Annotated in this window: 62 protein-coding genes (2 of these 62 only partly in view); 32 read left to right on the top strand and 30 right to left on the bottom strand. The window is 63.0% G+C overall.

The genetic code is table 11. The features are described from left to right. The 16 genes from N5P29_RS16700 to N5P29_RS16625 form a co-directional block, all read right to left on the bottom strand. Positions 1-429: the 5' portion of a DNA N-6-adenine-methyltransferase gene (locus tag N5P29_RS16700; protein ID WP_262275926.1), read on the bottom strand. Its footprint begins 45 nt before the window's first position; only the first 429 of its 474 coding nucleotides appear in the window; the start codon lies at positions 427-429; its stop codon lies off the left edge, out of view. 181 nt (positions 430-610) lie between these two features. Beyond that, positions 611-1,087, bottom strand: a complete 477-nt coding sequence (locus N5P29_RS16695) for a hypothetical protein (protein ID WP_262275925.1) — start codon at positions 1,085-1,087, stop codon at positions 611-613. Between the two features lie 231 nt (positions 1,088-1,318). Next, a complete protein-coding gene (locus tag N5P29_RS16690; RefSeq protein ID WP_262275924.1) occupies positions 1,319-1,765 on the bottom strand; it encodes a single-stranded DNA-binding protein in 447 nt (148 codons plus the stop codon). Beyond that, a complete protein-coding gene (locus N5P29_RS16685; RefSeq protein ID WP_262275923.1) occupies positions 1,765-2,052 on the bottom strand; it encodes a glutaredoxin family protein in 288 nt (95 codons plus the stop codon). Before N5P29_RS16685 ends, N5P29_RS16690 begins: the two co-directional genes overlap by 1 nt. A 162-nt stretch (positions 2,053-2,214) precedes the next feature. Continuing rightward, the gene (locus tag N5P29_RS16680; protein ID WP_262275922.1) at positions 2,215-3,213 is read right to left on the bottom strand and encodes a RecT family recombinase; all 999 of its coding nucleotides are present in this window, start codon (positions 3,211-3,213) and stop codon (positions 2,215-2,217) included. Positions 3,214-3,228: 15 nt separating this feature from the next. Continuing rightward, entirely contained in the window at positions 3,229-4,029 is an 801-nt protein-coding gene (locus tag N5P29_RS16675; RefSeq protein ID WP_262275921.1) for a hypothetical protein, read from the bottom strand. Positions 4,030-4,114: 85 nt separating this feature from the next. Then, positions 4,115-4,246: a hypothetical protein gene (locus tag N5P29_RS16670; protein WP_262275920.1), complete on the bottom strand. Its 132-nt coding sequence runs from the start codon at positions 4,244-4,246 to the stop codon at positions 4,115-4,117. Next, positions 4,243-4,617, bottom strand: a complete 375-nt coding sequence (locus N5P29_RS16665) for a hypothetical protein (protein ID WP_262275919.1) — start codon at positions 4,615-4,617, stop codon at positions 4,243-4,245. Before N5P29_RS16665 ends, N5P29_RS16670 begins: the two co-directional genes overlap by 4 nt. Then, positions 4,614-4,781 carry a hypothetical protein gene (locus tag N5P29_RS16660; protein WP_262275918.1) on the bottom strand — a complete coding sequence of 56 codons (168 nt, stop codon included), beginning with the start codon at positions 4,779-4,781 and terminating at the stop codon, positions 4,614-4,616. The genes N5P29_RS16665 and N5P29_RS16660 overlap by 4 nt, the downstream gene beginning before the upstream one ends. Positions 4,782-4,791: 10 nt before the next feature. Further along, on the bottom strand, positions 4,792-5,094 hold the full coding sequence (locus N5P29_RS16655; protein WP_262275917.1) for a hypothetical protein: 303 nt from the start codon (positions 5,092-5,094) through the stop codon (positions 4,792-4,794). After that, positions 5,091-5,225, bottom strand: a complete 135-nt coding sequence (locus tag N5P29_RS16650) for a hypothetical protein (RefSeq protein ID WP_262275916.1) — start codon at positions 5,223-5,225, stop codon at positions 5,091-5,093. The genes N5P29_RS16655 and N5P29_RS16650 overlap by 4 nt, the downstream gene beginning before the upstream one ends. Continuing rightward, positions 5,222-5,410, bottom strand: coding sequence for a hypothetical protein (locus N5P29_RS16645; RefSeq protein ID WP_262275915.1), 189 nt, complete (start codon positions 5,408-5,410; stop codon positions 5,222-5,224). The genes N5P29_RS16650 and N5P29_RS16645 overlap by 4 nt, the downstream gene beginning before the upstream one ends. 106 nt (positions 5,411-5,516) lie before the next feature. Then, positions 5,517-5,669 (bottom strand): hypothetical protein, encoded by a 153-nt coding sequence (locus N5P29_RS16640; RefSeq protein WP_262275914.1) that lies wholly within the window; start codon positions 5,667-5,669, stop codon positions 5,517-5,519. After that, positions 5,666-5,827: a hypothetical protein gene (locus N5P29_RS16635; RefSeq protein ID WP_262275913.1), complete on the bottom strand. Its 162-nt coding sequence runs from the start codon at positions 5,825-5,827 to the stop codon at positions 5,666-5,668. Before N5P29_RS16635 ends, N5P29_RS16640 begins: the two co-directional genes overlap by 4 nt. A gap of 7 nt (positions 5,828-5,834) precedes the next feature. After that, positions 5,835-6,065, bottom strand: coding sequence for a hypothetical protein (locus N5P29_RS16630; protein ID WP_262275912.1), 231 nt, complete (start codon positions 6,063-6,065; stop codon positions 5,835-5,837). 13 nt (positions 6,066-6,078) lie between these two features. Beyond that, on the bottom strand, positions 6,079-6,327 hold the full coding sequence (locus N5P29_RS16625; protein WP_262275911.1) for a helix-turn-helix domain-containing protein: 249 nt from the start codon (positions 6,325-6,327) through the stop codon (positions 6,079-6,081). A 360-nt stretch (positions 6,328-6,687) separates the two neighbouring features. Between N5P29_RS16625 and N5P29_RS16620 the strand changes: the two genes are divergently transcribed. The 4 genes from N5P29_RS16620 (at position 6,688) to N5P29_RS16605 (ending at position 10,050) form a co-directional block, all read left to right on the top strand. Next, positions 6,688-7,230: a hypothetical protein gene (locus N5P29_RS16620; protein ID WP_262275910.1), complete on the top strand. Its 543-nt coding sequence runs from the start codon at positions 6,688-6,690 to the stop codon at positions 7,228-7,230. A gap of 108 nt (positions 7,231-7,338) precedes the next feature. Further along, entirely contained in the window at positions 7,339-7,767 is a 429-nt protein-coding gene (locus tag N5P29_RS16615; RefSeq protein WP_262275909.1) for a hypothetical protein, read from the top strand. A gap of 37 nt (positions 7,768-7,804) precedes the next feature. Then, complete coding sequence (locus N5P29_RS16610) at positions 7,805-9,007, top strand: tyrosine-type recombinase/integrase (protein WP_262275908.1); 1,203 nt, start codon at positions 7,805-7,807, stop codon at positions 9,005-9,007. 152 nt (positions 9,008-9,159) lie between these two features. Continuing rightward, complete coding sequence (locus N5P29_RS16605) at positions 9,160-10,050, top strand: oxygen-dependent tRNA uridine(34) hydroxylase TrhO (protein ID WP_262278607.1); 891 nt, start codon at positions 9,160-9,162, stop codon at positions 10,048-10,050. A gap of 8 nt (positions 10,051-10,058) precedes the next feature. Here the strand turns inward: N5P29_RS16605 and N5P29_RS16600 are convergent, their stop codons facing one another. Together N5P29_RS16600 and N5P29_RS16595 are read right to left on the bottom strand one after the other, a co-directional pair. Next, complete coding sequence (locus N5P29_RS16600; RefSeq protein ID WP_262275907.1) at positions 10,059-10,586, bottom strand: DUF6023 family protein; 528 nt, start codon at positions 10,584-10,586, stop codon at positions 10,059-10,061. 63 nt (positions 10,587-10,649) lie between these two features. Next, on the bottom strand, positions 10,650-11,093 hold the full coding sequence (locus N5P29_RS16595) for a DUF6023 family protein (RefSeq protein ID WP_262275906.1): 444 nt from the start codon (positions 11,091-11,093) through the stop codon (positions 10,650-10,652). Between the two features lie 94 nt (positions 11,094-11,187). Here N5P29_RS16595 and N5P29_RS16590 point away from each other — a divergent pair, with 94 nt between their 5' ends. The 7 genes from N5P29_RS16590 (at position 11,188) to proC (ending at position 20,081) form a co-directional block, all read left to right on the top strand. Beyond that, on the top strand, positions 11,188-12,837 hold the full coding sequence (locus tag N5P29_RS16590) for a DUF7059 domain-containing protein (protein ID WP_262275905.1): 1,650 nt from the start codon (positions 11,188-11,190) through the stop codon (positions 12,835-12,837). 2 nt (positions 12,838-12,839) lie between these two features. Then, positions 12,840-13,535 carry a helix-turn-helix domain-containing protein gene (locus tag N5P29_RS16585; protein WP_315973362.1) on the top strand — a complete coding sequence of 232 codons (696 nt, stop codon included), beginning with the start codon at positions 12,840-12,842 and terminating at the stop codon, positions 13,533-13,535. A gap of 123 nt (positions 13,536-13,658) precedes the next feature. Next, a complete protein-coding gene (topA, locus tag N5P29_RS16580) occupies positions 13,659-16,382 on the top strand; it encodes a type I DNA topoisomerase (RefSeq protein WP_262275903.1) in 2,724 nt (907 codons plus the stop codon). A 65-nt stretch (positions 16,383-16,447) separates the two neighbouring features. Further along, a complete protein-coding gene (locus N5P29_RS16575) occupies positions 16,448-16,879 on the top strand; it encodes an SseB family protein (protein ID WP_262275902.1) in 432 nt (143 codons plus the stop codon). Between the two features lie 89 nt (positions 16,880-16,968). Further along, on the top strand, positions 16,969-18,093 hold the full coding sequence (locus N5P29_RS16570) for a Ppx/GppA phosphatase family protein (protein ID WP_262275901.1): 1,125 nt from the start codon (positions 16,969-16,971) through the stop codon (positions 18,091-18,093). A gap of 1 nt (position 18,094) precedes the next feature. Further along, positions 18,095-18,928, top strand: coding sequence for a sugar phosphate isomerase/epimerase family protein (locus tag N5P29_RS16565; protein WP_144659130.1), 834 nt, complete (start codon positions 18,095-18,097; stop codon positions 18,926-18,928). A gap of 322 nt (positions 18,929-19,250) precedes the next feature. Beyond that, positions 19,251-20,081 carry a pyrroline-5-carboxylate reductase gene (proC, locus tag N5P29_RS16560; protein ID WP_262275900.1) on the top strand — a complete coding sequence of 277 codons (831 nt, stop codon included), beginning with the start codon at positions 19,251-19,253 and terminating at the stop codon, positions 20,079-20,081. Between the two features lie 68 nt (positions 20,082-20,149). Here the strand turns inward: proC and N5P29_RS16555 are convergent, their stop codons facing one another. From N5P29_RS16555 to N5P29_RS16545, 3 genes are read right to left on the bottom strand one after another with little or no spacing between them, the layout of a single operon-like run. Beyond that, positions 20,150-20,788 (bottom strand): potassium channel family protein, encoded by a 639-nt coding sequence (locus N5P29_RS16555; protein ID WP_011775951.1) that lies wholly within the window; start codon positions 20,786-20,788, stop codon positions 20,150-20,152. Positions 20,789-20,828: 40 nt separating this feature from the next. Continuing rightward, on the bottom strand, positions 20,829-22,262 hold the full coding sequence (locus N5P29_RS16550) for a TrkH family potassium uptake protein (protein WP_262275899.1): 1,434 nt from the start codon (positions 22,260-22,262) through the stop codon (positions 20,829-20,831). 45 nt (positions 22,263-22,307) lie between these two features. Next, a complete protein-coding gene (locus N5P29_RS16545) occupies positions 22,308-22,445 on the bottom strand; it encodes a hypothetical protein (protein ID WP_260842307.1) in 138 nt (45 codons plus the stop codon). Between N5P29_RS16545 and N5P29_RS16540 the strand changes: the two genes are divergently transcribed. From N5P29_RS16540 to gdhA, 3 genes are all read left to right on the top strand, one after another. After that, complete coding sequence (locus N5P29_RS16540; RefSeq protein ID WP_262275898.1) at positions 22,444-23,592, top strand: acetoin utilization protein AcuC; 1,149 nt, start codon at positions 22,444-22,446, stop codon at positions 23,590-23,592. The two genes, N5P29_RS16545 and N5P29_RS16540, sit on opposite strands and share 2 nt — an antisense overlap. Positions 23,593-23,657: 65 nt before the next feature. Beyond that, on the top strand, positions 23,658-24,182 hold the full coding sequence (locus N5P29_RS16535) for an ArsR/SmtB family transcription factor (RefSeq protein ID WP_262275897.1): 525 nt from the start codon (positions 23,658-23,660) through the stop codon (positions 24,180-24,182). A 202-nt stretch (positions 24,183-24,384) separates the two neighbouring features. Further along, positions 24,385-25,722 carry an NADP-specific glutamate dehydrogenase gene (gene gdhA / locus N5P29_RS16530; RefSeq protein WP_262275896.1) on the top strand — a complete coding sequence of 446 codons (1,338 nt, stop codon included), beginning with the start codon at positions 24,385-24,387 and terminating at the stop codon, positions 25,720-25,722. Between the two features lie 77 nt (positions 25,723-25,799). On the opposite strand, the gene N5P29_RS16525 is transcribed toward gdhA, so the two are convergent. Next, positions 25,800-27,131, bottom strand: a complete 1,332-nt coding sequence (locus N5P29_RS16525) for an alpha-hydroxy acid oxidase (RefSeq protein WP_315973361.1) — start codon at positions 27,129-27,131, stop codon at positions 25,800-25,802. Between the two features lie 78 nt (positions 27,132-27,209). Between N5P29_RS16525 and N5P29_RS16520 the strand changes: the two genes are divergently transcribed. Further along, entirely contained in the window at positions 27,210-27,956 is a 747-nt protein-coding gene (locus N5P29_RS16520; protein ID WP_262275895.1) for a FadR/GntR family transcriptional regulator, read from the top strand. A gap of 17 nt (positions 27,957-27,973) precedes the next feature. Here N5P29_RS16520 and N5P29_RS16515 read toward each other — a convergent pair whose 3' ends face one another. Continuing rightward, the gene (locus N5P29_RS16515) at positions 27,974-29,002 is read right to left on the bottom strand and encodes a LacI family DNA-binding transcriptional regulator (RefSeq protein WP_262275894.1); all 1,029 of its coding nucleotides are present in this window, start codon (positions 29,000-29,002) and stop codon (positions 27,974-27,976) included. Between the two features lie 179 nt (positions 29,003-29,181). Between N5P29_RS16515 and N5P29_RS16510 the strand changes: the two genes are divergently transcribed. From N5P29_RS16510 to N5P29_RS16490, 5 genes are read left to right on the top strand one after another with little or no spacing between them, the layout of a single operon-like run. Next, a complete protein-coding gene (locus tag N5P29_RS16510) occupies positions 29,182-30,594 on the top strand; it encodes a Gfo/Idh/MocA family protein (protein ID WP_262275893.1) in 1,413 nt (470 codons plus the stop codon). Positions 30,595-30,621: 27 nt separating this feature from the next. Beyond that, positions 30,622-31,617 carry an NAD-dependent epimerase/dehydratase family protein gene (locus N5P29_RS16505; RefSeq protein ID WP_262275892.1) on the top strand — a complete coding sequence of 332 codons (996 nt, stop codon included), beginning with the start codon at positions 30,622-30,624 and terminating at the stop codon, positions 31,615-31,617. Then, entirely contained in the window at positions 31,614-32,519 is a 906-nt protein-coding gene (locus N5P29_RS16500) for a 5-dehydro-4-deoxyglucarate dehydratase (protein ID WP_262275891.1), read from the top strand. The genes N5P29_RS16505 and N5P29_RS16500 overlap by 4 nt, the downstream gene beginning before the upstream one ends. Next, on the top strand, positions 32,519-33,667 hold the full coding sequence (locus tag N5P29_RS16495) for a mandelate racemase/muconate lactonizing enzyme family protein (protein ID WP_262275890.1): 1,149 nt from the start codon (positions 32,519-32,521) through the stop codon (positions 33,665-33,667). The genes N5P29_RS16500 and N5P29_RS16495 overlap by 1 nt, the downstream gene beginning before the upstream one ends. Then, positions 33,648-35,099 (top strand): aldehyde dehydrogenase (NADP(+)), encoded by a 1,452-nt coding sequence (locus tag N5P29_RS16490; RefSeq protein ID WP_262275889.1) that lies wholly within the window; start codon positions 33,648-33,650, stop codon positions 35,097-35,099. The genes N5P29_RS16495 and N5P29_RS16490 overlap by 20 nt, the downstream gene beginning before the upstream one ends. 132 nt (positions 35,100-35,231) lie before the next feature. On the opposite strand, the gene N5P29_RS16485 is transcribed toward N5P29_RS16490, so the two are convergent. Together N5P29_RS16485 and N5P29_RS16480 are read right to left on the bottom strand one after the other, a co-directional pair. Continuing rightward, the gene (locus N5P29_RS16485; protein ID WP_262275888.1) at positions 35,232-36,353 is read right to left on the bottom strand and encodes a M24 family metallopeptidase; all 1,122 of its coding nucleotides are present in this window, start codon (positions 36,351-36,353) and stop codon (positions 35,232-35,234) included. Next, positions 36,350-38,398, bottom strand: coding sequence for a DUF6807 family protein (locus N5P29_RS16480; protein ID WP_262275887.1), 2,049 nt, complete (start codon positions 38,396-38,398; stop codon positions 36,350-36,352). The genes N5P29_RS16485 and N5P29_RS16480 overlap by 4 nt, the downstream gene beginning before the upstream one ends. Before the next feature lie 326 nt (positions 38,399-38,724). Between N5P29_RS16480 and N5P29_RS16475 the strand changes: the two genes are divergently transcribed. The 7 genes from N5P29_RS16475 to N5P29_RS16445 all read left to right on the top strand — a co-directional run bounded on the left by N5P29_RS16475 (position 38,725) and on the right by N5P29_RS16445 (position 45,285). Then, positions 38,725-39,669, top strand: a complete 945-nt coding sequence (locus N5P29_RS16475) for a carbohydrate ABC transporter permease (protein WP_262275886.1) — start codon at positions 38,725-38,727, stop codon at positions 39,667-39,669. Next, the gene (locus N5P29_RS16470) at positions 39,662-40,594 is read left to right on the top strand and encodes a carbohydrate ABC transporter permease (RefSeq protein ID WP_262275885.1); all 933 of its coding nucleotides are present in this window, start codon (positions 39,662-39,664) and stop codon (positions 40,592-40,594) included. Before N5P29_RS16475 ends, N5P29_RS16470 begins: the two co-directional genes overlap by 8 nt. Before the next feature lie 203 nt (positions 40,595-40,797). Beyond that, positions 40,798-42,174 (top strand): ABC transporter substrate-binding protein, encoded by a 1,377-nt coding sequence (locus N5P29_RS16465; RefSeq protein WP_262275884.1) that lies wholly within the window; start codon positions 40,798-40,800, stop codon positions 42,172-42,174. Between the two features lie 140 nt (positions 42,175-42,314). Then, positions 42,315-43,322, top strand: coding sequence for an acetylxylan esterase (locus N5P29_RS16460; RefSeq protein WP_262275883.1), 1,008 nt, complete (start codon positions 42,315-42,317; stop codon positions 43,320-43,322). Between the two features lie 219 nt (positions 43,323-43,541). After that, on the top strand, positions 43,542-44,672 hold the full coding sequence (locus N5P29_RS16455; RefSeq protein ID WP_262275882.1) for a 3-deoxy-7-phosphoheptulonate synthase: 1,131 nt from the start codon (positions 43,542-43,544) through the stop codon (positions 44,670-44,672). 138 nt (positions 44,673-44,810) lie between these two features. Further along, on the top strand, positions 44,811-45,023 hold the full coding sequence (locus tag N5P29_RS16450) for a helix-turn-helix domain-containing protein (RefSeq protein ID WP_017199160.1): 213 nt from the start codon (positions 44,811-44,813) through the stop codon (positions 45,021-45,023). Between the two features lie 163 nt (positions 45,024-45,186). Further along, a complete protein-coding gene (locus N5P29_RS16445; protein WP_003792170.1) occupies positions 45,187-45,285 on the top strand; it encodes a 30S ribosomal protein bS22 in 99 nt (32 codons plus the stop codon). Between the two features lie 138 nt (positions 45,286-45,423). On the opposite strand, the gene N5P29_RS21030 is transcribed toward N5P29_RS16445, so the two are convergent. Together N5P29_RS21030 and N5P29_RS16435 are read right to left on the bottom strand one after the other, a co-directional pair. Further along, positions 45,424-46,044 (bottom strand): endonuclease domain-containing protein, encoded by a 621-nt coding sequence (locus N5P29_RS21030; protein ID WP_315973360.1) that lies wholly within the window; start codon positions 46,042-46,044, stop codon positions 45,424-45,426. 471 nt (positions 46,045-46,515) lie between these two features. Next, a complete protein-coding gene (locus N5P29_RS16435; RefSeq protein WP_262275880.1) occupies positions 46,516-47,334 on the bottom strand; it encodes an HAD family hydrolase in 819 nt (272 codons plus the stop codon). A 104-nt stretch (positions 47,335-47,438) separates the two neighbouring features. On the opposite strand from N5P29_RS16435, the gene N5P29_RS16430 reads away from it, so the two are divergent. After that, the gene (locus N5P29_RS16430; RefSeq protein WP_262275879.1) at positions 47,439-47,693 is read left to right on the top strand and encodes a glutaredoxin family protein; all 255 of its coding nucleotides are present in this window, start codon (positions 47,439-47,441) and stop codon (positions 47,691-47,693) included. Positions 47,694-47,768: 75 nt separating this feature from the next. After that, positions 47,769-48,476, top strand: coding sequence for a redox-sensing transcriptional repressor Rex (locus tag N5P29_RS16425; RefSeq protein ID WP_262275878.1), 708 nt, complete (start codon positions 47,769-47,771; stop codon positions 48,474-48,476). 45 nt (positions 48,477-48,521) lie between these two features. Here the strand turns inward: N5P29_RS16425 and N5P29_RS16420 are convergent, their stop codons facing one another. The 3 genes from N5P29_RS16420 to N5P29_RS16410 all read right to left on the bottom strand — a co-directional run bounded on the left by N5P29_RS16420 (position 48,522) and on the right by N5P29_RS16410 (position 51,015). Further along, positions 48,522-49,283 carry a hypothetical protein gene (locus N5P29_RS16420; protein WP_262275877.1) on the bottom strand — a complete coding sequence of 254 codons (762 nt, stop codon included), beginning with the start codon at positions 49,281-49,283 and terminating at the stop codon, positions 48,522-48,524. Between the two features lie 261 nt (positions 49,284-49,544). Further along, positions 49,545-50,282: a hypothetical protein gene (locus N5P29_RS16415; RefSeq protein WP_262275876.1), complete on the bottom strand. Its 738-nt coding sequence runs from the start codon at positions 50,280-50,282 to the stop codon at positions 49,545-49,547. Positions 50,283-50,463: 181 nt separating this feature from the next. Next, complete coding sequence (locus N5P29_RS16410; RefSeq protein WP_144659655.1) at positions 50,464-51,015, bottom strand: YceI family protein; 552 nt, start codon at positions 51,013-51,015, stop codon at positions 50,464-50,466. A 207-nt stretch (positions 51,016-51,222) separates the two neighbouring features. Between N5P29_RS16410 and N5P29_RS16405 the strand changes: the two genes are divergently transcribed. The 3 genes in view from N5P29_RS16405 to N5P29_RS16395 are tightly spaced (at most 6 nt apart) and all read left to right on the top strand, a layout consistent with a single transcriptional unit that may run on beyond the window. Then, the gene (locus N5P29_RS16405) at positions 51,223-51,888 is read left to right on the top strand and encodes a histidine phosphatase family protein (RefSeq protein ID WP_262275875.1); all 666 of its coding nucleotides are present in this window, start codon (positions 51,223-51,225) and stop codon (positions 51,886-51,888) included. A 6-nt stretch (positions 51,889-51,894) separates the two neighbouring features. Continuing rightward, a complete protein-coding gene (locus N5P29_RS16400) occupies positions 51,895-52,500 on the top strand; it encodes a TlpA family protein disulfide reductase (RefSeq protein WP_262275874.1) in 606 nt (201 codons plus the stop codon). A gap of 5 nt (positions 52,501-52,505) precedes the next feature. Next, on the top strand, positions 52,506-53,097 hold the 5' portion of the coding sequence (locus tag N5P29_RS16395; protein ID WP_144659159.1) for a cytochrome c biogenesis CcdA family protein. 164 nt of this gene lie beyond the right edge of the window; the window shows 592 of its 756 coding nt (coding positions 1-592); it begins with the start codon at positions 52,506-52,508; the stop codon falls past the right edge of the window.

Raw genomic sequence — 53,097 nt, 5'->3', positions numbered from 1 at the left:
GATGCTTGAGTTGATTAGCTTCCTGGCGGCTGCATCTCCGTAGGCGATGAGGACTGAGGGGGCGCCGCTGTTGGCTTTGGCGCGGGTGCCGTCAGGGTGGTGGAAGTGTAGGCGGCCTTCTATGAACAGGAGGGCGGATGCATAGGGCCACACCCAGTCAAAGAACATGCGGGTCTCGGTACGTGCGAATACGAGGGCGATGCCGTCACCATGCTTAGCGAGTCGTTCGAGCCACGTGGCAGCCTGCGCACCGTATGGCGGGTTCATCCATACCCGTCCTTCCCACTCGAACGAGAGGCCGTCATCCTCTGCTGTGTAATGTTTAGCGGCGGTATCCCAGGGGCGGTCGATAGGCGAGCAGGGGTCTAGGTCAAATGGTCCAAGTGCTTCAACGATGTGGGGCGGGGTGAGCCAAACGTCTGACTTCATGGCCGCCGACTGGTGAGAGCCCATAGCGCCGCTCATACTCGCTCCCATTTGTAGAAGATCCGCCCGGATTTCATGCGCCATTTCTGGCCACATTCGCATAGCTCGACCTGCCCATCAGGAATGACCCCGAAGAAGTTACTGGGCGGCTGACATGCGTGCGGCTCGTAAATCGCCGTTGTGGTCATGCTGCGATGTCCTTTGCGTATCCGTGGTGGGTTTGGTTGGTTCGGCCTGGGTTTCTGCCGTCTGGTTTGGGCGTGTACTTGCGGAGGATGGCGTGTTGCGCGCGGGCGCGGTCCTTGCCTTTGTCGTAGCCGTGGCGGTATGCGCGTTCCGTTATTGCGCGGGCTTGGTCGTAGGCGAGTTCGCGGATGGTTGCGGCGTTCGCTTCTGCCTCGCGGATTGCGTTATCAGCTTCCGCTTGCGCTGCTTGGATGTCCGCTAGTTTGGCGGTGAGGGTGGCGCGTTTGTCTTCGAGTTTTTCTTGTTCTTCGGCTATGGCTGCTTGGATGTTTGCGTTGCGTTGGCGGAGTTCTTTGATGGTGGTGGCGAGTTTGCGGCCTTCTGCGTAGAGGCGTTCGGTTTCGGCTAGTTGGCGTTCGACTGCTTGGCGGGCGTGTAGTGCGGTGGTTGCGGCGCCGCGGACGTACGCGGTCATTGGGCCTGTCCTTGGTGGTAGTCGCGGCAGTCTTGGCAGTAGGGGTTGTGGGTGCTTGTTCCGTATTCGATGCCGCAGCGTCGGCATGTGTAGCGGCCCCATGGTTTTGGGTTGGCTTGTCGGATGCGGGTTGCTGTGACGCCTTGGTTGGTGTGGTAGTGGATCATTGGGGGGTCCTTGCTCATGGGGGTGGTGCGGGCGCCGACGTGTGGCCGGCGCCCGCGGGGTGGTTTAGAAAGCCGGGTCGGACTGGTTGCCCCAGCCGCCTGTGTTGGCTACGGCGGGTGTGGCCCACGGGTCATCCTGCGAGGCCTGCTGGGAGCGGGGCTGCTGTGCCTGCTGGGGCTCGGCCTTCGCCAGCTTGCGGACAGTCTGGAGGTTCAGGACAGGCTTGGATTTCTTCTCGCCGTCCTTTTCCCACTGCTGCGTTTCGAGGCGTCCGACGACGTACACCTGTTCGCCTTGGGTCAGGGTTTCGGCGAGCCGTTCGGCAGTCTGCTCCCAGGCTTGGGCGTCAACGTAGAAACTCTTCGTGGTAACCCACTTGCGCTGCTGGTCGTCATATTTGGAGTCGTTGAACGCGAGTCGCATGGACAGGACTGCCTTGCCTGACTGCGTGTAGCGGAGCTCGGGGGCGTTGATGATTCCGGCGATGTCGGTGATGGTGGGGATGCTCATTAGGCTGCTTCCTGGGTGATGGTGGTTGCGTATTTTTCGAGGTGTGCGGGGATGAAACCGAACCAGTGGAAGTCGGTTTCGGCGTCGCCTGTGCTGTATTGCACGTACGGCATCTGGACTTTGCCGGTGTGCCCGTCTGAGGCGGCGCGTGACCGGATGGAGTCGGCTACGTTCTCGTCAGCGGTGGCGTCAACCACGCTGTAGGGGATGTTCCGGGTTTCGAGCCATCGTTTGGTCATGTTGCATTGGGAGCATGCGGGGGTGGTGTATATGGTGATGGTTTTCATGCGGCTTTCTTGGTTCGGAGTGGGCTACGGGTCCAGTGCCATGAGCTGTGCGGGCATTGGTAGTAGCGGACTGGTTCCCCGCCCCTGGCTGCCCAGACTCGGGCGTGGACGAGGCGGGATTCCTCAAGGGTTGAGGATTGGACTTTGCCGCAGGCGCAACGGTTACGCGGCATCGGGCGTGGCGTCGTTCAGGAGGTCGATGATCCTGGTGGCCTCCGCTTTGGTGATGTCGCGGCGGGAGGCTAGTTGCCTGCCGATGATGGATTCGATGTATTCCTTCTGAGCGCCCGTGTTGTCATCGGTGAACCCGTTCTGGTGGAGCAGGGCGAACATCATCTTGGACTGTGGTTCGGTGATGAGTTCGACGGCGGGTTCGTCCACGATTTCGGCGGGCTCATCGTCGGCGGGCGCGGGCAGGTCAGCCGGGGGTTCGATGGGGGTGACTGGTTTGCGGGACCGGGTTTGCTTGGGCTTCGGTTCCGGGGCTGGTTCGGGCGCCTGCGCGGAGGCTGGTGCGGGTTCAGGCTGCTGGTTGTCAGCCTGCGCCATTTCCTCAACCGTGTAGATCCCGGACAGGTCTTGTGGGAAGGCCTTCCGCAGGGCTAGGGCTTCGGCGCATTTGGCGAGCATTGTCGATGACATCTTTGCCCACATGTTGGACACGCCACCGTCCCTTTTGGTCTGTACGTACTCCGACCAGAGCGCCGTCGCGGTGAACTTCTGCCCAGCTCGGACAACGGTCGCCTTGGCGGCTGCTGGGGGCGTTGTTGACAGCCAGATATCCCGCCACTGCCCATCTTCACCGCACCAAAGTGTGTCTTCGTAGCCGAGCGTTTCGTTAGCCCGGTCCGCAGCTCGGCGGGCGATGAGGCGATACCCGTCGATTCCTGTCTGGATGGTGTATTTGGTAACCCAAGATTCCCGCTTCTGGCCGTTCTCCCAGTAGACCTCTTTGGCGTTGCGTCCAATCATGTAGATCTGTCGGGCGAACGGGTCCAACCCTGTTCGTACTGCTTGGTGGAAGAACACTGCGAGGTCTTCACGGGTTGCGTTTTCCACGCCAAGCTGGCGGAGGGTTGCAACCTGTCCGGGTGAGAACTCGGTCTGACCTTCCTGGATGGTAAGGGCGGTGCCCTGCTGGCGGATTGCTACTGTGCTCATTGTTGATTCCTTTGGTTAGGCGGCTGCGCTGAGGGGTGCGGCCATTGGTTCGGAGATCAGGTCACGCTCACGGGTGGTGTAGTAGGTGTAGGCGGCGGCGCGGAACATGGCGTAGTGCCGGTCAATCGCTTCGGGGTTGGGGGCGAGCAGATAGAGGTTGGTGCCTAGGGGCGCGTCGCCGTAGCGGGCGTTTTCGCCTTCGCGGTCCGTGGGGGTCACATGTGCGACGTAGGTGGCCTCGATGTGGGGGAGCTTGAGTTCGGCGTCCCCGTCAGCGTCCGTCGTATAGAAGTCAGCCTTTGAGTAGGCCGCGGTCTGCAATTTCGTCTCCCCGTACACGCCCTTCGCGGTCTTGAGGTCGATCATCACGACCTTGTCACCGTGGAGTTTCGGGATGCGGGCTAGGAGGTCGAACCTGCCGGCGACGTTTTTGCCGGGGTAGATGTTGCGGATGCCGACGTTGCATTCGGAGAGGACGGGTTCTACGCCGAAGCGGTCGAGGAAGTCGAGGTATCCGTCGATGTATCCGGCGAGTTCGTGGTCGAAGGTGACTTCTTCGCCGTTGTGGAGTGCTTCGGCGAGGGCGTGGACGGCGGTGCCGCGTTCGGCTGCTTTGTCGCGTAGGTCCCAGGGTGCTTTGCGGATGGTGTCGTAGGGTGCGCCGGGGTTGTTGATGGCGTATTGGGCGGCTTGGTTTGCTGCCCAGTAGGGGAGTGCGGGTTTGGGGATGGCGCCGCTGAGGATGGTGGTGACGCTGGTGGGGCGTTTGCCGTCGAGGGTGTAGCGGTGTCCTTCGTGGCTGAATTTGAGGCTCATTGGGTGTGCCTTTCGAGGCTGAGGGATTGGATGGTTGCTTGGATGGCTTGGGCGCGTTGCTCGGGTTCGTACTGCTCTTGGGTGGTCATTCGATGTCCTCGCGGGGGAGTGGGTCCGTGGTGGGCTGGCAGCCGCAGTTCGGGTTGCCGCATTGGGCGAAGGTGTCCGGCGTGGCCCAAGCTTCGTCAGGGTCAAGCGGATCAGGGAGGCGGGTCATTGGTCGTCATCCTCGGCGTGAAGCTCGGCGAGCTTTACCCACATGCCACCTGTCAGCTTTTGGATAGGCTTGCCCGGATTGGAGTAATCGACGGTGCCGATAGGGTCGAACTCCCACCATTCGGACCCGTCGTACTCGCCGCGCCACATCTTCCGGCCATCGTCAAATCTGATGATCAGGTCGGTAGCTACTTCGGCGGCACCGTAACCGTCGTCATAGGTAACGTCAGCGAGGACAGTGAACTCGTCCCACGTGCATCGGTACTCAGCATCTTGGGAGCCGACAAAAGTGACTTGCTCGGGCGTGTGTCCAGAGCGCTCAATTGCGTCCAAGGTTTCGGTCAGCAGGTTTGTTGGCTCCAAGAGGCTCATGCTGTCCGCCTTATGACGGTGCCGGTGAGGCCGAGCATGTCCAACAGTTCAGGTGCGCGGTGGTGGACGATGATCGTGGCGTGCTCCGTAGCGTCATCAGCGAGGGGCGTGACGATCGGGGAGAACGCGAGAGCGTCCTTGTGGGCGACAAGTTGAAGGGTCACGACGGGGCTCCTAACGGGTAGACGAGTTGATCGGGGCGAGGATAATGACGGCCTTGACGCCGTCAATGCGGGTGTTGCACTTCGGGCAGCGGAGCTTTCCCGTCCGGGAATGCTTCACGAAACGCTCGCAGACAGCCCGAATTGAGCTCCTGGCGCCGCACTCGGGGCAATGGCATTGGACGTAGTGGGTAGCTGGCCCGTCATGGTGCCGACTGAGGGTGTCATGTTGGTGATGCTCGCAAGGGATGGGCGGCATTTCGCCCACCAGCACCTCAAGGTCCGCCTCTACTTCGATGCCTGCCTGGACGGTCATTGCGCACCGCCTAGTGCTGCGGCGATGACAATGGTGGAGAGGGGAAGGCCGACGAGGATGAGAATGCCCAACGCTGTTTCTTGGAGGGCTTCGAGTGCGTCTTGGTTCCAGCGGATGGGTTGCCGGCTCATGCCGCGTCCCGGTTATACAGGTGCGCGAGGACCCGCCCGTAGTCGATAGCTTCGCCGAGGGTGGAGTAACCGACTGCTACGGCTTGTCCGCTGTGGTGTCCCAGCCATTCGAGTTTGTACGAGCCGCCGTTGACAATGACGCGGGGACGTTTTGTCACTTCCTGGTGACGGAGTCGCTTGCTCATGATTCGCCTTTCCTGACGCTGTCTGCGTCGTCTTCGTAGCGGGTTTGTTGTTGGTCTTCGTCGTCTTCGCGCTGGGAGTAGAACAGCCAGTCACGGGGTTCGTTTCTCATCGGTCCTCGCTCACGAGTGCGGAGAAGCGATGCCCTGTTTGGTTGTAGTGGGCGTCCGCCATGTCTGAGGCCCGCCTACGGTCGCGGTCATAGCCCTGCCATTTGCAGTCGAGGCATTCGGTGATCCACAGCTCATCGTCGTCACTCATACCGCGACCGCCGTAACGGTCGTGACGCCGTCATGCTCGACGGTGGTGACTTCGCCTTGATAGCCAGTTCGTGCAGCTATCTCTTGCGCAAGTCCACGGAGGATCGCTGGGTTCTTCTTGATGTCCGAGGTGAGGACGGAGAAGGTGTGCTTGCTCATGGGTTGCTCAATTCGTCGGTTCTTGAAGAGTTTTTTCAATGGCTTCCCCGACGGCATCAACGGACTCAATGTTGATCTTCGCCACCCGGAGCCAGAGCTCCTGCACGTGGTTGGGCGCCTGTTTGAGTTCGGTGCACACTCCGGGATGCCAAGGCCATTTGTCTTTGTAGATCTCGCGGACCTCGGAGAACATGCCCTCTGCCACGTGGCTGATTTCGGATGCTGAAATGTTCCTCATCGATGGCCTCGTCCTATGCCGCATTTGGGTCGAGTATGCGGGGCTCAAGGCCGAGCGCATCGACAAGGCGGGGGATGCGGTTAGCCGGTAGAGGGCGCCCCCCTCGTTCGTATCCGGCGAGGGTCGTCCGGTCGCAGCCGATGTAACTCGCCAGGTCTTCCTGGCTAAGGCGTTTGTGATCACGGGCAAGGGCGATGATGCGCCCAATACGCACGTCGTCAATGTTCGTGATCTTCGCGACCGCTGTCCGCTTCTTAGTCAAGGGGTGCTCCTAACTTTTGTTTGCTCATTTGGCCTCTCCCGCTCATTCGGAGGGCGTGAGACAAGACTATGCAACAACATGCCACTACGTCAACAGTTTGGATGCAACAACTTGCAAAACAAGCGTTTCCGCAGGTCAGGACCGGTTTGTTCTTGCCGCGCCATAGGGCGTGTTGCAAGAAAACTCACGCAAGAGGGCAGAAAAAAAGTTTTGGTGTTGCATCAAAAGCTGCGCAACCATGAAAGGGCGATACCAAGTGGCCCAATGAGCGGGGCCACCGGTACTCACGTAGGAATGAGCCCCAAAGACACGTACCTGCACCCCTTGGCGGGCAGGTAGCAAACGAAGGAAAGTTAGCGCATGAGCGACGAGAAGAACTCGAAAAACACACAAGGCCTCGCCTTGTGGATCAGCATGGCCCTATCCAGAAAGGGACTAAGCCCGGACCACTTCGCAGCCGACCACTTGACTGGATCCGCTAAGCGTTCCTTCTACAACTGGTCTGCCGGCAGGAATGCACCGCAAAAGTCCAAGCACCCCGAGATCGAAGCTGCGCTCGGCTGGAAGCCAGGGGCAATTGATCGAATCCTTCGGGATGAGTTCGTGACTGAACAGGACGTGTTCTTGGCGGACGAGGACAAGGCCGCAAGACGCGCCTCTGCTCTGTCTACCGACGAGCTTCTTACGGAGCTCACTAGGCGCATGAAGGCGGCTGAGGCTATTGCTGAACAGCATGAAGCGAACGTCATCAAGATCGACGCGACTCTCCACGAGGGCAAGCCGAACGGTCAAGAGACCCACGCGACCGTCACCCCTCTGGGCACGCGACGCAAGGCGCCACAGTACCAAGCGGCACGGACAGAAATACCAAGTGATAGCTCACTAGACGACTCAGACGAGTAACGAAACTCGACACGCCGCAAGGGTTTGTAAATCTGGCATATTAATCGTTCCATTACCCCTAGCGGCCCTGCTGGGGGGTGGCTGTTGGAGGCATTAGGGGCGTGTCAGATGCGCGGAGTTGTGTACGAGGAACTCAGTGATGGGGCACTGGGGTACTACAACCACGAAGATGGTTTGATCAGGGTCGATCCGCGGAAACCGCGGCGCAAAAGGCATGTGACGATCGTGCACGAAGCCTTCCATCGGACCCTCAAACATGGGGAAGATGTAGCCCCTCGGAGGGTGTCCAGGGAGATCGTTGTCGAGGCGATGACGGCCATGTATTTCATCAGCTTCCGTGACCTGCTGGACGCGTTCGTGCAGTGCGGGTCGGTGGATGAGATGGCCCGGTTCCTGAACGTTGATCACGGGCTCATCTACGCCCGCTGGCTGGCGCTTACGCCGATTGAGCAAACGATCCTGAACGTCTGCGGGCGTAATTGCATTGGCATCGACTGCCGCGAACCAACACGCACAGACCTCGCCGTGGTGGCTTGACACGTTCCTGTAGACTGGTGTATAAGAGGGGGTTTTAATGCCACGACCACAACTAGGCATCGGCGAATACGGCACCATCGGTTACAGCCGCGACGGAGCGAAACACGTCGCAATGGCCCGATACCGCGACACGGACGGCGAGACGCGCCGCGTGAAAGCCGTAGGCACATCCAAAAGCGCAGCCGCCGCAGCACTCCGGGAGAAGTTCAAGGAACGCGCCCGCCGGGGCGGTGAGGACGACATCACGTCAGAGTCCACCATCGCGGAACTCGCCGACCGGTACCTAGCCGAGAAGCAAGCCGAAGACCTCGCGCCCAACACGATCTACAACAACCGGCGCTCCATGGACAACCACATCAAACCCAAGCTCGGGAAACTCCGGCTCCGGGAAGCGAGCCCGCAACGCATCTCAAAGTTCATCTCGGGCGTGACCTTGTCGAACGGGGCCGGCACTGCGCTCATGGTCCGGTCCGTCCTGTCAGGGATGTTCGCCGCCGCCGCACGGTGGGACGCGGTCCCGTCCAACCCGGTCTCATACACGAGGCCTCCGAAGCTTGAGCAGAAACCAATCCGGGCGCTCAGCCTGGACGAGCTTGTGCGCATGCGTGAGCTCGCGTCAGACGTGTTCGCACCGTTCACCCTTGAGCAGCGTTTGGAGCGCGCAGGCGGCGATGTGCGGCGTCTGGGAGGGCAGAACAGGTCGCGCGCCACCCTTGACATCATTGACTTCCTCATCGGGACAGGTTGCCGCCCCGCCGAAGCTCCCGGTCTAGCGTGGGAGGACGTGCACTTGGACGACGAACTGCCGTGGGTGAAGATCCACAAGCAGATTGTCATGGTCCCCGGCGAGGGCCTGCTGAGGACACCCACCAAGGAACGGGATGTGCGCGACCTGCGCCTGCCTGGGTTTGTGGTGGAGATGCTGCGGAGGCGCCGTGCCGAGCACCCTGACGCGGTCATGGTGTTCCCCGCTGAGCGGGGCGGTGGGTACCGGTCGCCGCGGAACATCGCAACGGCGTTTCAGAAAGCGTTCGCCGGCACCGAGTTCGAATGGATGACGCCCAAGACCTTACGCAAGACCGTCGCCACCTTGATCGACGGGCAGTCCGGTTCCGCGCAGGCCGCGCAGCAGCTTGGGCACAAGTCGGACACGATGACCCGGCGCCACTACATCGAACCCTCACGCCTGCCCATCGACTCCGGTTCCGTCCTTGAGTTGTTCCAGCAGGAATCGGCGTAACGGGTCGGAAACGGGACACAATGATCACGGGCCTAAATCACGCGGACAAAACCACCAGTATTGTTGCAAGTGCTTGCAACACCAAAACGAGTTAGATCGGAAAGACCCTGAAAGACAAGACATGTACTTGCACGTTCCTTCACAAGCCTGTTCTGAACCGAATTGTGCTCTTCTATGGCTTTACCCCGATCGCCGACCCCGACGCAGTGCGTCTATGGCAGCGTGCCCTCTGCGAAAAGCTTGGCCTCAAAGGCAGGATCCTCATTTCCAAGGACGGCATCAACGCCACCGTGGGCGGCGAGCTGAACAACATGAAGCAATACGTGAAGACCACCAGGGAGTACAAGGGGTTCCACGGCATCGACTTCAAATGGTCCGAAGGCGGAGCAGACGATTTCCCGCGGCTCAGCGTCAAGGTCCGCGACGAGATAGTGTCCTTCGGCGCGCCTGGCGAGTTGAAGGTTGACGCGAATGGTGTGGTGGGCGGCGGCAAACACCTCCAGCCCGAGGAACTCCACGCCCTGGTCGATGCCAAGAAGTCCAACGGCGAAGACATCGTGTTCTTCGATGGCCGCAACGCGTTCGAGGCACAGATCGGCAAGTTCAAGGACGCCATCGTTCCCGACGTGGACACCACCCATGACTTCATCAAGGAACTCGATTCGGGCAAATACGACGACCTCAAGGACAAGCCCGTGGTCACGTACTGCACGGGCGGAATCCGTTGTGAAGTGCTCTCCAGCTTGATGGTCAACCGCGGTTTCAAAGAGGTCTACCAGCTGGACGGCGGCATTGTCCGGTACGGAGAGACCTTCAAGGACCAGGGCCTCTGGGAGGGCTCCCTTTACGTGTTCGACAAGCGCATGCATGTTGAATTCAGCGACGAAGCCAAGACCATCGGCGAATGCGTGAGGTGCACTGCGCCAACCAGTAAATTCGAAAACTGCTCCAATCCGAGCTGCCGTACGCTGACCCTCTACTGCGCCGAATGCGCCTCAAGCCCGGAGACCCTCCGGTGCCCGGGTGGCTGCCAAGCTGCCTGATACCAGTTTCAAAGCCTGCTCACTCGGTAGGCATAGTTGGCGTCCGCGCCGGCACCCACGGTGATGGAAAGCACTGCGTCCTTATCCAGCTGGACTACGCTGACCCGTGCGTTGGCGCATCCGAGCGTGAGGTCGATGAGTTCGGCCTCTTCCAGTTTCACCGCGAACTTCACCCGGCGCGTGCCACGGCAGGCCAAGGTCACCGCGTAGGTGCCACCGGGCAGCACCACTGTTTGCTGGGTCTTTGACTCGCCGGCGGACAGATAGCCGCTGCTTGAATAAAACGACTGCCCCTGGGATTCAGGCAAGGACGCGGCGGCCCACTCATCCAAGGCCTGTCCGGAGACGGTTTCCTGGAGTGCAGGGTCCGGTGGAAGGACCACGTTCGCCGCGGTCGAGGTGGCGCTGGGCTCACCGCGACCACCGTCCTCATAGGTATATTCGCAAGCAGCCACGCTTCCGCAGAGCATCAAGAGTACGACGGCGGTCCTCGCCAGCCGCTGTACCGTTACGGAGGGAGCTGCTTTGCTGCCCATGAGCTGACTTTACGCCGCTGCGGGCCCGGGCTGAAGGCCGGGTTGGGCAGTGCCGGCAACGTTCTAGCTCGTCGCGGGCACCAGGTGGTAGGCGAAGATCAGCGGCGCGTCCACGCTACTGGTCGAGATGCTCAGTGGGCCCGTCGCAGGCACCTTGATTTTGACGACGTCCAGGCTTGCATTGCAGGCTGCGGCGGCGTCGGTAATCTTCTTTCCGGCCGAAGAGACCGCAAAGTAGGCCTTGCCGCCGCCGTCGCACGCCATGGTCAGCGTGTAGTTTCCGGCAGGGACGTTGGCGGACTCCTTGACCAGCGGATCCCTGTTGAGGATTTTGCCCGAATCCTCCAGCACGGCGGTGCTGGCCGCGGGGAGCACTTTGCCTTTCCACATGGGAACGTCGGCGTCCTGGATGTTGACCGGAGCCTGGCAAGCCGAGACCCCGAGAAGGGCCGCCGCGGAAATGGCTACAAGGCCGGCAGCGCGCCCTGTGGAGGAGAAGTTGAGCATGAATCCAACGCTACCGGGTCAGGGAGGCCCCGTTTGTCCACATAGCGCGGCCAAGGAACCCGCGGGGCAGGCGCGCCGCCCCTACACTGGCAAGGTGACTGACACAGCTTCCTTGTTTACCGCCGGCTCCATTGACGATGCTCCCCGCAGTGACCGGCCGGAGCTCCTCCTGGCCCTCGCCGCCGATCTTCGTGCGATCTCCTACACCGTGGATGGAGTGGCGGAATTCCTGGGGGAGTCGGCCTCGGAAGCGTTGTCCCGGGACCAGCTGGTACCTGCGCTGTTGGCCAGTGAACGGCTGGCGGTATCTGAAGACCCCGCCGTCCGCTCCCTGTCGACCATCGTCCGGTTGTGGCTGCTGGCGGTTCCGCAGACCGTCCCCGATGTCGATGCCGCACTTCCCGGAACGGGTTCCCGTGGCCTTGATGCTCTGGGGCTTGTAGTCCTCGATTCCGGGCTGGTCCGCGCCAAAGTGGACCTTCGCCCTTATGGCTGGGACGCCAATGCCGACGGCAGTGGTGGCGCGGAACTATGGGTGGCCAGTGATCTCGCTGCCCATCAGCAACCAGGGGTCCTGAGGCACGATCACGTCCTGGGGATCGGACGTGCGTCCACAACGCTCGTCCAGACCACCGTCCGGCAACACACCGGACGGGCGCTGGACCTGGGAACCGGCTGCGGAATCCAGACCTTCCACCTCCTGCACCACTGCGAGCATGTCACCGCGACTGACCTCTCCGAGCGGGCGCTGGCATTCACCCGCTTCAACCTGTTGCTCAACGCAGCGGAGCTGGACCTGGACCCGAACAACCTTGAACGCCGCGTGAGCCTGAAGCTGGGCTCCTTGCTGGAGCCAGTGACCGGGGAATCTTTCGGCCTGGTGGTGTCCAACCCGCCGTTCGTGATCACGCCCCGGACGGGTGGGGAATCCTCCGCTGACCAGTTCACGTACCGGGACGGCGGACTGCCCGGTGACGAGATCGTGGCATCCCTCGTGCAGTCCCTCGCCTCGGTTCTTGAACCCGGTGGGACAGCGCAGATGCTGGGCAACTGGGAGGTTGCTGCAGGAACTGACTGGAAGGACCGTCCCCAGGCCTGGCTGAAAGACTCCGGCCTGGATGCCTGGTTCATCCAGCGGGAGCAGGTTGGTCCTGAACAGTATGCGGAAACCTGGTTGCAGGACGCCTCGCAGAACCGTGACGGCGAACACTACAAAGACGCCTACGCCGCCTACCTCAACGACTTTGCCTCCAGGGATGTCGAGGGCATCGGCTTCGGCATGATCTGGCTTCGCCGCCCCGCACCTGGGCACAAAGCAGTTATCAGCCGGTTCGAGGAAATCACCTACCCCATCGAACAGCCGGTCGGTCCACACCTTGGCGCCGCGGTAGAGCGGGCCGACTGGGCGGCTGCCAACTCCATCCAGGAAGCACATCTGGTAGTGGCGGAGGACGTTACCGAAGAACGCCACCAGCGTCCCGGAGCGGTGCACCCCGGAGTCATTCTCCTGCGACAGGGAGCCGGCCTGCGGAGAACCAATCTGTTGAGTACTGAACTGGCAGGCTTCGTCTCGGCGTGCGATGGACAACTGTCCGTCCGCCAAATTGTTTCCGCGTTGGTGGCTCTCCTGGGCGGTGATGAGTCCTTCGACGAGGACTCCTTCCGTGAGGGGCTCGTCAACGAAGTGACCAACCTTGTCCTGGATGGTTTTTTGCTTCCCCACGCGGAGGGGCTAAACGAGTGAACATGAGTCGTTCGTCGAAGACCGGCCCTCCTGTTAGTGACGCTGACTACACTGATGAAGTGATTGCGAACAACCAGACATCCTTAACGTCAGGCGACCTTCCGCGGCGGAAGCGGGTAGAGAAGACCGTTGAGATCACCGACCCCAAGGCCATCCGCGCCCTGGCGCATGCTGCCCGTATTGAGGTCATCTCAGAGCTCTACGCCACGCAGGTCAGCCACACGGCCACCGAACTCGCCGCAAGGACGGGCCTCACCCCAAGCGCCATGAGCTACCACCTCCGGGCACTCCAGAAGTGGGGCATCGTGGCCCCGGCGGAGAACTCCGGAGACGCCCGCGAAAGGCGCTGGAAAGCGGCAGGCACGGACTTCACCATCTCAGGCGGCAGCGTTGCCAGCCCCGAGATCGCAGTGGTGGACCTCGAACTCGATGCCTTCCGGCGCCGTGCCTCGGCGTTTGCCAAGGCCAGGGGTGAGCGCCGGCAAAGGGGGGAGACGGCGGAGGAACCGGCAGCCGTGGTCCTCTCCAGTAATCTGCTGTACTTGACCAACCCGCAAAGGAAAGAGCTTGCGGACAGAATCCGGGAGGTCGTGCGCGAGTACGAACTCGAGGATCCCACCCGGATTCCCGAGGGCGCAGTACGAATGGCAACGTTGTGGTCGATGATCCCGGACGACCGCGTGGCGCCGGGGCAGTAGCGCCATCCGAGGTCCCCGAAGGACCGCCTGGTTTTCCGGCCCAAGCGCAGGATTCTGCAAACTATGGTGAACTAGGCCAATATGGGCAGCAGCCCAATTACACATTTTTTCTGTAGGAGCACCGTGCCCAGCAAGGCAAAAACCGGCAAGAAACTCGTGATCGTGGAGTCTCCGGCCAAGAGCAAGACCATCGCCAAGTACCTTGGCGAGGGCTTCATCGTCGAGGCTTCCATCGGCCACATCCGTGACCTTCCGCAGCCCTCCGACCTCCCTGCAGAACTGAAGAAGACCTCGCTGGGCAAGTTCGCCGTCGATATCGAAAACGACTTCAAGCCGTACTACGTCGTTTCCCCGGACAAGAAGAAAAAGGTTGCCGAACTCAAGGCACAGCTTAAAGATGCTGACGCCCTCTATCTCGCAACCGATGGGGACCGCGAGGGCGAAGCCATCGCGTGGCACCTCCTGGAGGTCCTGAAGCCCAAGGTTCCCGTTTACCGCATGACCTTTGGTGAAATCACCAAGGAAGCGATCCACAGGGCCATGGATAACCTGCGTGATGTCGACGGTGCGCTCGTTGATGCCCAGGAGACGCGTCGTATTCTTGACCGCCTCTATGGTTATGAGATCTCCCCGGTCCTGTGGCGCAAGGTTGCCCGTGGCCTCTCGGCTGGTCGTGTGCAGTCCGTGGTGACCCGTATGGTGGTGGACCGTGAACGCGAGCGCATGGCATTCCGGGCGGCTTCCTACTGGGACCTGACCGGTCAGTTCGGTGCGGGATCGGGCTCGTTCAAGGCCAAGCTTGCCGCGGTTGACGGCGCAAAGGTTGCCAGCGGCCGCGACTTCAACGACAACGGCCAATTGACGTCCTCCAACGTGGTCCACCTCGACGAGGAACTCGCCACGTCCTTGGCCGCAGGGCTGGAAAACGCTGATTTCCGTGTCCGCTCGGTCGATACCAAGCCGTACACCCGCAGGCCGGCAGCTCCGTTCACCACCTCGACGCTGCAGCAGGAAGCCGGCCGTAAGCTCCGGTTCTCCTCCAAGAGCACCATGCAGATTGCGCAGCGCCTGTACGAAAACGGCTACATCACCTATATGCGTACGGACTCCTCGGCGCTGAGCGATGAAGCACTGACCGCGTCCCGCCGGCAGGCTGCCGAACTGTACGGCCCCGAATACGTGCCCCAAAGCCCGCGCGTCTATGCGAACAAGGCGGCCAACGCCCAGGAAGCACACGAGGCCATCCGTCCCGCCGGTGACTCCTTCCGTACGCCTGCCCAGGTTGCCAAGCAGCTCAGCGGTGACGAGTTCCGCCTTTACGAGCTCATCTGGAAGCGCACGGTTGCCTCGCAGATGGCTGATGCCAAGGGTTCCACTGCGACGATCCGCCTGGGTGCAGTAGCAGCGGATGGACGTGACGCAGAGTTCTCTGCCTCCGGTACTGTCATCACCTTCCCCGGCTTCCTGGCCGCCTACGAAGAGGGCAAGGACGAAAGCCGCGGCGACGATGATTCTGATGAAGCCCGCCGCCTGCCGAACGTCGCCAAGGATGATTCCCTGACGGCCACAGACATCGTGGCTGTTGGACACGAAACGTCTCCGCCCCCGCGTTACACCGAAGCTTCCCTCACGGCCGAGCTGGAAAAACGCGGGATCGGCCGTCCGTCCACGTACGCGTCCACGATTTCCACCATCCAGGACCGCGGTTATGTCCGGAAGCAGGGCTCGGCGCTGGTTCCCAGCTGGATCGCGTTCTCGGTGATCCGCTTGCTGGAGCAGCACTTCACGGACTACGTGGACTACGAATTCACGGCCGACATGGAAGGCGACCTGGACAAGATCGCCAACGGCCAGGCTGCAGGGACCGAGTGGCTCAAGCACTTCTACTACGGTGAGGACGCCGATCCGGGCCTGCTCAGCATCGTCAACAACCTCGGTGAGATCGACGCGCGGGAGATCAACTCGGTTCCCATTGCAGAGGGCATCACCCTGCGCGTGGGCAAGTTTGGGCCGTACCTGGAAAGCTCCATCCCCACCGTGGATGAGAAGACAGGCGAGGTGGTTGAGTCCGCCCGTGCCAACGTCCCGGAAGAGCTTGCTCCCGACGAACTCACGGCGGAAAAAGCCAAAGAGCTGATGGAGACGGCCGCTCCCGAGGAACGTGTTCTGGGAACGGACCCCCACACCGGTCACACGGTGGTGGCCAAGAACGGCCGTTACGGCGCGTACGTCACCGAGATCATCCCGGAGATGACCGAAGAGCAACTGGCCAACCAGCCGGTGGAGTACTACAAGAACGGCAAGCCCAAGCCTCCCAAGAAGCCGGTCAAGGCCAAGCCCCGTACGGGTTCCTTGTTCAAGTCCATGACGGTGGACAGCGTGACCCTCGATGAGGCCCTTCAGCTCATGAGCCTTCCGCGGGTGCTGGGCGAGGACGCCGACGGCAACCCCATCACTGTCCAGAACGGCCGCTTTGGCCCGTACTTGAAGAAGGGTACGGACTCCCGCTCCATCGGATCCGAAGAGGAAATCTTCACGATCACCCTGGACCAGGCGTTGGAGATCTACTCGCAGCCGAAGCAGCGTGGGGCGCGCGCGGCAGTGCCGCCCCTGGCCGAGTTCGGACCGGACCCTGTTTCGGAGAAGAACATCGTGGTGAAGGAAGGCCGGTTCGGGCCCTACATCACTGACGGCGTCACGAACATTACTGTCCCGCGCTCAACCTCGCTTGAGGAACTGACCCGGGAACGCGCCGTCGAACTTTTGGCCGAAAAGCGGGCCAAGGGACCGGTCAAGCGGACCACCACCCGCAAGGCGCCTGCCAAGAAGGCAGCAGCCAGGAAGTAGTCCAGTGGCCGGCCGGGAAGCATTCGCGAATTGCGTCCCGGCCGGCATCGTGGTCGAGTAGAACCATGACTGAACAGACGGTTTCACCGGACAACCAGCCCTTGAACGACCTCGAGGCGAAGCTCGCCCTGGCCGACCAGCCGGATGCGAACCCCGTGGATGTCATCCTCGCGTTCCTGAACAACGAGGTTTACCTGGTCAGCTCCGAAGCTGTGGATGGTCCGGACTCCTCGGTCGAACCGTTGGTGCTCTCGAACGCTGACGGTCAGCCCGTATTGGCTGTCTTCAGCCACCCCAGCCGTGTCGACGAGCGCTTCCTTGAAGCCGCACCGCATGTCCTGGGCACCATGGGTTCAGCGATCCTGGGCAATATCGGAGACGAGCTCGGCATGGTCATCAACCCGGGCAGCGAATTCGGCTTCGAAATCGACCCCGAGGGCATCGCCAATATCCGGCGCGACTTCAAGCGTGCTGACGAGGTGGACCAGGCGGAATAGGACCACGGCGGCCAACAGGGTTCAGTCCCGGCGGCGAAACGTCACCGCCAAGTTGCTTACCGGACTTCGAATCGGTGAATAATGGCAGAATGCGTCTTGGCGTTCTCGACATCGGGTCCAACACCGTCCACCTGCTCCTGGTGGATGCCCACCCTGGCGCGCGCCCGGTAGCTTTCGCTTCGCACAAGCGCCCGCTTTCCCTGGTGCAGTACCTCGACGGTGACGGCAATATCAGCGACGCCGGACAGCATGAGCTCATCGAATTTGTCCTGGAGGCCTGGGAGTTCGCCGCCAGCCACAAGGCAGAGGATCTCCTCGCCTTCTGTACGTCCGCCATCCGCGAGGCAACAAACGGCCCGGAGGTCCTGGCAAGGGTCAAGCACGAGACCACTGTGACTCTCCAGGAACTCACCGGCAGCGAAGAAGCATCCATGACCTTCTTCGCCGTCCGGCGTTGGTATGGCTGGGGTGCCGGCCCGATCCTGGACCTGGACATCGGAGGCGGCTCCTTCGAAATGGCGTACGGGACCGATGAACTCCCTGAATTTGCCACCTCGGTCCCGCTTGGGGCCAGCCGCCTGACGCGGGACTGGCTCCATGACGACCCTCCCACGGCCAAGAGCGTCAAGGAACTCCGCCGCTACATCCGGAGCACCTTGAAGCCCGTGGTCCGCAATTTCCACGACCTCGGCCGCGCAAACCTTGTAGCGGGAACGTCCAAGACCTTCCGCTCACTGGCCCGTATTGCCGGCGCGGCCCCCAGCGCGGCCGGTCCCTACGTCAAGCGCGAGCTTCATGGGGCCGACCTCGGCTTGTGGGCGCAGCGCATTTCGGCCATGACAGTCGAGGACAGGCTGTACTTGCCTGGTGTTTCGGAGGCACGGGCGCGGCAGTTGCTTGCAGGTGCGCTGGTTGCCGAAGCGGCGCTTGAACTGTTCGAATTCCCCACCATGGAGATCTGTCCATGGGCCCTCCGGGAAGGGCTGATCCTGCGGAGACTGGATCAGCTGGTCTTCGAAGAGGCGTTGGATCCCGCTCCCCATGTGGGAAAGAGGAAGAAGAAGGACAAGTCCAAGAAGAAAGCTGCCAAGGAGAGCGGCCCAACCCCAGATAGTGATGAATCCCAGCCGGATGTGAAAGAGTTTCCGGTCCCGGTAAATACCCCTGCCCCTTCCCCCATACCAGCCCCCGCGGCAGGCGGGCTGGCCTCCTGAGATGAGCAACGACGTCGAACCTGAAGTGAATGACCGCCAGATCCCCGTGGCGCTTTCCAGCGCCTCCGTTTATCCCCTGAGCGTCCATGACGCCTTCGCTGTGGCCCAGGACCTGGGTTACGAGGGCGTTGAGGTGATGGTGACCAACAATGCCGTGAGCCAGGACCCTGCGGCCCTGATCCAGCTCAGCCACCGCTACAACCAGGAGATCGTGTCGATCCACGCCCCGACTTTGCTGTTGACCCAGCAGGTGTGGGGGACTGCGTGGAACAAGATCGAGCGGTCCTGCCAGATGGCCACCGAGGTGGGCTGCGACACTGTGGTGGTCCACCCTCCTTTCCGCTGGCAGTCCAACTATGCGGAGAACTTCGTTGAGGGTGTGCGTGAAATCGCCACCATGTACAAGGTCCGCATTGCGGTGGAGAACATGTACCCGTGGCGCGTGCGGGGACGGGAAGCGGTTGCTTACCTGCCGCACTGGGACCCGTTGGGCCAGGATTACGACGACGTCACGTGGGACTTCTCGCACGCCGCCACTGCCGGGGCCAACAGTTTGGAAGCCATCAAGGCCCTGGGCAGCAAGCTCCGCCACGTCCATCTGACCGACGGTTCCGGTTCGGGCAAAGATGAGCATCTGGTTCCCGGTACCGGAACCCAGCAGTGCGCCGATGCTTTGCAGCACCTGGCGGCCTCGGGGTTTGACGGCGTCGTGGTGGCTGAGATTTCAACGCGCAAGGCAAAAGTAGCGGGGGAGCGTGAGGAAATGCTGGCCGAGACCCTGCGCTTCGCACGGCAACACCTCACGGTTCCCCTGGTTCGCAGCACGGACCAGTAACTCCCGGGAGCGCGTGCCCCGTTGTTCAACGGCGGGGCGCGCGGGCACGGCCGCGTCCGGTGGCAGCAAGCGCGCGGCAGCAAGCGAAAGGGCCGCTTAAATGCGAAAGCACCGGCGGCCGAATCGGGAAATGGGGGAAAACCCGTCCGGCCACCGGTGCTGCTGGCGGACATCCCCATGCCCGCCTCATCACTCGCACCCTCAATGAGGTAACTACTAAGTTACGGACCGAGCATGAGTGCTGCCTGCAATAACCTTGGGAACAAGCTGTGAATCCGGAACCCATTCGACCCCGTCCGAGCTCAACTGCAATGATGGAGCCATGAGCAACCGAATCGCATTCCTTGGCTGTGGATCCATGAACGAGGCCATCATGGGGGGCCTGCTCGCAGCGGGCACGGACCCCTCGGACATCGTCGCGACGGTCCGCAGGGCGGAGCGTGCCGAAGAACTCGCCCAGCGCCACGGCGTGACGGCGATCGCCGGTGAGGAAGAGCCCGACAACAACAAGTTGGCCACCAAGGGCTCCAGCATGGTCATTCTGGGCGTCAAGCCGGTGGGCATCCTGGAACTGGCCCGGGAGATCAGCCCTGCCTTGGCGAAGGACACCATCGTGGTGAGCGTTGCGGCGGCCGTCTCCATCGCGCAGCTGGAAGCGGCACTGCCGGAAGGCCAGCCGGTGATCCGCACCATGCCGAACACACCCGCCCGGCTCGGCCGCGGCGTCGTATCTGTTTCGCCCGGGACGCATTGCACTCCGGAACAGCTGGAGAGTGCCAAAAAGGCGCTGGCAGGTGCCGGCAAGGTAGTGGAGATCCCCGAAGAGCAGGTGGACGCGTTGTCTGCCATTAGCGGTTCGGGCCCGGCCTACGCGTTCTACCTCGCCGAGGCCATGGCGGCAGCGGGCGTGAAGCTTGGTCTGGACGAAGAACTGTCCGTCATGCTGGCACGTGAAACAGTGGCGGGCGCTGGCTTCATGCTGGCCGAACCGGGCGCGGACCCGCATGCCCTTCGCGTAGCGGTCACCAGCCCCAACGGCACTACCGAACGAGCCATCGCTGCGTTCGACGACGGCGGGATCCCCGGGATCATTGCCGACGGCGCCAGGGCCGCAGCCGCCCGCGCAGCCGAAATCACCAAGCAACTCGGCTAGTTTTTGTACAGCTAACGCCCCTAAAAGCGTGTCTTAAGGGCGTTAGCTGTACAAAAACTCCAGAGGGGTCAGGGGCGTGCGGCGAAACGCTCCAACAGGTCCACGTGTCCGGAGACGATCAACATGTCGTGGCCGGACACTTTGGTTTCCGGCCGGGCATAGGTGAAGTCCTCGCCAGGGGTCTTCACGCCCACAATGGTCACGCCGTACTTGGAGCGGACCTTGGATTCTTCCAGCGTGAAGCCAACGGTCTCCTTGGGCGGGTACATCTTGACGATCGCGTAGTCGTCGTCGAACTCGATGAAGTCCAGCATGCGCCCGGAGACGAGGTGGGCGGCACGGACACCAGCATCGGCCTCAGGGTAGATCACGTGGTTGGCGCCGATCCTGGTGAGGATCTTGCCGTGCGACGGGGTGATCGCCTTGACCCAGAGGTGCTGGATGCCAAGATCCACCAGGTTCACGGTGATGAGCACGGAGGACTCAATGGACGTGCCGACACCGACGACGGCGGAACTGAACTCCTGAGCGCCAAGCTGGCGGAGGGCATCGATGTTGGTGGCATCGGCCTCAACGACGTGGGTCAGCACCGGAGCCCACTTCTGGACCAGGGTGCGGTCGCGCTCGATGGCCAGGACTTCACGGCCCTGCTTGACCAATTGCTCGGCTGTTGCGGAGCCGAACCGGCCCAGGCCGATGACCAACACCGGGGCGTTGTGTGCGGGGCGGTTGGCGGCCCCCGTGGTACTAGCCAATGATTGGCCTCTCTTCCGGGTAGTGGAACAGCTGGCTGCGCTGGCGCAGTGCCAGCCCGGCTGCAAGGGTTACGGTGCCGACGCGTCCGGCGAACATCAGCGCTGTCAGGACATAAACGCCCGACGGCGGCAACTCGGCGCTGAGGTTCGTGCTCAGTCCCACGGTGGCAAAGGCGGAAATGGACTCGAAGAGCACCCGGTCCAGCGAGGCTCCGCTGATGGAGAGCAACAGGAACGCTGCAACAGACACCAACGTGGCGCCGGCGACGATCACTGAGATGGCCACACGCATCGTGCCCTGGGGAATGGTGCGTCCGTACACCTTCACATCGGCGTCACCGCGGGCTTCGGCCATGATGGCCAGGAACATGACGGCGATGGTGGTCACCTTGATGCCGCCTGCTGTGGAAGCAGATCCGCCGCCGGCAAACATGAGGGCATCGGTGAGCAGCATGGTGGTGGATTCCATGTGGTTCTGGTCCACCAGGTTGAAGCCGCCCGAACGCGTCATGACGGAGGCGAAGAGCGAATGGATGATCTTATCGCCAAGGTTCATGTTGGCGATGGTCCGCACGTTGTCCCATTCCATCAGGGCCCACAGGACGGTACCGGCTGCCAGCAGGATGAAGGAAACCTGGATGGTGAGCTTGGTGTGGAGGTTCCACTTTTTCCAGTTGAGCCCGTTCTGCTGGAGGACCATCACCACGGGGAAGCCCAGGCTGCCGAGGAAGACCCCGAGCATGAGGGGCACCAGGATCCAGAGGTCCGTTTCGTAGGGAACGATGCCATCTGAGTGTGGCGTGAATCCGGCGTTGTTAAAGGCCGAGATGGAGTAGAAGACGCCGTGCCATACTGCCTGCCAGAAATCTTCGCCCAGCACGATGAAGCGCGGAATCAGCGCCAGCGCGAGGGCTCCTTCGATGACCACGGACGTCGTGATGACGATCCGGAGCAACGTACCGACTTCACCGAGGCGGCCTGCGTTGTTCATGGCTTCCTGGGCAATGAGCTTGCCGCGTACGCCCAGGCGCTTGCTGACCATGAGTGCCAGGAGCGAAGCGAGGGTCAGGGTGCCCAAGCCTCCAACGAAAATGCCCACCAGGATCACGAGCTGACCGAAGAACGTCCAGTGGGTTGCCGTGGAGACCACGGTCAGGCCGGTGACGCAGACACTCGATACGGCCGTGAACATCGCCTGGTGCAGCGGCGTCACAGTCCCTTCCGCTGACGCTGCCGGCAGGGAAAGCAATCCAGTGAAGAACAGGATGACCACAGCAAACACGGTCAACGCCAAACGCGCTGGTGAGGTGTTGGCAATGTTGTCGATGAAGTCGCGCACACGGGTGAAGATCCAGAGACCTTCCCGCTCCTGCTGGTTGGGTTGCCAGTTGGTCGGGCTGGTGGACCGCGACTGGCTGTGGGACATGGCGCTCTTCCTTGGTTGAAACAAGCTTTCCTGAGTAGTAAACCACTATTCGCGCGCGTAACCGGGGCGTTGGGCTGTTCCAGCCTCAGGTAGCCTGTTCTGGATGAACTCCACGCTTGGAACAACTGCTTCCAGCATTACGCGCTCCGCACTGCCAACGACGGTGGTGTGGGATCCAGCCATGACTGCCTACAATTTCGGTCCGGGCCATCCCATGGCGCCGCAGAGGCTTGAACTGACTGCCCGCCTTGCCCGGTCTTTGGGCCTTTTCGACCACCAGCATGTGGCGGTGGATGCACCCACCCTGGCAACCGACGTCGAACTTTTTACCGTCCACAGTCGCGAGTACGTTGAGGCGGTCCGGCGGGTCAGCGAAGACCCAAGCCGCCCGGAGGAAGACCGCGGGCTGGGGACCGAGGACGATCCTGCGTTCGCGGGGATGCACGAGGCCAGCGCCAGGCTGGCCGGCGGTTCCCTGCTGGCGGCGGACACCGTCCTGTCCGGCCGGGCGGTGCGTGCGGTCAATTTCAGCGGCGGCATGCACCACGCCGCACGTGACCGGGCGAGCGGTTTCTGCGTCTACAACGACGTCGCGATGGCTATCCAAAGACTGCTCGACGGCGGTGTGCAGCGCGTGGTGAGCATCGACGTCGACGCCCATCACGGTGACGGGACGCAGGGCATTTTCTGGAACGATCCCCGGGTCATGACCATCAGCCTCCACGAAACCGGCCTCACCCTGTTCCCCGGGACGGGTTTTGCCAATGAAACCGGTGGTCCTGACGCGCCGGGGACCGCTGTGAACGTCGCGCTTCCCACGTTTACGGGTGACGCCGCCTGGTTGCGCGCCTTCCATGCGGTGGTGCCCCAGCTGGTTGGCGCCTTCCAGCCTGAAGTGATCGTCAGCCAGCACGGTTGCGACTCGCACCGCGACGATCCCCTGACGCACCTCAACCTGAGCGTGGACGGGCAGCGCGAGGCCGCCTCCGCCGTCGCCAGCCTGGCCGCCCGGTACTGCGACAACCGCTGGATCGCCACTGGTGGTGGAGGGTACGACGTCACGGGTGTGGTGCCCCGGGCGTGGAGCCACCTGATCGGCATGGTGACCCAGCGTCCCGTGGCGTTGAGCCTTCCTGTGCCGGAAGCATGGCGGACCTACGTCAAGGAAACGTACGGGGTGTGGGCTCCCGAAAAAATGGGCGACGACGTCGACGTCTGGTGGCGCTCCTGGGAAGTTGGCTACGATCCCGCGGACGAAGTGGACCGGACGGTCATCGCGACGCGCAAGGAGATTTTCCCGCTGTACGGCCTGGACCCTTGGTTCGACTAGGCCCGGAGGAATGCACAAGGAAACAAGGGATGCCAAGTGGCGTATATGTCGCTAGGGTGTAAGGCATGGTGACTGACGACGTATTTGCCGTCATAGCTGAGGCAACCAGGCGCGACATCCTGGTCTCCCTCCGCTCTGGGGATAAAGCAGTAGGCGAACTGGTGGAAGAACTGGCTGCGAGCCAACCCACCATCTCCAAGCATCTGAAGGTGCTCCGCGAGGCCGACCTCGTCAGCATGCGTGCGCAGGGCCAAAAGCGTTTCTATGCGCTCAATCCTAAGCCGCTCGCCGGCGTCGCCAATTGGCTTGAAACGTTCGACGTCGGCCCGGCCGCTCCCGCCGCCGTCGCACCGGCAGTGCCGTCCCCGGCTGCGGAACCCGCCGCTGAATCGCCAACGCTTCCCGAAGCCATCAACCAGGCTGCGAAAGTTCATGCCGGTGACACCGCCGTCGTGCTTGATCCGGCGTCGGACGATACCGTTCCGCAGCAGATCGGTCGCACCGTAGGCCGCGCGGCCACCAAGGCTGCCGATCTGTTGGCGAACCTTCCCAACCTGCCCAATCTGCCCAAGTTCGGGCGTAAGCGGTAAGCTGTATTTAACGTGACGATTGTCACATTGTGAGTTTTTGTTAACCTCCCGTTCCTTGAGATACCGCTGATTTTCTACGGTTGTGTTAACTCCGTAGCCCGGGTCACAATGTCCTCGGGTGGAGATCCTACGTCCTTCGGTGCAACCATGGGCGGGACTGATTGTCCCGCCGCTGGGCGGCCCACCGAGGATAGGAAGACCCATGGATTCAAGGCTCGAGACCGTCCGCGACACCGTTCTGGCGCGGAACCCGGGGGAGAAAGAATTCCACCAGGCCGTGACCGAGGTCTTTGAAAGCCTTGGGCCGGTCCACGATCGTCATCCGGAGTTCCTTGAAGGTGCCGTCCTGGAGCGACTGTGCGAACCCGAGCGCCAAATCATCTTCCGCGTCCCGTGGACCGACGACGCTGGACGCGTGCACGTGAACCGCGGCTTCCGGGTGGAATTCAACTCAGCGCTCGGCCCGTACAAGGGAGGACTGCGCTTCCATCCTTCCGTGTATCTGGGAATCGTGAAGTTCCTGGGCTTCGAGCAGATCTTCAAGAACGCGTTGACCGGCATGCCCATCGGCGGCGGCAAGGGTGGATCCGACTTTGACCCGCGTGGCCGCTCGGATGCCGAGATCATGCGGTTCTGCCAGTCCTTCATGACCGAGCTGTACCGCCACATCGGCGAGTACACCGACGTTCCCGCCGGTGACATCGGAGTGGGTGGCCGGGAGATCGGCTACCTTTTCGGCCAGTACAAGCGCATCACCAACCGCTATGAGTCCGGCGTCCTGACCGGCAAGGGAATTTCCTGGGGCGGTTCGCTGGTCCGTCCGGAGGCTACAGGGTATGGCACGGTGATCTTCGCGCAGGAGATGCTCAAGACGCGGGGTGCCTCCTTCGATGGGCAGCGCGTTGTGGTCTCCGGCTCAGGCAACGTAGCCATCCATGCGATTGCCAAGGCCCAGTCCCTCGGCGCCACGGTGGTGGCCTGTTCCGACTCCGCCGGTTACGTCGTGGACGAGGCGGGGATCGACGTCGAACTTCTGAGCCAGATCAAGGAAGTGGAGCGCGGCCGCCTCACCGAATACGCCGCCCGCCGCGCCGGTGCCAGCCACGTTGCCGGTGGCTCCGTCTGGGACGTGAACGGGACGGTTGCACTGCCCTGCGCCACGCAAAACGAGCTCGACGGCGAGGCTGCCGCCAAGCTGGTCAGCAACGGGCTGATCGCGGTGGCAGAAGGCGCGAACATGCCGTCGACCCGTTCGGCGGTGTCCGTCTTCCAGGAGGCCGGCATCCTGTTTGGACCGGGCAAGGCCGCCAATGCCGGTGGTGTTGCGACATCCGCGCTTGAAATGCAGCAGAACGCCAGCCGCGATTCCTGGTCCTTTGAGCACACCGAGCAGCGGCTCACCGAGATCATGGTGGGCATCCACGATCGCTGTGCCGAGACGGCGGAAGAATACGGTGCGCCGGGGAACTATGTTGTTGGCGCGAACATCGGCGGCTTCGTGAAGGTGGCCGACGCGATGCTCGCCCAGGGTCTGATCTAACGCCCGTGGCACCCAACTAGGGGACAGCTCCTGTCGCTATGAGCAGTCATAGCGACAGGAGCTGTCCCCTACTTGGGTTAGCGCTGGAGCAGCCGAACGTGGTCCGGGGTCAGGTCCGGGACCTTGCTGACGCCCAGGAGCGCCATGGTCCGGGTCATGTCCTTTTCCAGGATCTGGATGGTCCGATCTACGCCCTCGCGTCCGCCGGCCATCAATCCGTAGAGGTAGGCGCGGCCGATCAGGGCAAAGTCTGCGCCCAACGCCAGGGCAGCGACGATGTCCGCGCCGCTCATGATGCCAGTGTCCAGGATGACGGCGGCGTTGCTGTTGTCCGCCTTCAGCGCCGCGGTGACCTCGGGCAGCAGATGGAAGGGGATGGGCGCGCGGTCCAGCTGGCGGCCACCATGGTTGGACAGGATGATGCCGTCGGCGCCGTGGTCAACAACGCGCCGGGCGTCCTCCACGGTCTGGATGCCCTTGACCACCAGCTTGCCCTTCCACGTTTCGCGCAGCCAGTCCAGGTCCTCGTAGGTCAAGGTGGGGTCGAACATGGAGTTGATCAGGTCGGCCACGGTCCCGGTGTAACGCGACAGGGAAGCGAATGTCAGGGGCTCGTGAGTCAGGAAGTTGAACCACCACGCCGGGCGGTAGGAGGCATCCAGGACAGTCTTCACGGTAAGCGCCGGCGGGATGGTCATGCCGTTGCGGACGTCGCGGAGGCGCGCACCGGCGACGGCGGTGTCCACGGTGACCATGAGGGTGTCGTTGCCGGCCTTTGCGGCGCGTTCGATCAATTCCAGCGAGCGGTCGCGGTCGGTCCACAGGTACAGCTGGAACCAGTTGCGGCCGTTGGGGGCGGCCGTTGCAACGTCCTCGATGGAGGCGGTGCCCATGGTGGACAGCGTGTACGGGATCCCGGCGGCTTCGGCGGCCTGCGAGCCGGCGTATTCGCCCTCGGACTGCATCATGCGGGTGAAGCCGGTGGGTGCAATGCCGAACGGGAGGCGGGATTCCTTGCCGAGAATGTCCGTGCGGAGGTCGATCCTGGACACGTCCCGCAGGATGCCCGGCCGGAATTCGATGTCCTGGAAGGCCTGGCGTGCCCGGCGAAGTGTGATCTCTTCTTCTGCGGCGCCGTCTGTGTAGTCGAACGGCGCTTTTGGTGTGCGGCGCTTGGCGATGTCGCGCAGCTCCCAGATGGTGCTGGCGCGCTTGAGCCGGGCCGCTTTGCTGAATTCCGGCTTCTTGAACTGCATCAGCGGCGCGAGGTCGGAAACTTTGGGAACGCGCCTCTTCAGTGCCGGGGGCTGCACGACGGCGGGTCGCGGCTGGGGCGGGCGGGTCACGTTTTCGTCGCTGCCAGCGTTGGCGGGCGCTGCCGTGAGCTTGGGATCGAGGGTGTCGGTCATGCTGTTCTCCCTTGAATGCTGTGTGGTCTAACCACACTGTAATCCATGTGGTTGGACCACATCAACTAGTATTCCGGTATGCGAACGCACGAACTTGTCCTGCAGTGGATCGAGAAGCAGCTCTCCGATGGGGACCTCGTCCTGGGTGGCCGCCTGCCCGGGGAGCGGACCATGGCTGAGCAACTGCAGGTATCGCGGACGTCCGTGCGGGAGGCGGTCCGGATCCTTGAAGCAATGGGTGTGGTCCGGGCCGGCGTGGGTTCGGGCAAGGATGCCGGGACCATCGTCATCGCCGAGCCTGGGTCGGCACTCGGTTCAACCCTTCGCCTGCATGTGGCAACCCGCCACCTTCCCGTGGCCGATATCGTGGAGACCCGCGTCCTGCTGGAATCCTGGGCTGCTGCCCGTGCCACAGTGGATGCGCCGGCTCTGGGGGAGGCTGCGGAGCTGCTCGAGCGGATGGATTCAACGCAGGACGTCGAGACCTTCCTGGCCCTCGATGCCCGCTTCCATGTGGCCTTGGCCGAGGCGGCGGGCAATGCGGTGGTCAGTGCCATGATGGCCTCGTTGCGCGGCGCGATCGAGAACTACGCGGGCGAGCTGACGGAAAACCTGCCTGACTGGAACGCGACTTGCGCACGGCTGAGGGGCGAACACCGTGCCATCCTCGCCGCCGTGAACAGCAACGACGGCGGCAGGGCAGCCGAACTTGTGGCAGCCCACATCCAGGGCTTCTACGCGGAGGCAGGACTGGGCTCAGACCCCGGGTCCAAGAGCAACCCGGGGTTACTTATGGCCCATGGAGGCCCTCCGAAAGGGCCATAAGTGACCCCGCGTTGCTTCTAGGCGGGTTTGAGGGCCGGGGCTGCGGTGCTCTTGCGGATTTCCATGCGCGGCGAGAACTCGTCCTGCGCCTGGGTGGGGGCTTTGTCCGACTGTTGGATCTGCTCCCGCATCCGCCGCCATGCGAGGCTCCCGAGCTCATTGATGGGCACGGCAGCCGTGGTCAGTGGCGGAGTGGTGTATTTGGCGAAGGGAATGTCGTCGAAGCCCGTCACGGAAATGTCCTCCGGAACCCGGATTCCCCGCTCGTGCAGGCCGCTGAGCAACCCCATGGCCACGAGGTCGTTGAAGGCGAGGATGCCCGTGGCGCCGCTGGCAATGATCGCGTCGGTGCATTCGTGCCCTGAATCAAAGTTGGAGCCGCCCGGGAGCATCTGCAGTTCGATCTCCGGGTGCTCCGTCCGGAACTGGTCCAGGCCAACCAGACGTTGCCGGTTCGAGGCACTGTGCTCGGGGCCGGAAAGGAAGGCCAGGCGCCGGTGGCCGAGGGACACGAGGTGCTGCGCCAACTCCTGGATGCCTTGGCCGTAGTCCACGCTAAGGCTCGGGGTGTTGGTGGCCACCGTGGTGCGGTTGATGAGGACCAGCGGATGCAGGGTTGGTGCCAGTTCCTCGAGCTCGGCATCGCCCATGCGGGGTGCGCAGAGCACGACGCCGTCGCAGCGCCGCCGGGCTTCCCCGGCCAGGATTGCTTCCTCGCTGGTGACTTCCGAGGAATCCGCGATCAGGACGCGGTACCCGTCCTGGGCCGCCGCGATGCTGAGTCCCCGAAGGATTGCCTGGAAGGTGGGGTTGGCCAAATCCGGGACGACGATGCCGATGGTGTCGGTCTTTCCCAGTGCCAGGCTTCGCCCGACCGGGTTGGGTTGGTACTTGAGCTCAGCCGCGGCGGCGCGCACCCGTTCGGCGATACCGGGATCAACTGCGGCGTTACCGTTCATGACGCGTGAAACCGTTGCGTGTGAGACGCCGGCCTTCTCCGCGACGTCGGCAATACCAACGCGCCTGTTGGTGTTCCTGCGTGCCATGTGGCCCCTTCCCTTTGTTCGTCCGCCGAGTGCTGCGTCGTTGGCGCACTGGTTGACGTGACCACCAGAGTCTTGATAGAAAGCTTATAACCCTCTGAGAAAACGCTTTCTCACATATTCTTCCACACGTATCCGGGCCGTCAAGCGGTTCACTCCTGCCTTTTGAAAGGGGCACACTCATGGTCAACGTCGACTCAGCCGAGACCCGCACCGCGCCAGCGGACGCGACAACCCGGACCGGAGGCACTCAGCGGACCCGAGTTGCCCTGATCGGCACGGGTGGCCGCTCGGAAATGTACATCAGGGCCATCTACGGACAGCACGCGGACGTGGCGCAGCTGATTGCCCTGTCCGACGTCAACCAAGGCCGCGTGGATTTCTACCGCGAGCTCATCAAGGAACTCGGTGGCACAGAGCCGGTTGCTTCCTTCGAGCCGGGCGCACTCACCAGCTTTATCCACTCCAATAACATCGAGCGGGTCATCGTCACGACGCCCGACTACACCCACGCGGACTACATCGTAGAGGCGCTCGAGGCAGGTGCCGACGTCGTGGTTGAAAAGCCGCTGACCATCGACGTCGAGGGTTGCCGCCGCATCACCGAGGCAGTCGCCAAAACCGGACGCAACGTAGTGGTCACCTTCAACTACCGCTACTCACCGCGCAACAGCGCACTGAAGGAAGTCATCCAGAACGGCGTGATCGGCAAGGTCACCTCCATCGACTTCAGCTGGGTGCTGGACACTGTGCACGGCGCGGACTATTTCCGCCGTTGGCACCGTGACAAGAAGAACTCCGGCGGACTGCTCATCCACAAGGCCTCCCACCACTTCGACCTCGTCAACTGGTGGATCAATGACGTGCCTGAGCGTGTGTTCGCCTCCGGCGGCCTTCGCTTCTATGGCGACAAGAACGCGGCGGAACGTGGCCTGGGAGCCCGCCCGGAGCGCGGCACAGTTGATGGCCTGGAACACGATCCGTTCCGTCTGGACATGCGCGAGGACGAGCGCCTGAAGGCCCTGTATTACGACAATGAAAAATTCGACGGTTACCGCCGCGACCAGGACGTCTTCACCGAAGGCATCACCATCGAGGACAACCTCGCCTTGGTGGTGGACTACCAGGGCGGGCCCACCCTGAGCTACTCGCTGAACGCCCACAGCCCCTGGGAGGGCTACCGCGTCTCGGTCAACGGCACCGAGGGCCGCGCCGAACTCGAAGTGGTGGAGCGTGCCGCCGTCGAGTCGAGCACAGATAAGAAGACCGTAGTGGACCCGAGCGCCACCCCCATCGAGGAGGACGACGCCGTACGCCGGAACGGTGAACGACTGGTGGTCCAGCGCCACTGGGAAGCTGCCTATGAGGTGCCCATCATCAACGGTGAAGGCGGCCACGGCGGCGGCGACAACCTGCTGCTCTCGGATCTCTTCAACGGCCCCGGCATCGACCCGCTGGGCCGTCCGTCGGGCTACATAGACGGACTTCGCTCGGTCTCTGTCGGCATCGCAGGAAACCAATCCCTGGAGACTGATCTCCCCGTCCGGATCAGCGAACTCGGCCTCGGCGTCGATCTCAGCCGAAACCAGGCCTGACCGCTTCCCCAAACAAGGAGACAGACAATGAGCAGGATTTTCGTCACCGGCGGTTCGGGCAGGCTCGGCCGCAGCGTCGTGTCCGGCCTCGCCGACGCAGGCCACCAGGTAATTTCGGTCGACCGCGACGCCATCCCGGACAGCCAGCTGCCCACCGGAGTCGAGCAATACAGCGCAGACCTGCTGGCGCCCGGGGAAGCGGAGCGGCTCATCCGCGAAACAGCGCCCGACGCCGTCATCCACCTCGCTGCTATCGCCGTACCTTTCAGCGCGCCTGAGGACGTCATTTTCAGCACGAACACCAGGCTCGCTTTCGCGGTGATCAGTGCAGCGACCGACGCCGGTGTGCCGAAGATCATCACGGCCAGCAGCCCCACCGCCCTTGGTTATGGGTCACCGGCCGGTTGGTTGCCGCCGTCGTTTCCCTTGAACGAGCAGACGCCGCCCAAGCCGTGGAACGCCTATGCGCTATCGAAGCTGATTGCCGAACAGACGGTGCAGATGTTCGCAGCGGCCCAGGGCAACACCATCCGTTACGCCGCTTTCCGTCCGTGCTTCGTGATCTCCCCGGAGGAATGGGAAGGAGCGCCCACGCAGCAAGGCCACACGGTACGCGAACGCCTGGACGATCCCGCCCTGTCCGCGCCGGCCCTGTTCAACTACGTGGACGCCCGGGATGTTGCCGAGTTCCTGGATCTTTTGCTGTCGAAAATGGACACCATTCCCAACGGAGAAGTGTTCTTCGTTGGCGCGAAGGATGCCTTGGCCACAGCACCCCTGGCTGAACTCCTCCCGCACTTTCTGCCCGGCAGCGGACCTCTCACCGCGCACCTGACCGGAACCAGCCCGGCGTTTTCCGTCGACAAGGCCCGCGAGCTTCTGGGGTGGGAGCCGAAGCGCACCTGGCGGACCGAACTTACCCCGCCGTATGCCGGTCCCGACACTGCAGCAAACCGAGCACCACTCAATGACGAGATCCACGCCGGCCTGGTCCCGGCGGGAGCAACCAAGGAGACACCATGAATTTCGACGGCGTACTGTTCTTCCCCGTCACGCCCTTCGCCGAGGACGGCAGCGTTGATGTTGCCCTGCTGAAGGAGCACATCACCTCACGCTTGCCGTTCGGACCCGGCGGCGTCTTCCCCGCGTGCGGCACAGGTGAATTCCATGCGCTCTCCCTTGATGAGATCCGCACCGTGGTGACTGCCGCCGTCGAGGCCGTTGCGGGAGCCGTCCCGGTGGTCTCCGGTGCCGGCGGACCACTGGGGCACGCCCTTGCCGCTGCCAAGGTGGCCGAAGAAGCCGGCGCGGACGCACTCCTGGTTCTTCCGCCTTACCTGGTCACCGGCCCCACCGACGGTGTGGTGGCGTACGTTGAGGCCGTCGCGGCCGCCAGCAGCCTGCCGGTCATCGTGTACCACCGGGGCACCGCCAAGTTCACTGCCGAAGCCATCACCCGCCTCACCGCGAACCCGAAAGTGGTGGGCTTCAAGGACGGGATCGGCGACGTCGGCCTGGCCCAGGAAATCGTGTCTGCGATCAACGCGAGCGGCCGCACGGACTTTGCCTTGTTCAACGGGCTGTTGACCGCCGAACTGACCCAGGGCGCCTACCGCGGACTGGGCATCCCCCTGTACTCCTCGGCAGCTTTCGCCATGGCACCGGAGATCGCCAAGGCCTACTACGACGCCTACATGGCCGGTGATGAGGAACGACGCCATGCCCTCCTTGAAGGGTTCTACGCGCCGCTGGTCCGCCTCCGGGACCAGACTCCGGGCTTTGGGGTCTCGCTCATCAAGGCCGGTCTCCGGCTGGCAGGTTTGCCGGTTGGGCCGGTCCGCCCGCCGCTGGTTGATCCCACCGAAGAGCAGCTCCTTGAGCTCAAGGCCATCCTGGCCAAGGGCCACGAATTGGCGGAGCGCTGATGCCAGCCCGCATCACTGGCCTGTCTACCCGGTTGATCACGGTTCCGCTGCTGCGCAGCTGGGGTGCGGAGGCACCGGAGAACCATGTGATTCTCACCAGCCTGACAACGGACGACGGCGGCACGGGCCACGGTTTCTCCTGGACCCCCACCATTGGTCCCCAAGCAGTCAATGCGCTCCTGGACCACGACATCGCCCCGTTCATCATTGGGCTCGAGGCGAATGCGGAGACGGTGTGGGACCAACTGTGGAAGCGGCTCCATGAAGCCGGCGGGGGAGGCCTGACCACCATTGCGATGGCCGGCGTCGACCTCGCGCTGTGGGACTTGAAGGCGCGGCAAGCGGGGACTTCTGTCACCGGGCTTTTGGGGCAACGCCAGGAGTCCGTGGAGGTCTACGGCTCCGGCGTGAACCTGCACTATTCACTGGAGCAGCTCGTGGAGCAAGCCCGGCGCTGGGTCGCGGCAGGGCACCGCGCCGTGAAGATCAAGGTGGGGAAGCCCGAACTCACCGAGGACGCCGAGCGGGTGGCCGCCGTCCGGGAAGTCATAGGTCCGGACCGGCGCCTCATGATCGATGCGAACCAGCGCTGGGACCTGGCCCACACGTTCCGTGCCTTGGAGGTGTTGGGGGAGTACGGACTGGAATGGCTGGAAGAACCCATCCGTGCAGACGACCTCTGGGCCTACCGGCGCCTGCGGAAGCACTCGCCGGTGCCCATTGCCTTGGGTGAAAACGTCCATACCGTGTACCGCTTCCGCGACTTCATCGAGGCCGAGGCCGTGGATATCATCCAACCCAACATTGTCCGGGTGGGTGGCATCACACCGTTCCGCAGGATCGTTGAGTTGGCCCGTGCCCACAGCATCCGGGTGGCCCCGCACTTGCTCCCTGAACTTTCGGGCCAGCTCGCGCTCACCTTGGCTGAACCCGTCAGCGTCGAAGACGTGGAGGATGCCTCATTCGGGCAACTCGGAATCCTGGCCGGACCTTCCCCCGTACGGATCAGCAACAGCACGGGCACCATCCGGCTCAGCTCAGCGGGCCTTCCCGGACTCGGTTTTGACTTCTCCGGGGATCCGCGACAGGCCTATGACACGTCAGCCCCTGAAAGCAAAGGAAACCGCAGTGAGTACAGCAACTCTTGACCTGACCGCCATCACCGCAGCAGCCACGGCAGCGGCGAAGGTGACCGCAGCAGCTTCCGACGCCGAGCGCGCGGCCTGGTTGACCGCCGTCGCCGACGCGTTGGACGCGAACGTGACAGAGCTTGTCGCCATTGCCGACTCCGAGACGAGCCTTGGCACTGTGCGGCTGACCGGTGAAGTGGCAAGGACCAGCGGCCAGCTCCGGTTGTTCGCCCAGGTCATCACCGAGGGTTCCTACCTTGAAGCGGTCATCGACCACGCTGATCCCTCAACCACCCCGCCCAAGCCCGACCTGCGCCGCATCCTGCGTCCGATCGGCCCGGTGGCGGTGTTCTCGGCGTCGAACTTCCCGTTCGCTTTCTCCGTTGCCGGGGGCGATACCGCTTCCGCGCTCGCCGTCGGGTGCCCGGTGATCGTCAAAGCCCACTCCGGACACTTGCGGCTCTCGGAGCGGACGGCGGAGATCGTCACCGAAGCCTTGTCCAAGGCCGGAGCTCCGGACGGTATTTTCGCTTTGGTCAGTGGCAGGGAGGCCGGGACCGCGCTGGTCCAGGACCCGGCCATCAAGGCCGTGGGCTTCACCGGGTCCATCCCCGGTGGCAGGGCGCTGTTCGATCTCGCGGCTTCACGGCCTGAACCCATTCCGTTCTACGGCGAGCTGGGCAGCCTGAATCCCGTGGTCATCACGGCCGAAGCGTTGGCCGAACGCGGGCAACAGCTTGCTGCGGGCCTGGCGGGCTCCTTCACCATGGGCGCTGGCCAGTTCTGCACCAAGCCCGGGCTCGTGTTCATCCCCGCCGGGACGGACTTCGCCTCGCAGCTTGCCCAGGCGAGCAAGGACAAGCCGACCGCTGCCATGCTGACGGAGCGCATCGCGGAAGCCTACCCGGACGGGCTGCGGAGCGTGGCAGACCAGCCGGGAGTCGCCGTCGTCAGTGGCTCGGTGGAGCAGGACAGCCTTTCGGACGGCGCCGCGCCGGTGGTCTTCTCCACGACGGCGGCCAACGTCCTGGAACGCCCGGAGGAGCTGCTGGAGGAATGCTTCGGCCCCACGACGTTGCTCATCGAGTACGCCGACCAGGAGGAATTGTCTGCCGCCTTGGCGAAGGTTCCTGGGAGCCTGACGGGCACTGTCCACGCAGAGCCGGATGAGGATGTTTCGTCACTCGTGGAGCAGCTCAGTGGCCTGGCCGGGCGGGTACTGTTCGATGGCTGGCCCACCGGAGTGGCCGTGAACTGGGCCCAGCAGCATGGCGGGCCGTACCCCGCCACAACTTCGCTCTTCACCTCGGTTGGCGCTACTGCGGTGCGTCGCTTCCAGCGCCCCGTGGCTTATCAGGATGCACCTGAAAGTGTGTTGCACCCGGCCCTTCGCGATGCGAACCCCCTGGGCATCCCGCGACGCGTGGACGGTGTCCTGACGCTCAGCTAACCCAACCAGGGGACAGCAAACGTCGCATTGAGCCCTCATTGCGACAGTTGCTGTCCCCCAGTTGGGCCACCACGGGCAAAAGGGGCGGGCCACCGTAATGGTGACCCGCCCCTTTCGTGCGTGGTGGCCCCGTCAGGGGCGAAGCGTCAATGGACGACGGCGGCCGTCCACTTCCGTGGTCGGCCAGCGTTCGTCCACGGTCAGGACACGCACACCGGATTCCGTGAGCAACACGGTGTCCTCGATCTTCACACCGGGTCCCGAGGGGTTCCACGTAAAGGGCTGGTTCAGCACGATCGTGTCCGTGACCTCGGCCGTGACCCGGGGGTCGCGGCCGGCATAACCGGCCGGTCCGCCCTGGTGATGAAGCTTCCACTGGTCCTGGCCGAAGCCGTGCCGGGAGTAGGCCTCCTGGATTTCGCTGAAGACCTGGTTGAGCCGGACACCCGGAACCGTGGCCCGGAAAATGTCGGCCTCAACGGTCGCGATGCGTGCCTCGGCGTCGAGTTCCGCGGGGGTGCCGGCGTCGAACGCCACCCAGCGGGTCACGTTGGCAACCAAGCCGTTGCGGCGGGCACATACAACGGCCATCGCGCGACGCCCGATGGGGGAGTGCGTGGCCAGCGGATGACGGTAGCTGCTGCGGGCCTCACCATTGCAGAGCAGCACGAGCGGCTCGGCGCCCATGGCCACGATGCGGGCAGCCAGCTCCGAAACCAGTTGAAATTCGGTCGTTTGCGGCGTCACCGCCTGGAGGACGTCCGTCATGGCGCGCGCTACGTCAGCTGAAAGCCGGGCATACCGCGATGCTTCGCCGGGCAAGAGCTGTTGACGGGCGGCCCGCAGCTCGGTAGCGACAGCGGCTTCCACCAGGGGGTCGCCGCCGAGCGCCAGCTTCGCCGCCGCGGCGTGCAGTTGGCCGTTCCATGGAACCGTGTCGAGGCTGACTCCCTCCGGGAGCTCCTCGGCGGCGATCCGTCCGGCCTCGTTGTTGAACGTCACCAAATGATCGCCTGCCCGGTCCACCAGGAGCGCGGCGATGGGATCACCGGCCAAGCTGATGTGGACCCGGCTGCCGTCCAAATACCAGGTGAGGGCCGTATTGGAGGTCAGAAGGAGCGAGTCGCGGCCGGCGGTATCCAGGATATCCAGGACACGACGGCGCTTCACGGCACGGTCGGCGACGTTGCCTGCGGCTGTGCTTGCGGGAGCCGGTGCGGAGTGTGCCGGCGTGGATTGAGTAGGTGTGGTCATGCCGGTTCCCCCAAAGTGGTGATGAGCTGTTCAATGTCGTTCGTTGCAAGGAACCCGTCAGCGATGAGCACTCGCACTGTCCGGTGGGCCGGGCGGCCAGGTTGAGTGGCCACGGGGCTGTCCCACGCCAGGGAAAGCCCGACGCCGGGATAGCCCGCATGCCGCACGAACCACGGGTCCGGTGCCTGTGGTGAGGCGAGGAACACGAGTGTTGCGGGATGACCCAGCCCGGGATCGTTGGCGGGATGCGCAGCGCCGGCGGGACCGGCGTCGAACGTTCCTGACCAGGCCAGCCACGGCGCGACGCTCCCGTGGACAGCGTCCTCACCGCGTGCCTCCGGCGTCCAGATGGTGGCATCGGCAACCGCGGGCAGCCGCCAGAAGAAGCCGCCGTAGCCGCCTTGCGGCCGCCCGTTGGAACCCGGACTGCCGAGCATCACCGTACGTCCCGTGGCCGATTCCAGCGTGAAGTCGAGCGTCAACTGCCAGGCTGAATTCCCGACGGCGGCCCACCGCCACTTGCGCTGTTCGCGGAGTATCGGTAAATGGTCGGGTCCGAGCCAGCTCAACTGCTCCCGCCGAAACCCGTCACCGTGCTCTGCGGAGTCCGTGACGATCCTGCCATGGTCCTCGCGCCAAAGGTACATACCGGCGTCGCGGGTGTAGGTCCGGCCGCCCCAGAAGTTGATCCCGTCCACATCCTGCAGGGCTACACCGGCCCCCAAATGCCACACATGGTCTTCGGGCACGTGGTCCGTGACCACGGTGCCGCCCAGGGTACGCACGGGGTGGAGGTAGGGCCGCGGCGATGACGTGGGCCGGATGTGGGTGCCGTCCTGGACAGTGGCGACCGTGGCACCGTTGATAGTGAGCTCAGGCGTCCCGCTGGACGTCCATGGTGCCCCAAGTTCGGCGAACGTGGCTTGGCCCAAGGCGGCCCGGCGGATCAGGGACCCGATGCCCTGCACTACCGCATGGGACTGGTCCCCTTGGCCTTCCCACGTAATGAACCCGGGAGGTATCGGGCGTGGGGCGTCGGCTGTCCGGATAGCTTCCAAGACCGATATGTAGGCACCGGAACCGCTTAGGGGGCTGAGCAAATCTTTTTCGGACCGGGCGGCGAGCAGATTCTCCAGAAGGTCGGTCCGGCCAAACGTCTCTTCCCTGGTTCCTTGCGGGGTGGTGATCTCCACGCGGTCTTCCGTGTAATAGAGCGTGAGCTGGCCCAGGGTGCCGTCCACGGTAACCACGGGTGCGGACTGCTCAGGGGCGCTGAGCGTCAGGGCGCAGGTGAGCACCGTGCCGTGTGTCGTCCGGACCCTCACAACCGAGGTGTCATCGCTTTCGGTGTCGTTGGCCCGGTAAAGGTCAGTGTCCACGGACTTAACGTCTTCCAGGGTTCGGGCGCCGGCCAGCCGGAGTCCGGTAGCAACGGCATGCGCCAAAGCGTTGGTGGCCACTCCGTCCACTACATCCGTTCCGTCGAGGCTGCGCTTGCCCGCCCAGCGGGAGCGCTTGAAGTAGGCCTTGTCGCGCAGCCACATGCCGGTGGCGCTGATGCCCCGGACTTCACCGATGGCCTTGGCCGCCACCAAGGCGTCCATGGCCGGGAGCGCGTCCGAACCCAGGCTTTGGAAGCCAACCTGGACGAGACAACCGGCCTCGGCGGCTGCCTCCATGACTTCCCGGTATTGGGCCAACGAGGCCACCGGCGGTTTCTCAAGGTACACGTTGGCCCCTGCGGCGATGGCCGAGAGGGCCAAGGGAGCGTGGGTCTGGATTGGGGTGGAGATGATGACAACATCCGGTGCCGGCCCGGCCGCCAGGAGCTCGTCCAGGGAAGCGTAAACCTCCACTTCAGCCGCGAGTGTTCCCTGGGCAGGTGGCTGCGGGTCCGCTATTGCCACCAGTTCCAGGATTCCGGCGGCGGACAGTTTCTCCAGGTTTTCCAAGTGGCGTTCGCCGAAGCCGTGGATACCCACCAGTGCTATGCGGGGCAAACGCGCAGGGTCCTTGGGCGGGACCGCAGCCAGGGATTGCGTCATGAAAGTGTCCTAACTGGGTCCGGGACGGAGGTCAAGGGAGGCTGGGTGTGTCTGGGCGGCTTCGTCAGAAAACGCTTTCTCAAAAATTAGCAAAAGGCTGTACATGGGTCAAGAAAACGTTTACTTTGGTACGGAGCCGCTGAAACCGGGACCCGGATCCTGGCACTTCGAAGGGGTAGCGCCAGAGAAACGGCGACGTCCCGCAGGCAAGCACCAACCACACCTCGTACTCCGTGGATGGCCACGATGACCAAAGGAGACCACATGGCCGAATATGAACACGCGGTGACGCCGCAAGGCGCTCGCGGGACGGCGAGGGGGAAGCAATGAGCGCCATTGGCGAACTCTCATCCATGACCCGCCGCAAGGGTCCCATGACCAAGGAAGAGAAGAAGGCAAACGGCCGTGACAACAAAGCCGCGTATGTCTTCCTCCTTCCATGGTTGCTGGGCCTGGGTGTCATCACTGTGGGACCCATGCTCATGTCCTTGTACTTGTCCTTCACGGACTACAACCTCCTGCAGCCGCCCGAATGGGTGGGCCTGGACAACTTCGTCCGGATGTTCGGCGACGCCCGGCTCCACAACTCGCTCCGGGTCACGTTCACCTATGTGCTGGTAGGCGTTCCCCTCCAGCTGGCGGTGGCCTTGGTGATTGCGCTGGTCCTGGACAAGGGTCTGCGCGGGTTGCCGTTCTACCGCTCCATCTTCTACTTGCCCTCCCTTTTGGGCGGTTCCGTGGCCGTTGCCATCCTGTGGAAGCAGATCTTCGGCACCACCGGCCTGGTGAACCAGGTACTGGCAATGATTGGGATCGAAGGGCCGGGCTGGATCTCGGATCCCAACACGGCCCTTGGCTCCATCATCCTGCTCCACGTGTGGACTTTCGGCAGCCCGATGATCATCTTCCTGGCCGGACTGCGCCAGATCCCGAACATGTACTACGAGGCAGCCAAGGTTGACGGTGCCACCACGCTCCAGCAGTTCTGGCGCATCACGCTGCCCATGCTGAGCCCCATCATTTTCTTCAACCTGGTGCTGCAGATCATCGGATCCTTCCAGTCGTTCACCCAGGCGTTCATCGTCTCCGGCGGCAACGGCGGCCCGTCCGACTCCACGATGTTCTTCACCCTGTACCTCTACCAAAAGGGCTTCGGCCAGTTTGATATGGGCTACGCCTCGGCGATGGCCTGGTTCCTGCTGGTCATCATCGGTGTCTTCACTGCCATCAACTTCATCGCTTCAAAGTATTGGGTGTTCTACGATGACTAAACTCCAGACTCTCCCCGCGGCCGGCGGCAATGCCGCAGCCACATCAGGCAAGAATCCCCGCCGTCGTGAATCCCGCGGCAACCTGGCTTTCAGCCGCAGTGCCCGTATCAAGGGCCTGATCAAGCACGCCATCCTGATCATCGTCGGCGGCGTGATGATCTACCCCTTGCTGTGGATGGTGATCTCCTCCCTGCGGCCCAACGACCTCATTTTCCGGGAACCCGGCCTGTGGCTGAACAATCTCGAAATGAGCAACTACACGGATGGCTGGTCGGCCCTGACCCACCCGTTCGGGCATTACATGATCAACTCGGCGATCGTCGTTTTGGGTTCGATCGTTGGCAACCTGGTCTCGTGCTCCATGGCCGCCTATGCCTTTGCTCGACTGCAGTTCACTGGCAAGAAACTGTTCTTCGGCATCATGCTGCTGACCATCATGCTGCCGTTCCACGTAGTGATCGTTCCGCAGTACATCCTGTTCTCGCAGATCGGCTGGGTGAACACCTTTTGGCCGTTGATCGTGCCCAAGCTGCTGGCTACGGATGCGTTCTTCGTGTTCCTCATGGTCCAGTTCATCCGCGGTATCCCCAAGGACCTGGATGAGGCGGCCCGCATTGACGGCGCAGGCCATCCCAGGATCTTCCTCAGGGTCATCCTGCCGCTGATGGTCCCGGCGCTCGCCACCACCACCATCTTCACTTTCATCTGGACCTGGAACGACTTCTTCGGCGCCCTGATCTACCTGACGGACCCGGACATGTTCACCGTGCCGGTTGCGCTGCGGGCGTTCGTCGACTCGCAGTCGGCCACCAGCTGGGGTTCGCTCTTCGCGATGTCCATCGTGTCCCTGTTGCCCGTCTTCCTGGTCTTCCTCTTCGGACAGAGGTTCCTTATCAAGGGCATCGCTACAACCGGTATCAAGTAGTCGCCCGGGCTTGGCGCGCCCCCGCGAGGTGGCTCCCGGCCACTTACGGCGATGTCGCCATCTTTCTGTTTGGCCGCCGTCGAAATTCTGCCAAAAGGAACAAGACAGTATCTTGTAATACAAGAATGTGACTTGTACCATAATTTCAAGAAAACGCTTTCCCGCATCAATCGCATCAGGATCAACGAAGATCGGAGATATCAGTGCCCGTACATCCAGAGGGTGAAGCAGTCGCCCCCGAAGCAGCACCATCCACAGGAGGTGCCATGGTCGCCAAGGCCAAGCGCGCCAAGCGCAGGCTCCGTGCCTCAGCTTTGATCGCCGCCACGGCCGCAGCGGTCCTTGCGCTCAGCGCTTGCGGCGGAGGTTCAGAAGCCAAGAGTGCCGACGGCAAGGTCGAGCTCCGTTTCTCCTGGTGGGGCGGCGACAAGCGGGCCCAGCTGACGCAGGAAGCCATCAAGGCGTTCGAAGCCGAAAATCCCAACATCAAGATCAAAGCCGAGTTTGGGGACTGGTCGGGGTACTGGGACAAGTTGGCAACGCAGGTGGCTGCCAACGACGCCCCGGACATCATCCAGATGGACGAGAAGTACATCACCGAATACTCAACCCGCGGCGCCTTGCTTGACCTCTCCAAGTACAACATCGATACGTCCAAGCTGGATGAGGCGGCGCTGAATGCAGGGAAGGGCGAAAAGGGCCTGACCGGCATCGCGGCAGGCATCAACGCCGCCACCATCCTGGCCAACCCGGCAGTGTTCCAGGCCGCCGGCGTCCCGCTCCCGGATGACAAGACCTGGACCTGGGACGACTTCGAGCGCATCGCCGCGGAAGTAACGGCCAAGTCACCCAAGGGCACCTATGGTGCGGCGGCCTATGGCACGGATGAGGCTTCCCTTGGCGTCTGGCTGCGGCAGAACGGCAAATCTCTTTACACTCAGGACGGCAAGCTCGGTTTCGAGCCCTCCGACATCAAGGGCTATTGGGAATTCCTGAAGGACATGAGCGACAAGAAGGCCGTCCCGACGGCGTCGGAGATCGTTGAAGCAGAAGCTGCGCCGCTGGATCAAAGCGGCCTGGCAACAGGCAAGAACGGCATGGCATTCTGGTGGTCCAACCAGCTTCCCGCCCTGGAGAAGGCCGCCGGTGGAGAGCTGCAGATCCTTCGTTTCCCGTCCAAGACAGGCAAGGCCGATGACGCCGGGCTTTGGTACAAGGCCTCGCAGTTCTGGTCGGCTTCATCGCGGACCAAGCACCCGGAAGAAACCGCCAAGTTCATCGACTTCCTGACGAACAACGTCAAGGCCGGCGAGATTCTGCTGGCGGACCGCGGCGTCTATCCGAACTCCGACGTCCGTGACGCGATCGCACCCAAGCTGGCAAAGGCGGATGTCAAGGTGGTCGACTTCATCAGCGCCATCAAGGACGAACTTGGCGAGGCGCCTGCCGCCCCGCCGAAGGGTGCGGGTGCCATCCAGGAAATCATCAAGCGCTACACCTCGGAGGTCATGTTCAACAGGCTTTCCGCGGAGGAAGCAGGAAAGAAGGCTGTGGACGAGATGAAGTCCGCCATCAGCTAGCTTGTTACGCGCCGAAACCGCGGCCCCGGTTGGTCATCAGCGATCAACCGGGCCGCGGTTTCGCTGCATTCCGGCGGCTTGGTAAACCAGCCCTCCAGCCCTGTGACAGAGCGCACAAAGCCATGACGTAGGATGACCTCATGCCTCTCTTCGACCTACCACTTGAACAGCTCCGCGACTACACCTCCAGCGCCGTCCCGCCGGCTGATCTGGACCAGTTCTGGGACCGCACCATCGCCGAAGCCCGGGCTTTGCCACTGGATGCCGTGTTCGAGCCGGTGGACAATTTCCTCAGCGTCATCGACACCTTTGACGTCACCTTCGCGGGCTTCGGAGGAGACGTGATCAAGGGGTGGATGCACCTTCCGGCGCACCTGGAGCCCGGCACGCGGCTTCCCGTGGTGGTGGAGTACATCGGCTACTCGGGTGGTCGCGGCCTGGCCAATCAAAACACCCGCTGGGCGCAGGCCGGGTATGCCCACTTCATCATGGACACCCGCGGCCAAGGGTACGGCGGAGTCTCCGGCGATACCCCGGATCCGCACCCTTCCGCGGGCGAGGTCAACTACGCGGGACTCATGACCCGGGGCGCGGACCACCAGGACAACTACTACTACCGCCGGGTCTACGTGGACGCTTTCCGCGCCGTCGAAGCGGCGCAGAGCCATCCCGCCGTCGACCCCTCCGCCGTGGTCCTCACCGGCGTGAGCCAGGGCGGCGGCATCACTGTCGCCGCCGCCGGGCTGGCGGCCGGAAGGCTCGACGGCGTTATCGCCGCGCTGCCCGATGTCCCCTTCCTGCAGGACTTCCCCCGTTCGATCGACATCGCCCCGCGCGGTCCGTATCCGGAGATCGCGTCGTTCCTGGGCAGGCACCGGGATCGCTACGAGCCAATGCTGGCGGTGCTGAACTACTTCGACGGCGTGCACCTGGGCAGGGCTGCCGCGGTTCCAGCGCTGTTCTCGGCTGCCCAGATGGACGACATCTGCCCGCCGTCCACGGTGTTCGCGAGCTACAACAACTACGGTGCGCTTGGCGGGTCGCCGCAGAAGGACATCGAGGTGTACCGCTTCAACAACCACGAGGGCGGACAGGAGCACCACTGGATCAAGCAGCTGCAGTTCCTGCGCAAACTCCTGTCTTCATGACGGACACGATTTGCGGGGCCTGACCAGAGGTGGTTATGGTGTGGCTATGACTAACCGTTGGTATGCGTATTTTTCGTTGGCTCTGGAGGGGCCCGCGTCTAACTGACACGCATCCAACTTTCCTTCAGAGCCAACAGGGCAGAGATCATTCTCTGCCCTTCGCCATATCCGGCGGGTTCTGAAAAGGGGCCCGCTCCGCATCCCGGACAGGACCCAGAAATGACCAGCATCGCCCCCGAAACCGTGACCTCGGACGAATCCGCACAGCCCGCCACCTCCAACCTTCGGGTGGCCCGCTTCGAGCCGCTTCCGGCCCCGCAGGACCTCATCGCAGAGCTGCCGCTGGACGCACGCTCAGCGGCCGTCGTCGACCGTGGCCGTGACCAGGTCCGTGCAATCATGGACGGCGTCGACGACCGCTTGCTCGTGATCGTCGGTCCGTGCTCCATCCATGACCCCAAAGCCGGGCTTGAATACGCCCGCCGCCTGGTCAGCCAGGCCGAGAAGCACAAGGAAGACCTCCTGATCGTCATGCGGACCTACTTCGAGAAGCCTCGGACAACGGTGGGTTGGAAGGGCCTCATCAACGATCCCCACCTGGACGGCAGCCACGACATCGCCGCAGGATTGCGCGCAGCACGTGGATTCCTGAAGCAGGTGACCGCGCTCGGCCTGCCCACCGCTACCGAGTTCCTCGAGCCAATCAGCCCCCAGTACATGGCCGACCTCGTCTCGTGGGGTGCCATCGGTGCGCGCACCACCGAAAGCCAGATCCACCGCCAGCTTGCCTCCGGGCTCTCGATGCCCATCGGCTTCAAGAACGGCACCGACGGCGACCTCCAGGTGGCCATCGACGCTTGCGGCGCCTCGGCCGCTGAGCAGGCCTTCCTGGGGATCGACGACGACGGCCGCGCGGCTTTGGTGGCGACGGCCGGAAACCCGGACACGCACGTGATCCTGCGCGGTGGACGCAAGGGCCCGAACTACTCCGCCGCCGACGTTGCCGCAGCATCGTCAAAGCTTGCGGACAAGGGACTCAACCCGCGCCTGATCGTCGACGCCAGCCACGCCAACAGTGGCAAGAGCCACCACCGCCAGGCTGAAGTCGCGCTGGAAATCGGGGCGCAGCTGGAGGCCGGTTCGTCTTCCCCCATCGCCGGCGTGATGCTGGAGAGCTTCCTGGTGGGCGGCGCACAGAACCTGGACGTTGCCAAGCAGTTGGCGGGCGAGCAGGAACTCGTGTACGGACAGAGCGTCACGGACGCCTGCATGGAGTGGGATGTCACGGCGTCGGTGCTTGAGCAGCTTGCTGCCTCCGCCCGGAAGCGCAGGAAGGTCTTGGGGGAGTAGTGTCCCACTTCCTCGAAAAGCTTTCACTTAGGCCCCATCAGCCTCTAGAGTATCTAGCACATGGTTGTTGGATGGCTCAGCATCGTCACACCGTTTCCTGGGGGTGTCCTGTCGGCTGAGAGCAAAGGAATATGGGAAATGTCCGCGGAGACTAACTTCTCGAATGCGCGTTTCATGACGGTGGCCGAGGTGGCCGACGTCCTGCGTGTTTCCAAAATGACCGTGTATCGCCTGGTTCACTCAGGGGAAATGCCAGCCGTCAGGTTTGGCCGTTCCTTCCGGGTTCCCGAGGAAGCCGTAGCCCAGTACCTCAAAGGTGCTGTGGTGGACGGCCAATCCGAGACCGCCTGAGTCCGCCGGGGTCCGTTTCCCGGACCGTGGTCATGGAGTACCCCTTTGAAGCGGTACTCTGTTAAGGAACGTTTTACGTCAATGTAAGAATCTGTCAGTTGTACTGTCTGCTTCCGCGGATCCGTTCCAACAGACAGGACCTTCTAGTTTGTAAGGAACTTTCGTGGGTTCAGTTATTAAGAAGCGCCGCAAGCGTATGGCCAAGAAGAAGCACCGCAAGCTGCTTCGCAAGACTCGCCACCAGCGCCGCAATAAGAAGTAGAGATACTTCACCAAGCGTGAATGCCCGTTGCCTCTCGAGGTGGCGGGCATTTTTGCGTCCCCGCTGTCGCTTGCTCACGTTCCCGGGGTTTTCTGCTGTCGCTCGCTCACGTTCCCGGGGTTTTCTGCTGACGCTCGCTCACCCCTTCGGGCGTGCGAAGCCAGCCTGTACAGCGGGATCTATCCAGGCTTTCCGCAGGGCGCCCTTGATTCTCACTGTCGCGTCGCCGAAGCCGTCAGCCAGGTCGTCTTTCCCAAAGACAAGTACAGTCCAGCCTGCGGTGCGGAAGGCCTTGTCCCTGCGCCGATCGCTGTGTATCTGCTCCTCCTCAAGGTGATGGCCGCCGTCGTACTGGATGGCAAGCCGACGCTCGCGGTAACCGAGGTCGGCTGAAGGCGACAGCCGGTCGCCAATCCGGAGGTGCACCTGCAGCTCCGGTTCCGGCAGCCCGGCATCGAGCATGGCAAGGCGGAGCATGGACTCGGGCGCTGAATCCGCGCCGACCCGCATGAGTTCGAGTGCTTCCCGCGCGCGGACGATGCCTTGCAGGTTCTTGTGGCGCTCCACCATCGCACGGAGGCCGTCAATGGTTGCATATGCCGTATCCCGATGTTCGAACTCGGCTCGCGGCATGCGAATGAGGTGGTCACCAACGCAGATGAGTTCGTTCAAAGGCAGCGTGCGGGCAAGATCCAGCCAGGTTCTGGGACGTGTGCTGATCCAAAGCCCCCGAACCAATTCAATTTCGCCCTCGGCCACCACGAGAGTGTGCCCCGTAACCCCTTTCCGCCGTACTGCCGGGAGGCGCCGCGGCTTACTGAGGTGCAGTTCGTTTGAGTCGGATAGCCACGGAGGAAGCGGAAACCCGTGAAGCCTGGCGGCCGTGACGTGCGAAATCCAAGCCCCCGGGCTCGCAGCCGAAAGCGATCGCGCAGCTGCTTCGAGGTCAAAGTCCCAACCGGACGGACGGTAAATGCCCTTGCTTACCGGTTCTATGCTGACCCGACCCCAAAGGTCTCGGGGAGCCAGGCCAGCATCAATGGCCTCGGCAAGGGTAAACGGAGCGGACCTCAGCTGGGAGGGGACGGGAATCGGTATCTGCATACGGCATTGTTACCCAGATGGCGTTGGGGGTGCAGAAGTTATCCACAGGTATGCCGGGCCGACTTCGCGATGTGAGTGAGGGTTGGGTTTAAGACCGGGGGATGTGAGTGAGGGTTTGGGGCGCGTTTAGAGGCGGGGGCCGCGGAAGCGTGAGAAGCCGCGCCACAGGCCGTAGACTGCGCCGCCCACTGTTGCGGCCTTCAGTCCGAGGGTTGCAGCGCGCCGACCGGAACGGAAATCGTACACGGGCCAGTTGTTGTCGCGGGCATGCCGTCGCAGCTTGGCATCGGGATTGATGACGACGGGGTGCCCCACCATGGTCAGGAGCGGAATGTCGTTGGCGGAATCGCTGTAGGCCCAGCAGTGGTCCAGATCGAGACCCTCCCGTTCGGCGACGAGCTGGACGGCGACCGCTTTGGCCGGACCGTGCAATATGTCGCCGACCAGTTTCCCGGTGTACATACCTTCATGCACTTCGCCCACGGTGCCCAGTGCCCCGGTCAACCCAAGGCGCGTGGAAATTACGGTTGCGACCTCGATGGGCGTCGCAGTTACGAGCCAAACCTTACGGCCAACCCTGAGGTGCTGCTCGGCCAAAGCTTTGGTTCCGGGCCAGATCCGAGACTCGATCATCTCGTCGTAAACCTCTTCGCCAAGCGCCTTGATGTCCTCAACGCTGATTCCGGCTGCGAGAGTCAGTGCAGAGTCACGAACCGCGTGGACATCCTCCATGTTCTCGCCACGCATCACGAACTTGAACTGTTTCCAGGCGAAGCCCGCCGCTTGGGGCAGGGTAAAGGCCTTGCGTTCGTACATTTTTCGCGCGACATGGAAGAGGCTGGCGCCCTTCATCAGCGTGTTGTCGACGTCGAAGAACGCTGCTTCACCGCTGTGCTTCTGCACTTGGCCAGATGCGGCAACGGCGGCGTTCTTCTCCTCGGGCATGCCTTGAGTCTAGTCAATCGCCGGTACCCCGCGCTGAGGGCGCACGGGCCGGACCCGCGGCGGGGTGTGAGTGAGGGTTGGTGGGGGCGGTTACCGTTAAGCACATGGCTAATCCCGACGTCGTCCTCCTCACCAAAGCTGACTGCCACCTCTGCACGGAGGCGCGTGCCGCCGTCGAGCGCGTTACGACAGGCCTTGGCCTGGGCTGGACCGAGCAGTCGATCGACGGCGACCCGCAGCTTCAGGAACGATACGCCGAAGAGATTCCGGTGGTGCTGGTGAACGGTATCCAGCGTGATTTCTGGAAGATCGACGAAGACCGGCTGACCCGCACTTTGAAGAAAGCGCTGGCGGGCTGAGGGTGCAGCAGGCCAGCGCGGTGGCTTTTGTTGAGTCCGGCCGGGGGTCATAGAGTGGAACAACAAAGCGACGCAATGGAGAATACCGTGACTGCGCTGGAACCGTCCCCGGAAGCACTTTCCGGGGATAACGAACCTGCCGCCAAGCAGATCCCGCCCGCGGCTGTGGCCCGGATGACCCTCTATTTGCGTGCGCTGAACTCGCTCCTGGCCGAAGGAGTGGAGCGCGTCTCCTCCGAAGCCCTGGCAGAAGCGTCAGGCGTCAGCTCCTCAACGCTTCGCAAGGACCTTTCCTATGTCGGCTCCTACGGAACCCGCGGCGTCGGCTACGAGGTCCAGAACCTGAGCCGCCACATCGCCGCAGCGCTTGGCCTGACCCATGACTGGAAAGTGGCCATCGTTGGAGCCGGTAACCTCGGAAAGGCGTTGGCCCGGTATGGCGGGTTCGAGTCCCGCGGCTTCGACGTCGTAGCCATTTTCGACGCCGATCCGATGGTGATCGGCAACGAGGTCGGGTGGCTGCGGGTCAGCGACTCGGCCGAACTTGAGCGGGTCCTGGAACGAACGCACACGAACATGGTGGTGCTCGCACTCCCGGCAACGGTGGCCCAGGAAGTGTGTGACCGTGTGATCGCAGCAGGCATCAGGAGCATCCTGAGCTTTGCACCGGTGCTCCTGCAGGTCCCGCCGCACGTGAACCTCCGAAAAGTGGACATGGCAACGGAACTGCAGATTCTGGCCTACCACGCACAAAGGGCGCAGACACCGGGCCAGGCTGTTTAGCCTCACCCGGGTCCGCGCCCGAATGGATGTGTGGAAGCCGGCCCTTTAGCGGGCGTACGGGTTTCCGAACTGCTGCGTCTTCCGGAAATAGGGGGCCGACGCCGGCAGGTACAGCAGGACGATCGCTGCGATGCCGAGCAGTGCTGACAGGGTTGCCAGGCTCAGCGGCACCAGGGCGAAGATGGAAAGCGCAGCGAGGACCGTGCCAAGGATGCGCGCCCAGTTCTTGCCCTTGCGGACGTTTATGGCCACGAGAGCGTACAGTCCGGCACCGATGACGCCGAGTGCAATCATGACGCCAACGATGAAGCCCTTGACGTCTTCAAAGCGGAGATCTGCCGCGCCCCCGGCCGCCAGCTGCTCTTCGAACATGCTCCTGAAGGCGGGATCGTTCATCGCTGCAATGGAGATGAAGATGGAGATGAGCCAGATCGCAGCTGCTCCAACGATCAACCAGAAGGCGATGGTCACCATCTGGGGGACCGTCGAAGGACCCGGCTGCTGGCTGGGCCAGTTGGTGTCCTGCCCGTACTGCGGTGCCTGGCCATAAGGCGAGGCACCGGTCTGGCCATACGGGGACTGCTGGCCGTACTGGGGAGCTGCCGGTGGCTGGGATTGCTGGCCGTACTGCGGTGCTGCCGGTGGCTGGGACTGCTGTCCGTACTGCGGTGCTGCGGGCTGGCCGTACTGAGGGGCTGCCGGTGGCTGGGATTGCTGGCCGTACTGGGGAGCTGCCGGCTGGCCACCGGGCTGCGCGGGCTGGTCGGAGTCGCCCGGGTTCGACGGCGGGTATGGAGGGTTGCTCATGGCATTCCTTTGCTTGTTCGACTGCAGGTACGGCCGCCGGGATCAGCAAAGTGACCCTGCCCCCAGCGTGGTTCTGTTTCCACCGTACCCCCACGTTCCTGCGGCGATGCATACCACACGCAGGAAATCCATGGGGCCAGGGAAAATCATCATCTTGGAGTACGTCTTCATGATGAAGGCCGCGGGGATCCTTAGGGGACCGCCCGCGGCCTTCTGGTCACAGACCGCTGTTGGAGAACGACGCCGGTAGCTCGGGTTGGGCTATGCGTGACCCTTGATTGCCTTGAACCAGAGCTGGGAGTTGGGCAGCCACATCATCACGACGGCAACGGCGCTGACAAGGAAGCCGAACCAGTTGCCTCCCAAGCCGGCGCCCGGTGCACCGGAGTTCATGGACCCAAAGATGGCCAGGAGCAGCGAAACGGCGGCAAGGACTGTCAGGGCCAGGCGGGCCCACTCCTTTCCTTCCTTCATCTTCATGGCCAGGACAATCTGGGCTGCTGCGACAGCCAGGCTGAGGATCAGGAGTACCAGCAGGAAGGCTGCCACGCCGGGGATGAACGCGAAGGCCGCAATGATGGCGAAGAACCCGATGAGCCCGAAGAGGAGGGCCAGGAGTCCGGAGATCACCCAGATGAAGTAGGAAACCTTCAACTCGGTGGGCAGGCCTTGGGTCTTGAAAATCCCTGAGAATCCACCCTGGGGCATCACGTCGTTGAAGCTGCGCGGTCCATCAGTGGGCATTTCGAAATGGAATCCCGGCTGCCCGGGGGCTGGTTGGGCGGGGCCTGCCTGCGGCGGACCGGGCTGGGAAAACTGGCCAGGTTGCGTCGGAGGCTGGTAGCCCTGCTGGCCTTGGTACCCGCCAGGCGGAACCGTGCCGCCTTGCGGTGGCTGGTAACCGCCCGGGGGTTGGTAGCCCGCAGGAGGAACATTGCCTTGCTGCGGTGGCTGGGCGCCGGGCTGCTGTGGCTGGGGTGCTTCATCTGGGGTACTCATGGCATCACTGTAGACCGCAGGTTGAGGGTTGCATAGGAAATTCGGAGCTAACTCGCAGCTAAATACAGGGTGTTTGCCGAACAATGGCCGGGTGACCCTTGCGAGTGCGAAACAGCCGGATGCGAAACGGCGCCCCTGCAGCACGAGGCTGAACAGGGACGCCGTCCGGAGTGTTGTGGAATCAGGCAGCTGCCGGAGCGATGAACGCGAGTTCCAGGTTGATGACAACCTTGTCGCTCACCAGCACGCCACCGGCTTCGAGGACTGCGTTCCAGGTAAGGCCGAAGTCCTTGCGGCTGATGGTGGTTTCACCCGATACGCCTGCGCGGGTGTTGCCGAACGGATCCACAGCGACACCGTTGAATTCGGTCTCGATGGAAACTTCCTTGGTCACCCCCTTGATTGTGAGATCGCCCACGAGGTCGAAGCTGTTGCCGTTGGCCTTGACGTGGCGGGAAACGAAGGTGATCTCCGGGAACTTCTCCACGTCGAAGAAGTCTTCGCCCTTGACGTGGCCGTCACGGTTGACGTCGCCGGAGTCGAAGCTGGCGGTCTGGATGGTTGCGTTGACCTTGGAGTCGGCCAGGGTCTCGCCGACCTCAAGGGTGGCTGCAGCGTCCTTGAACTGGCCGCGGACCTTGCTGATACCTGCGTGGCGGACGGTGAAGCCGATTTCGCTGTGGGAAGCGTCGAGGGTCCAGGTGCCGGTGGTGACGGAAGCGGGGAGGGTCATCATGGTGTTGCTCCTATAGGTAGTGGAAGGTACTGCGTGCTTGCCTGGTTGAACCAATTGCTTGAAGCGTCAACCGAGCTTCGTGTCTAGTATAAACATGCATATGCATCTTTTATTCCAACTCCACGGAACTTTTCGGAAAATTCTTGAGTTCTACTCGCGGTAGAAGATTTCGGATCGCCCCGCTTCTTTGAGAAACTGGTAAACATGCCCCAAGCAACTGTCCATCTGCTTCGCCATGGCGAGGTCCATAATCCCGACGGCGTCCTCTACGGTCGACTGCCGGAATTCCACCTCTCCGAGCGCGGCCGTGAGATGGCCCGGATGCTCGCCGACCACTTTGTTGCCCGTGCCGGCGAAGGCGCCAAAATCGTGCACCTGGTCGCCTCGCCCTTGACGCGTGCCCAGGAAACAGCCATGCCGACGGCGGAAGCGCTGAACCTTGAGGTCACCATCGACCCGCGGATCATCGAAGCCGAGAACCACTTCCAAGGACTCCACCCCACCAAGAGCGAGTTCCTGAAGCCCAAGCACTGGATCTACTTCCGCAATCCGCTGCGCCCGTCCTGGGGCGAACCGTACAAGCAGCAGGCCGCACGTGTGCTGGCGGCGGTGGAAGATGCACGCTTGAAAGCCATTGAACTGGGCGGAGATGGTGCCGAGGCCATCCTGGTCAGCCACCAGCTTCCCATTTGGTCCACCCGATTGACGGCCGAGGGGCGCCCCCTGGCCCATGATCCCCGCAAGCGTGAATGCACCTTGACGTCGCTTACGTCCCTGACCCTCGACGACGACGGCAACATCATTCGAGTTGAGTACAGCGAACCCGCGGCTGCGCTGCTTCCCGGCGCGGCCAGCACCCCGGGAGCGTAGGAAGACATGGACAACAACCTTTCCCGCCGCGGCGTTCTTACTGTCGGCGGCGTCCTGCTGGCCGGACTGACCATGGGCCTTTCTGCCTGCGCGCAGAAGGATTCCCTCGCGGAACAGGCCAAGGCCGGTGACAACAAGAACTACGTTGCAGGCGATGGCTCGGTAACGGAGTTCGCCAAGGCTGACCGTGCCGCACCCGTGATACTCAAGGGCACGCTGTTCAACGGCACTGAAGTGAAGCCCGAGGACCTCAAGGGCAAAGTCACTGTTCTGAACTTCTGGTTCGCCGCGTGCGCGCCTTGCCGCATTGAAGCCCCACAGCTTGAAGCCCTGCACCAGGAATACAAGGACCAGGGTGTCCAGTTCTTTGGCGTGAACCTGCGGGACGAGAAAGCCACCGCGGAGGCCTTCGACAAGACGTTCAACCTCACCTACCCGAGCTTCAACGATAAGGACGGGTCCGTGCTGCTGTCCGTCTCCGGCATCGTCCCGCCGGGTGCTGTCCCCACAACCCTGGTCCTGGACAAGGAAGGCAAAGTGGCCTCCCGCGTGCTCGGGGAGATTGAAAAGAGCACCTTGAAGGCCCTCATCACCTCCGCCGTGGCCGAGTAGTCGCCGTGAACAGTCCTTTCGCCGAGACAATCCTCAACGGTTCCTTGCTGCTGGCCGTGCCGGTGGCATTGCTGGCCGGGCTGGTCTCGTTCCTCTCGCCCTGTGTGCTGCCATTGGTGCCCGGGTACCTCGGGTACGTCACGGGACTGACCGGCGTCGATCTTGAAAAGCAGCGGCGCGGCCGCATGCTGGCGGGCATCGGGCTGTTCGTCCTCGGCTTCTCGGTGATCTTCGTGCTCCTGGGCGGTGCCTTCGGCCAGCTCGGTACCCTCCTGACAGGCCCGCAGAACGCCTGGATCACGCAGCTGCTGGGCATCCTGGTAATCGTCATGGGCGTGGTGTTCATGGGTGGATTCGGCTGGCTGCAGCGGGACGCCAAGATCCACGCGAAACCACGGGCCGGGCTGTGGGGCGCTCCGCTCCTGGGGCTGACGTTCGGGCTGGGCTGGGCTCCCTGCATTGGCCCGACCTATTCCGCCGTGCAGTTGCTCAGCCTGTCCGGTGGCTCCTCGGCTGCCAAAGGTGCGCTGCTGGCGTTCATTTACAGCCTTGGCCTGGGCATCCCGTTCCTCCTGATTGCCTTGGCTGTGCGCCGCG

The sequence above is a fragment of the Paenarthrobacter sp. JL.01a genome (genome assembly GCF_025452095.1).
GTDB lineage: Bacteria > Actinomycetota > Actinomycetes > Actinomycetales > Micrococcaceae > Arthrobacter.
The sequence above is the reverse complement of the archived record's forward strand: the minus strand, read 5'-3'. Positions and strand labels throughout refer to the sequence as shown.

Excerpts from the sequence above, each read along its gene's own strand:
- N5P29_RS16695 (WP_262275925.1), bottom strand. The coding sequence starts at position 1,087 with ATGACCGCGTACGTCCGCGGCGCCGCAACCACCGCACTACACGCCCGC.
- N5P29_RS16690 (WP_262275924.1), bottom strand. The coding sequence starts at position 1,765 with ATGAGCATCCCCACCATCACCGACATCGCCGGAATCATCAACGCCCCC.
- N5P29_RS16685 (WP_262275923.1), bottom strand. The coding sequence starts at position 2,052 with ATGAAAACCATCACCATATACACCACCCCCGCATGCTCCCAATGCAAC.
- N5P29_RS16680 (WP_262275922.1), bottom strand. The coding sequence starts at position 3,213 with ATGAGCACAGTAGCAATCCGCCAGCAGGGCACCGCCCTTACCATCCAG.
- N5P29_RS16675 (WP_262275921.1), bottom strand. The coding sequence starts at position 4,029 with ATGAGCCTCAAATTCAGCCACGAAGGACACCGCTACACCCTCGACGGC.
- N5P29_RS16670 (WP_262275920.1), bottom strand. The coding sequence starts at position 4,246 with ATGACCCGCCTCCCTGATCCGCTTGACCCTGACGAAGCTTGGGCCACG.
- N5P29_RS16665 (WP_262275919.1), bottom strand. The coding sequence starts at position 4,617 with ATGAGCCTCTTGGAGCCAACAAACCTGCTGACCGAAACCTTGGACGCA.
- N5P29_RS16655 (WP_262275917.1), bottom strand. The coding sequence starts at position 5,094 with ATGACCGTCCAGGCAGGCATCGAAGTAGAGGCGGACCTTGAGGTGCTG.
- N5P29_RS16650 (WP_262275916.1), bottom strand. The coding sequence starts at position 5,225 with ATGAGCCGGCAACCCATCCGCTGGAACCAAGACGCACTCGAAGCCCTC.
- N5P29_RS16645 (WP_262275915.1), bottom strand. The coding sequence starts at position 5,410 with ATGAGCAAGCGACTCCGTCACCAGGAAGTGACAAAACGTCCCCGCGTC.
- N5P29_RS16640 (WP_262275914.1), bottom strand. The coding sequence starts at position 5,669 with ATGAGTGACGACGATGAGCTGTGGATCACCGAATGCCTCGACTGCAAA.
- N5P29_RS16635 (WP_262275913.1), bottom strand. The coding sequence starts at position 5,827 with ATGAGCAAGCACACCTTCTCCGTCCTCACCTCGGACATCAAGAAGAAC.
- N5P29_RS16630 (WP_262275912.1), bottom strand. The coding sequence starts at position 6,065 with ATGAGGAACATTTCAGCATCCGAAATCAGCCACGTGGCAGAGGGCATG.
- N5P29_RS16620 (WP_262275910.1), top strand. The coding sequence starts at position 6,688 with ATGAGCGACGAGAAGAACTCGAAAAACACACAAGGCCTCGCCTTGTGG.
- N5P29_RS16615 (WP_262275909.1), top strand. The coding sequence starts at position 7,339 with ATGCGCGGAGTTGTGTACGAGGAACTCAGTGATGGGGCACTGGGGTAC.
- N5P29_RS16610 (WP_262275908.1), top strand. The coding sequence starts at position 7,805 with ATGCCACGACCACAACTAGGCATCGGCGAATACGGCACCATCGGTTAC.
- N5P29_RS16600 (WP_262275907.1), bottom strand. The coding sequence starts at position 10,586 with ATGGGCAGCAAAGCAGCTCCCTCCGTAACGGTACAGCGGCTGGCGAGG.
- N5P29_RS16595 (WP_262275906.1), bottom strand. The coding sequence starts at position 11,093 with ATGCTCAACTTCTCCTCCACAGGGCGCGCTGCCGGCCTTGTAGCCATT.
- N5P29_RS16585 (WP_315973362.1), top strand. The coding sequence starts at position 12,840 with ATGAGTCGTTCGTCGAAGACCGGCCCTCCTGTTAGTGACGCTGACTAC.
- N5P29_RS16575 (WP_262275902.1), top strand. The coding sequence starts at position 16,448 with ATGACTGAACAGACGGTTTCACCGGACAACCAGCCCTTGAACGACCTC.
- N5P29_RS16570 (WP_262275901.1), top strand. The coding sequence starts at position 16,969 with ATGCGTCTTGGCGTTCTCGACATCGGGTCCAACACCGTCCACCTGCTC.
- N5P29_RS16565 (WP_144659130.1), top strand. The coding sequence starts at position 18,095 with ATGAGCAACGACGTCGAACCTGAAGTGAATGACCGCCAGATCCCCGTG.
- proC (WP_262275900.1), top strand. The coding sequence starts at position 19,251 with ATGAGCAACCGAATCGCATTCCTTGGCTGTGGATCCATGAACGAGGCC.
- N5P29_RS16550 (WP_262275899.1), bottom strand. The coding sequence starts at position 22,262 with ATGTCCCACAGCCAGTCGCGGTCCACCAGCCCGACCAACTGGCAACCC.
- N5P29_RS16540 (WP_262275898.1), top strand. The coding sequence starts at position 22,444 with ATGACTGCCTACAATTTCGGTCCGGGCCATCCCATGGCGCCGCAGAGG.
- N5P29_RS16545 (WP_260842307.1), bottom strand. The coding sequence starts at position 22,445 with ATGGCTGGATCCCACACCACCGTCGTTGGCAGTGCGGAGCGCGTAATG.
- N5P29_RS16535 (WP_262275897.1), top strand. The coding sequence starts at position 23,658 with ATGGTGACTGACGACGTATTTGCCGTCATAGCTGAGGCAACCAGGCGC.
- gdhA (WP_262275896.1), top strand. The coding sequence starts at position 24,385 with ATGGATTCAAGGCTCGAGACCGTCCGCGACACCGTTCTGGCGCGGAAC.
- N5P29_RS16525 (WP_315973361.1), bottom strand. The coding sequence starts at position 27,131 with ATGACCGACACCCTCGATCCCAAGCTCACGGCAGCGCCCGCCAACGCT.
- N5P29_RS16520 (WP_262275895.1), top strand. The coding sequence starts at position 27,210 with ATGCGAACGCACGAACTTGTCCTGCAGTGGATCGAGAAGCAGCTCTCC.
- N5P29_RS16515 (WP_262275894.1), bottom strand. The coding sequence starts at position 29,002 with ATGGCACGCAGGAACACCAACAGGCGCGTTGGTATTGCCGACGTCGCG.
- N5P29_RS16510 (WP_262275893.1), top strand. The coding sequence starts at position 29,182 with ATGGTCAACGTCGACTCAGCCGAGACCCGCACCGCGCCAGCGGACGCG.
- N5P29_RS16505 (WP_262275892.1), top strand. The coding sequence starts at position 30,622 with ATGAGCAGGATTTTCGTCACCGGCGGTTCGGGCAGGCTCGGCCGCAGC.
- N5P29_RS16500 (WP_262275891.1), top strand. The coding sequence starts at position 31,614 with ATGAATTTCGACGGCGTACTGTTCTTCCCCGTCACGCCCTTCGCCGAG.
- N5P29_RS16495 (WP_262275890.1), top strand. The coding sequence starts at position 32,519 with ATGCCAGCCCGCATCACTGGCCTGTCTACCCGGTTGATCACGGTTCCG.
- N5P29_RS16485 (WP_262275888.1), bottom strand. The coding sequence starts at position 36,353 with ATGACCACACCTACTCAATCCACGCCGGCACACTCCGCACCGGCTCCC.
- N5P29_RS16480 (WP_262275887.1), bottom strand. The coding sequence starts at position 38,398 with ATGACGCAATCCCTGGCTGCGGTCCCGCCCAAGGACCCTGCGCGTTTG.
- N5P29_RS16475 (WP_262275886.1), top strand. The coding sequence starts at position 38,725 with ATGAGCGCCATTGGCGAACTCTCATCCATGACCCGCCGCAAGGGTCCC.
- N5P29_RS16470 (WP_262275885.1), top strand. The coding sequence starts at position 39,662 with ATGACTAAACTCCAGACTCTCCCCGCGGCCGGCGGCAATGCCGCAGCC.
- N5P29_RS16460 (WP_262275883.1), top strand. The coding sequence starts at position 42,315 with ATGCCTCTCTTCGACCTACCACTTGAACAGCTCCGCGACTACACCTCC.
- N5P29_RS16455 (WP_262275882.1), top strand. The coding sequence starts at position 43,542 with ATGACCAGCATCGCCCCCGAAACCGTGACCTCGGACGAATCCGCACAG.
- N5P29_RS16450 (WP_017199160.1), top strand. The coding sequence starts at position 44,811 with ATGTCCGCGGAGACTAACTTCTCGAATGCGCGTTTCATGACGGTGGCC.
- N5P29_RS16435 (WP_262275880.1), bottom strand. The coding sequence starts at position 47,334 with ATGCCCGAGGAGAAGAACGCCGCCGTTGCCGCATCTGGCCAAGTGCAG.
- N5P29_RS16430 (WP_262275879.1), top strand. The coding sequence starts at position 47,439 with ATGGCTAATCCCGACGTCGTCCTCCTCACCAAAGCTGACTGCCACCTC.
- N5P29_RS16425 (WP_262275878.1), top strand. The coding sequence starts at position 47,769 with ATGGAGAATACCGTGACTGCGCTGGAACCGTCCCCGGAAGCACTTTCC.
- N5P29_RS16420 (WP_262275877.1), bottom strand. The coding sequence starts at position 49,283 with ATGAGCAACCCTCCATACCCGCCGTCGAACCCGGGCGACTCCGACCAG.
- N5P29_RS16415 (WP_262275876.1), bottom strand. The coding sequence starts at position 50,282 with ATGAGTACCCCAGATGAAGCACCCCAGCCACAGCAGCCCGGCGCCCAG.
- N5P29_RS16410 (WP_144659655.1), bottom strand. The coding sequence starts at position 51,015 with ATGACCCTCCCCGCTTCCGTCACCACCGGCACCTGGACCCTCGACGCT.
- N5P29_RS16405 (WP_262275875.1), top strand. The coding sequence starts at position 51,223 with ATGCCCCAAGCAACTGTCCATCTGCTTCGCCATGGCGAGGTCCATAAT.
- N5P29_RS16400 (WP_262275874.1), top strand. The coding sequence starts at position 51,895 with ATGGACAACAACCTTTCCCGCCGCGGCGTTCTTACTGTCGGCGGCGTC.